Consider the following 57671-nt stretch of genomic DNA (forward strand, 5'->3'; position numbering starts at 1 on the left):
TATAATTAAAAATTACCCTAATAAAGGGTTAATATTAGTGCCTCCATCTATATTATATTCACCACCAGTAATGAAAGAAGCATTATCGGACGCTAAAAAAGAAACTAATTTAGCTATCTCCTGAGACTCTCCAAATCTCCTCAAAGGAATGCGGTTTTGCATAGCTTCTGTAATTTCACTTAATTGGGTTTCATCCATTCCTGTTTTCCCAAAAATTGGAGTAGCAACTGGCCCAGGATTCACAGAGTTAATTCTAATTTTTCTTGGCGCTAATTCTGTTGCAGCAGTACGAGTATAAGAATTTAATGCCGCTTTAGTCGCTGCATAAACTGCCGTATTAGGCATACCTGTATATGCATTTATAGACGATAAGTTTATAATAGAAGCACCATCATTTAAAATTGGAAGAAACTTTTCCGTAGTAAACAATGCCCCTTTAAAATTAATCCCTACCTGATGGTCAAACATTTCCTCACTTATTTGACCTACTGGAGCTGGTTGAAAGATACCCGCATTTACAAATAATACATCTACTTTTCCAAAATCACTCCCTACTTGCGCTACCAAATCATCTATAGCAGATAGGTTCTTTACATCTGCAACAATTCCTTTAACATCTAATTCCTGTGCTGCAGATTGCACTTTATCCAAATTTCTTCCCGTAATTACAACGGTTGCCCCTTGGCTTTTAAACTCTTTAGCGGTTGCAAATCCGATACCACTATTCCCACCGGTAACAACGGCAATTTTTCCTCTTAATGTACTCATTTAATACTTGTTTTTTTAATTATTAAAATATTGGAACGTTTGTTCTGAATACAAACATACAAATAACAGAACGATTGTTCCAAATAAATATTTCATTTTTATTTTAGAAGGAAATCAATTACTTAAAGGAGTACCCGTTGAAGGCGAAAGAGCTAATAAATTCTCTAGAACGAAAAATGCTTATGTTTCCAAAATGTCCATAAAAACATAGAGAACTCTTAGGTATAATATACAATTACAAGTCAGCTATTAATATCGCAATCTGTTAATACTTTTGAAAGATGCATTATAAGCAAGAATCTTTTTATTTCTGAAAAAAAGAAGAAGACCTAACAGAAAGTATTATATTAAAAAAGAAATTCAGCTACGTTTCCCCAGGAAAATCTTTTAACAAATTAATTTTTATAGTATTATAGAAATGTCAGAAGTCATAGTAAAATGAATAAACTTATTCCGTTTTCTATACCGCAAAAACATTAACTTTATATAGAACTATACCTAAACCTAATGATTTGTAAATACGAATAAAATGTTTACAATTTTTTTAGTTGTGATTCTTAATAAAACTAATATGGGAAAATATTTTTCTATTATTTCAATGTCCTATTTATAGAAAAGTAATCGTCATAATAATACGAACACAAAACAAATAATTATGAAAGAATTTATGATGATTTTTAGAAATGAAAAAAGTGATGAACCAAAACCATCCCCGGAGCAAATGCAGCAAATGGTAACCTTGTGGAACGATTGGATTGGCGGCATTGCAGCCCAAGACAAATTTGTGAGTACCAATGCTTTAGGTTTTGAAGGAAAAACAGTAACCAAAAATTCTGTTGTGTCAGACGGGCCATATACAGAAATCAAAGAATACATTAGTGGCTACACCATTGTCAAAGCTAAAACATTAGAAGAAGCTGTTAAATTAGCGGAAGGCTGTCCAATTTTTTTGAGAGGCGGAACTATTGAAGTACGAGATGTTATGGTTTTTAATTAGACAAAAAGGTTGGATGTTTTTTTAAAAGAAACATCCAACTATCTATAACAATGAAGGAAAACAAACTTATACCTCATTTATTCCGAACCGAATACAGCAAAATTGTTTCTGTACTCTGTAAAACTTTTGGTTTAGAAAATATAGAAGTAGCTCAAGACTTTGTTAGTGATTCTTTTTTAAAAGCAGCAGAAACATGGAAACTTCATGGTATACCAGATAACCCTAAAGCGTGGTTATATACGGTATCTAAAAACAACGCCAAAGATTACTTTAAAAGAGATTTCATTTTTAAAACGAAAATAACCCCCGAACTTTCGAAAAAAAAAGGGAGTCAAGAAATAGAAATTGACCTTTCCGATAGAAACATTAAAGACAGTCAATTACAAATGCTCTTTGCCATTTGCAACCCCATAATATCTAGTGAATCTCAAATAGCGCTAGCCCTACGAATTCTATGTGGATTTGGAATTGAAGAAATTGCAAATGCTCTTTTAAGCACCAAACAAACTATAAACAAAAGACTTTATAGAGCTAAAGAAAAATTAAGGGCTAACCAAATTAGTCTTTCCTTTCCTCCTACCAAGGAATTAGAATTAAGACTAGATAATGTCCTATCCATTTTATATTTACTTTTTAATGAAGGTTATTATTCTTCCACAGCGGACAAAACTATAAGTAAAGAACTGTGTTTAGAAGCTATGCGCATGCTACACCTATTAACAGAAAATAAAGGCACAAGCATACCAAAGGTAAATGCTTTAATGAGTTTATTTTGTTTTCAAGCCTCTAGATTAGATGCCAGGACAAATGCAAAAGGGGAACAAATTTTGTATAACGAACAAGATAAAAAAAAATGGAACTTTGAACTGATTGCTCAAGGTGAAATCTACCTCAACAAATCAGCCAAAGAAAACCTAATAACAAAATACCATTTAGAAGCATTAATTGCGTATTGGCACACGCGTACTACATACCATTTTAAAGAAAAATGGCAAAATATTTTACAACTCTACAATAGACTTTTACAAATTGAATATTCTCCCGTAACAGCATTAAATAGAACTTACGCCTTGGCTATGGCAGAAGGTAAAACACCTGCTTTAAAAGAAGCTTTAAAAATAGATTTAACAGGTAATCATTTATACCAAGCTTTATTAGCGGAGTTATACGAAGGTTTAGATACTGCCAAGCATATAGAGCACCTTAATCTGGCCATACAACAAACCAAAAACAAGGAAGATATTCTCCTTCTAAAAAAGAAACTAAATCTTGCCAAAAAATGATACACTTAATAGTAGGTAACACGGGTTCTGGAAAAACAACCTATGCCTATGAATTAAAAACACAAACGAATGGCATTATTTTTTCGATAGATACATGGAACAACATCTTATTTCTTGCAGATAAAAAGCCTTCAAATGGTCTAGAGTGGTTTTTAGAAAGAATTGAAAGAACTAAAAAATGATTATCCATCTAATTGAACAATTAGAACAAACAAACACAGATGCCATTCTAGATTTAGGGTTTTCTAAATTGAGACATCATGAGACATTCAGAAAATTTGCTTCGAAAAATGGATATGAACTTATTGCTCATTTTTTAGACATTCCGAAAGAAACTAGGTTACAAAGAATTCTAAAACGAAATACCAAAAAAAGAGTTACTCTTGAATTTGAAGTTAGTAAAGAAAATTTTAACTTTATGGAAGCTTGGTTCAAAAAACCGCTAGCTTCTGAAATGCATGGTGGTATACTAATAACGAAATAAATTTCTTAACTTTCCATTACATATTCTTCCCCCAAAAAAGAACCTAACGAATTATTAAAGTCAATTGTTATGAAACTAGGAGCATTTTCAATTAGCCTTACAGTCAAAGATTTGGAACTATCTAAAGCGTTTTACCAGAATATCGGATTTTCTGTATTCGCTGGAGATTTGGATAAAAAATATCTTATTATGAAAAGTAACAATTCTCTAATTGGGCTTTTTCAAGGAATGTTTGATAAAAACATAATTACTTTTAACCCTGGCTGGGATGAAAATGCTCAAAAGCCATCTTCGTATACCGACATTAGAGATATTCAAAATAAAATTAAAGAAAACGGAATTTCTATCCCCAATGAAATTCATGAAAATACGAGTGGTCCTGCTAGCTTTATAATCACCGATCCAGACGGCAATCCCATTTTGTTTGACCAACATATATAGTACAGATTAAATATAAAGCATGCCAAAACCTACTACAATATCAGAGGTACTAGTAGAACTAGACCTTATAATAGAACACTCTATAGCTACCAATGATCGTTTAGGGTTATTCGCATATATTTATAGGAGAACTACTGCTGAAATATTAAAGGAAGTAGAACTGGGCAATTTTGAAAATAATGCACAATTAGAACAAATGGATGTTGCTTTTGCAAATCTATATTTAAAAGCCTATCACGATTTTAAAAATGGAAAACCTGTAAGTCAATGCTGGGAGTTTTCTTTTCGTTGCAAAGAAGAACCACTAACTATCTTACAACATATAATGCTAGGTATTAATGCGCATATAAATCTGGATTTAGGTATTGCTACTAGCGAAACGATGAAAGGCAAAGAAATTAAAGGCATTGAAAAAGATTTTAATGCCGTAAATACTGTTCTCTTTCAGATTACTAATGAAATGCAAAAACGTTTAGGAAGAGTGTCTCCCCTACTTTTTTTATTAGATGTTGTTGGCCTAAAATCCGATGAAAAAATAATAGATTTTAGCATGCGTAAAGCTAGAGAACAATCTTGGCATAGCGCTTCTTTCTTACATTCTATACCTGTAACAGAAAAGAAAGATGCAATAAAAGATATTGACGATGTTGTTGTAGCACTAAGCATTATAATAAAAGATCCAAAATCCTTTCTAATACGAACCGGTTTAAAGTTTATTCGCTTTTTTGAAGAAAAAAATGTGGGTAAAATTATTACTAAATTAAAAGAAAACTAATAATCCGTTAAAACAAATTATTCTCTTGCGCTTTTTTCGAAAGCTCAATTAAGTTTTTTACTTGCATTTTACGCATTAAATTAAAACGATGCGTTTCTACGGTACGTTTACTATTTTGAAGCTTTTCTGAAATTTCTTTATTAGTTAAACCAGATAAAACCAACCCCAATACTTTTAGCTCTTTATTAGTAAGATTAAATGGAATTTCTTTTTCTTCTTTTTTAATAGATTCTTCGTTTGCTTCTTTAGAAGGATTTAGTAAATTATTTACAAGAACATTTGATATTGCTCCGCTAAAATATTTACCCCCTTCTTGCACGGTATGTATAGCTTTTAAAAATTCTTCTTTTCCGGTATCTTTAAGCAAATAACCTTTGGCCCCAGCGCTTACCGATTTTAAAATATATTCTTCAGAATCGTGCATAGAAAGGATTATACTATTAATTAATATTCCTTGAGCATTTAATTCTGCCACAGCTTCTATACCGTTCATTACAGGCATACGTATATCTATGATAAGTAAATCTGGTTTTAAATCCTTAACCATAGCAATAGCTTCTTCCCCATTAGAGGCTTCTCCTATTACAATTAAATTAGATTCCGATTCTAATAAAGCCCTTATACCATCTCTTACTAAAGAATGATCATCAGCTAAAACAATACGTATTTTTGTTGAAGACATGCAGTTATTTATACGTACAAATATATTAAAATTAACAGGAGTACGTAGTTTTAGAAATTATTCTAATAACTTGCTGTAAAACAAGCTCAAGAAAGATTTGCGAACCATTAAAAAGAAACAATTTCACTATTTTAATAAAAATATTAGGATATTAAATTCACTAAAAAGAATAAAAAAACCGCCGCAACAAAAAATAAGATATGTTGCGGCAGTCCTACATCGAAGCAAAGATGTATAAATAATTTTATTTAGCTGTATTTAAGAATTTAGGCTTAATTGTTAACATTGCCCAAGCCCAGTTCTGGCTATCTGCTGCATTAGCTTTTGTTACTCCCTTAAGCTCGTACATACCATCACTAGCAAATAATTGAGAATACCCTATACTTAAACCATACCCTTTAAACTTCTTAGAAAAAACTAAATCTATTTCTGTTCCTAAAGCTTTTTCTCCACTTGGTAATTCTTGTTCTCCACTAAAGTTTAATGCTTTTACTAATAAACTAGATGTTTTTCCTAATTTAAACTTTGCACTTGCATGAACATCAAACAAACCAACAGAATTTGCATGGTTCCCTACGTAGAAATAATCCATAAACCCATTAAACTTGTGGTTGGTACCATATAATGGAAAAAAAGCGCCCGTTTCTCCTGCATCAGCATCATTTCCACTTATAATCTCTAGACCCGCGCCTAAGGTTACTTTGTCTGATGTTTTATAAGTTACATCTAATCCTAATAAGTAAGCTCCTTTAACTTTAACTTCTCCTTGACGCTCTCCCGTTTGAATAAATGCATTAGCCGCGGCACCAAACTTTCCTGCTTTATAGCCTAAGTGTGTTCCTATGGTTTGCAAATTACTTATTCCATCTTGATCACTTGTTGTTGCATCGAAATTCTGGAATCCATTATTCATTAACAATAAGCTTCCTGAAAATTTATCCCAAGATTGTTTTAAATATGCCATTTGCATAGTTTTATACGAGAAAAACCCAGTAACATCATAGGTGTTTCCTACAGATTGAAATCCTGTTGGTTGTTGGTTACTTTGATTAAATGCATAAGCAAAATCAAAAATAAATTTTCCTTTTTTATACTTAAGCATTGCTGCATCATGGTTACGACCTTGTTGTGCCCAATCTAAACCTCCTAATATACGTTGGTCATCATAAGATAATACTTGACGCCCAAGTTTAGTAGACCAACCAGTACCAAGATTAAGTTCTGCCCATGCTTGGAATACTGCAAATGAGTTATTCTGGTCAAACGGTAAAATCTGTCTGTTCTCTCCCCAAACCATAATATCTTGCAAACTCATGTATAAAGTATATGCGTCGGTTTTATAGCCTGTATTTAAACGTATTCTTGTTGAAATACCAAAACCAGGTTCTGCAGCATCTGGTATTATAGAACCGAAACCATTTCTATATTCTGTTCTTGGACGAAGTTCACCATCTAGGGTAAATTGAGAGTACCCTAAATGAATACTAAATAAGGCTAATGTTAAAATTAAAAGTTGCTTTTTCATAATAGTTTGTTTGATGTGATAAATGTAAGACCCGAAAGTCCTTTTTAATTAAGGGGTAAAAATATTTTATTTATTTCCTTGCTTTTATGATACTTGTCATGTTTGTTTACACCTTTATTAGGCATTACTAAAACACTTTTTTTTGTTTCTATTTTCTTTTTTTAGGTTATTTTATACTTGTTTTATTAGTGTTCTAAAAAATCTATTAAGTGTTTTCTATAGGTGTAATAATCGTTATGCTCTAAAACCGATTTACGAGTTCTTGGTCTTTCAAAATCTATATTCAAAATATCTCCAATTTTTGCTCTTGGACCACTAGTCATCATAACTACTCTATCTGCCAAGAAAATAGCCTCATCTACATCATGTGTTATCATCACTGCGGTAATCTTTTCTTTATTCCAGATTTCAATAAGTATATCTTGTAATTCACCACGTGTTAAAGAATCTAGCATTCCAAAAGGCTCATCTAAGAGCAATACTTTTGGTTTTATAGCAAATGCTCTTGCAATACCAACACGTTGCTGCATCCCTTGTGAAAGGGCTATTGCTTTTTTATCAAAAGACCCTTCTAAACCTACTTTATGCAAATAGTACTTTGCTATATCAGAACGTTCCTTTTTCGAGGCATGAGGAAAAACTTGATTTACACCAAGCATAACATTCTCTAAAGCAGTCATCCAAGGCATAAGACTGGGCGCTTGAAAAATTACTCCTCTATCTGGTCCAGGACCTTTTACAGGGTTTCCTAATACAGCTATGTTTCCTCCAGAAATTGGATTTAAACCAGCTATCATGGAAAGCATGGTAGTTTTTCCACAACCAGAATGACCAATAATAGTCACAAATTCCTCCTTCATTATCTGAAGATTTAAATCTTCTAACACTACATAATCTCCCTTTGGTGTCGGATATACTTTTTTAAGATTGTGTAAATCTAACATAACCTTTGAAGGATATTGAATCCCGTTTTCCGTTATTGTATCCGCTCCTTTTGTATTTATAGTTGCTGTACTCATGCTTTCTTTTTAATATTAATTAAGCGACAAAACTTTTAGGGCTCACTTCTGGCAGCACATAAGTCTCCTGTGAAACTGACTTTCTCTGTTCCCCAATATCCATTAAGTACTCTATAATTGCATTACGTGTTTCTTTATACGTATCGTTATCATTCAGAGCTGTTTTATCTCTTGGTCTATCAATGTTTATCTTAAATTCTGGCCCTAATGTTGCTTTTGGGCCTGGTTTTAAAGGAATAATACGATCAGCCATATAAATACCTTCATCTACATCATTCGTAATAAGAAGTGCTGTACGCTTATCTTTAGACCATATTTTTAAAATTTCATCTTGTAAATTCCCTCTAGTTAAAGCATCTAAAGCCCCCAAAGGTTCATCCATAATTATCATCTCTGGATTCATAGCTAAAGCCCTAGCCACTGCAACTCGTTGCCGCATACCCCCAGACAATTCTTTAGGTCTTTTATTAATCGCAGGAGTTAAACTTACCATTTCTACATATTCTGCTACGCGCTGCTGTAATACAGTTTTATTTTCTTTTGGAAAGGCTTCTTTAACAGCCATAAAAACATTTTGGCCCACCGTTAACCAAGGTAATAAAGAGTAATTCTGAAAAATAACACCTCGTTCATGACTAGTATCTGTTACGGGTTGTCCTTTAAACAAAACCTCGCCACTCGTAGGTTTAATTAGGCCATTAATTAAATTTACTAAGGTTGTTTTTCCACTCCCTGTAAACCCAACTATAGCTACAAATTCCCCTTCTTCTATCGTTAAATTAATATTAGATAGCACCTCTGTATCTCCATAAGTTTTGCATACATTCTTTAATTCTAAATACGCCATAGTTTTTCGATTTTTGGAATTAAACTCCTTCGTTTTTATTAAAGGATACCATATTTTGGATGGTAAGCATTATTCGGTCTAATAAGAATCCAATAATTCCTATGATAAACATCGCTACAATAATCTTAGAGTTAGAGTCTATTGCTCCATTCTGAAATTCTTCCCAAACAAAGGACCCTAAACCTGGGCTTTGTGCTAATAACTCAATAGCAATAAGTACCATCCATGCTACAGAAAGCGTAATACGAAGTCCTGTGAAAATTAACGGCAACGAGGAAGGTAATATAACTTTAAACACTTTTTGCATTGGTCCTAATTTTAGAACCTTTGCAACATTTATATAATCTTTATCCACGGATGAAACCCCCATTGCCGTATTTACTAGAGTTGCCCACATAGAACACAGCCCTACACTTATAAAAGAAATTATAAATGCACTGTCTGAGTTAGAGTCCTTTGTTAGTGTTTTTACAATCATAAAAACTAACAATAACCACACTACAGGGGATACTGGTTTAAATATTTGAATAAGCCAATTAAAAGAACTTCGTAACGTTTCGCTTAACCCTATTACTATACCTATTGGTACTGCTATTAATAATGCTAAGACAAATCCTGCAAAAACAGTTTTAAGACTTGTTATTATTTGATCTACAAAAGAAGGACGCCCTGTATAAGTTATTGGGTCTTTCCCCGCCGCAACACGTTTCTCATTCATCACAGCAGTTTTTTGCTTAAATGCCAATTTATCTGCAGTAATAACTTTATGATCTTCTAGTAACGTCTTAAAAGAAACCCATACTTGCGAAGGAGATGGTAATGTATTAGGCTGACAACTAACTTCACCGGAAGCAATACATGCTTTCATCTCATCTGCTGCGGCCTGACCTTGATCCGCTAGAGCTTTTTCAATTTTAAAATTTGCTTCTTTATTAAAAAGAGCTGTAGAACCACCTTGCCAAACTCCTAAAAACAACAGGATAGATAATAATGGTACTACAATCTTTTTTAAAAAGTTAACTATATCTTCTTTTTGAGGTTTTCCTGTAAACAGCGCTGTAATGGGTTTTAAAAAACCAAAACCCATTAACTGCGTTACTTTATTTAAAGTGATACTTTGCTTCATTGTACTTTTTTTTAACACATTAGTATTAATCTTTATTCCCTATAGAAAAACTATTGATATATCCTATTGGATCTTTTGCATCGAACTTAGTGCCATCTATAAAATCTGTTGTAGCAGGTTTATACCCGTCTGTTACTGGTATATCCGCTGCTGGAATATGACCTTCTGCCACTAATAATTTTGCTGCTTTTTCCCAGATATCTGGTCTATAAATGTCTTTTATGGTTTTAGCATACCATTCTACAGGTTTTGCTTCTGGAATTTGCCCCCAACGTCTCATTTGTGTTAAAAACCAAGTACCATCTGAATAAAATGGATAAGTAGCATTATACTTATAGAATACATTAAAATCTGGCATAGAACGCTTATCTCCTTTTTCGAACTCAAAAGTTCCTGTCATAGAGTTAGCCAAAACTGCTTCATCTGCCCCTACGTATTGCGACATAGATAATATTTTTACAGCTTCTGCTCTATTGCTTGGCTCATCTAACCATTTACCAGCTCTGATAAGTGCTTTAGTTACAGCTATGGCAGTGTTAGGATTTTCTTCTACAAACTGTTTGGTCATTACAAATACTTTTTCTGGATTGTTTTTCCAGATATCATAGTTGGTTACTACTGGTACTCCAATCCCTTTAAATACTGCTTGTTGGTTCCATGGCTCTCCTACGCAATACCCATAAATAGTTCCTGCTTCTAAGGTTGCCGGCATTTGTGGTGGTGGAGTAACAGACAATAATACTTCTGCATCTATCTGCCCTTGTACATTATCTTTTGTATACATTCCTGGATGAATACCGGCTGCTGCCAACCAATAGCGTATTTCATAATTGTGTGTTGATACAGGAAATACCATACCCATTTTAAAAGCTTTTCCTGAGTTTTTGTATTCTGATATCACAGGTTTTAAAGCATCCGCTTTAATTGGGTGAACTGGTTTTCCATCTGCCCCTTTAGGCACATTGACTTTCATTTTGGACCAAACATCATTGGATACTGTTATACCATTTCCATTCAAATCCATAGAAAAAGGAGTTACTAATTCCGCCTGTCTACCAAAACCTGCACCTGCTGCAATTGGTTGCCCTGCTAGCATATGCGAACCATCTAATTGACCATCTATTACACGATCTAAAATATTTTTCCAGTTCGATTGTGCTTCTACAGAAACAAAAAGTCCTTCCTCTTCAAAAAAGCCTTTTTCTTTAGCAATCGCCAAAGGAGCCATATCGGTTAATTTTATAAATCCGAAAGTTAATTGTGGCTTTTCTATTTCTAGAGTTGCAACTTTTGCTTCTTCTGTTGCTTCAGTAGTAGCTTTTTTAGTTTTACCTCCGCAAGAAGCTATTAGCAGAGCAAATAACATAATGGAAGCTTTTTTCAAAATTGTTCTCATATTTAATAATTTAAAATTTCTACGTATTAGTACTTATTTTTAAACAAATGTATAAGTACTACTCTTTACTTTCTATGAAATACAATAGGATTAAACCTCTTTTTAATACATACTAAAAACTGCAAAAACACATAAAAAACCTATAAATAACTAGTTATCAAATTACTAGATGCATAAAAAAACCAAGTATTACTACTTGGTTTTTGTTGAAAAATGAAACATACTAACTATCTAAAAAAATAAATACGATCTAAATTTTTAATCTTGTAGCTTTAATTTTATCCATTCTGGTTCCGACAGTCCTATATGTTTTTTGCTATCTCCATAAGGGTCCCTACCCCCGTTTAGATAATCTCGAATGACTGCCATTGGTATAGTGTCATTGAGTTTAACAGGAACTTCATAGGCATGATTCCCATGAAAATCATGACATTGTATACAGGTGGACCATTGCTCATTTGCTATTAGTCTAATATGAGGTACGTCTATCGGGTCATCTTCTACTTCTAAATCTCTATGACAATTCATGCAATAATTTAATGAAGCAACAGTAACACGTTCTCCATTATGTTCCGAATGGCATGTAATACAAGTTGTTGCATCAATCTTTTTTATTGCTTTTTTAAATCTTGGTTCTGAAAATCGATGCGGCGGATGCCTATCGTTTGGCCTATCGTGACATTCTAAGCAATTTTTAACTGTAACATCTTGGGTTCCAAAATCAACACTTTTTTCTCTAAGTCCAATCGCGAATTCTACATTAGATTGTAATTGTTGTGCTAAATTTCCTTTTGCATCTGCATGGCATGTAACACAAGATAAATCATCATGCCCCGCATTCATTGGACCTAAAGAAATATATTCTTCTGAAGATTTTAAATTAAAAAAAACTATCGCTAAAACACCAATAGCCAATCCTATGATACCTCCATAAAGTTGCCTTTTACGTAACGGGCTAGTTTTAAACATACCTTCTATAAATTAATTACCACATTCTCACTTGCAGGATAACTAATACAAGTTAATATTTGCCCCTGATCTACTTCTTTTTGAGGCATAAAATGCCCTTCCGTCATTACAATATTGCCCTGAGAACATGATGCCTTACAAGTGGAACACATACCTGATCTACATGAGTAGGGTAACGCAATATTGTTTGCCATAGCAATTTGCAAAATCGACTTGTTTTTTGGAACTTTAATTTTATAAGATTCCTTATTAAAGTTAATCTCTACATTACATTCTTCATTCTCTCCTACTACTGTTAATTTTGGGCTTTTAAAGACTTCTACTTTAATTTTAGAAAGCGCAACAGCATTGTCTAACAAAATACTTTTTACACATTCCATATAACCGAAAGGCCCACAAATCATATAATTACAAGCTCCTAATATTAAATTATGCTTATTCATAATAGCCAGTAACACTTTTTCTGTAAGAAGTCCTGAATGGTAATTTGGTTTTTCCTGATTATTCTCCGAAAGAACATGCTCTACATTAAAGGAATTTTGATACTCTTTTTCTAACCTTTCTATTTCTTCTCTAAAAATTATTCCTTCGAAATTTTGATTGGCATACACCAAAACGATTTTAGAATTTGACTCTTTTACTAAAACTGATTTTATAATCGAAAAAATTGGAGTTATACCACTTCCTCCAGCAAAAAAAACGTACTGTTTTTCTTTATTTTTACTAGGTTCAACAAAAAAACTACCAGTAGGCTGATCTACAATTAATTTATCTCCAACTTTTAAATAATCATGTATATAATTTGAAATAAGACCTTGGTCTACCCTTTTAATTGTTATTCTTAAATCTTTATCTGTAAAAGGGTTACTACTAAAAGAATATGCTCTTTTATGAATAACGTTCTCTACAGGAACATGAATTGTCATAAACTGACCCGGCTTATAGGATAACTTTTTAAAAAAACTTCCATTTTTAAAACAAACCGTTACTGCATCTGCAGTTTCCTTTATAATATCTTTTACTAATAGCTTCATTCTTAAGATTATTTATAATAAAACACCATAGTAATATGAAAACACATTAAAATGGAAATAATAATTGAAAATGCCACGTGAAAAATCATCCATCCCTTAAATAACAAATCACCTTTACTTTTTATAACATCTAGATTTATATAACCCAATAAAGCATTTGCAAAAAATAAATAAGAAAGAAGTGCCAAATAACCGAATCCAAGTTTTGTGCTATGAATATAAAAAAGCACAGGACTTAAAGCTCCCATCCATTTATGAAGTACTACCATTTTCATAGCACTTTGGCGGAATTTCTTTACCACTCTACTTAGGGTTAGCAACCACTGAAATACAATCAGTAACGCCACTCCTAAACCAGACCATCTTTTGTAATTTTCCTGTAACTGAAGTTCCTGCAATGCCAACCACTCTATTTTCAAAAAATATTGAACAAAGTATGCCGCTAACAATACCACCCCTAAAGTAGTAGTGTAATTTTTGATTTTCACTAATACAATTGCTTTTTAGATTATAAATTAAGAGATGAAAATAATTAGTCTTTCGCTGCGATTAATTTTTTCATGGTTTCATAAGAAGACAATTTCCTTACACTATCTAGAAAAACTTCAGGTGTAGGCAAGTATTTACCTTCTGCTGGCCATTTGTCGCCTATACTTGGTTTTTCACTTTCTTTAAAAGCTTTAATTTCCTCTAAGTACTGCACATAGATATCTACTGTTCCTTTTGCATATGAATTTAACACATCTACAGTTTCTTTATAAGACAAAGAATCTTTAGGATATTGCCATGTTGTAGCCCCCATTACATCTCCCAGTACCCAGTCGTCTTTTGTAGTTTGGGGATGCTTATTATGGCAAGTAACACAGGCTGCTGCACTTGCTAAATCTGCAAACATTGCTGTATGCAACTCTTGATCTTCATCATAAAAAAATTGCGGTTCCTGGTCCTTTTTTATTTTCTTAAAAAGGTCTGCTTGTTTTCCTTCGAATTTATTAGCCGCATTTACAGGAAAATCTGAACCTAAATATAATCCTAGCGGTACTGGTCCTTTTTTTATACTTGTGGCTACACCTCTTAAAAATAATGCAGGAAGTGGGCCTGCCTCTACGTCATCTTTTCTCCAGTCTTCATCAAATTTCATACCCTGCGCTTTTCCTTTTCCAACAATAGCTTTTGTATACAATGTTCTAGTAACATCATTTTCTTTAGACACCATTTCTAACACTTCAGAAACAGAAAACACATTATTAGAGCTCATTTCTTTTGTAGATTCTTCTGGAACACCTCCACAACTCTGCAAAAGCATAAAACTGAATAACAAGACGGCAATTATTAACAGGGGATTTTCTTCAATTCTCTTCATAGTTACATTTTTTAATATTAACACCAATTAATAAGAAGCTTTAATCATTACATCGGACATGGTTCCATATACAGCTGTCCAAGCGTCCTTGACATCTGGAGTAAAATCATCCCCCAATCCAACGGAAAGAGTATCTAACAATGCCGCACCAACCGTATTATAATGCGACGGCTCTACTTTATATTCTACATGTTTTTTTCCAAGATTTTCTAATACAGGAACTAACATTTCGAGATTACTTAAACCGGCCACTGCACTACCCAACATAGTCATTAACTTATTACCTTGAGAAGCCATTGCCTCTGTATTCGATGGAAATAAAGGTTTTAAAGCAGGATCTAATTCAAACAATTTTTTATAAAATATTTCGGCTGCTGTAGAAGCTATTGGTTTTACTTTTTCAAAAGATTCTTGAACAAGTGTAATTGTTTTTTGTTCCATAATAAGAGTTTTAGTTTTGATGGTTAATACGTATATTGAAAGCTACTTTTACGTAGTTTTACTGAAGACAAATTTATATCCTAGGAATGATATTAATTATGATTAAAGACAGTGCAAAGCCAGTTTTTTGCACACTAAATGAGATGATAAAATATAGGAGAAAAACTGTTTTATAGCATAAAAAAAGCTGCACGTATGCAGCTTTTCGTAATGTTTGAAAATAAAATAAACAACTAACTAACAACAAACACTACTAAGTGTCTAAATAAAAATTATGCTCGGATATTTCCTTTTTAAGCAAATTAATATCCGGAATACCAATGCGCTTTCCTTTTGCAATAATTAAATTTTCTTTTTTCAAAGCAGATAAAACACGTATAACTTGTTCTTCAGTAGTTCCCGCATAATCGGCATATTCCTTTCTACTTAAAAAAATATTTATTACCCCATTAACTTGTCCAAATTTTCTAATCACGTACAAAAGAGTATCAATTACTCTTTCTCTTACTGTCATTTGCGATATAGATTTTACTTTAGCCTCGCTTTTATTTAATTCATTGGCATAAAAAAGCATTAAATCATAAGTAAATTTAGCATCCTTCTTTAACACCTTTTGCAATAAGTTTTTTGAAAAGTAGCACAAAATAGTATCCTCTAGGGCTATTGCCGAAATGGAATAGTACTCGGCAGTACCAAAACCCCTATGTCCAATAATTTCGCCTTCTTTTGCAAACCTTACGATTTGCTCTCTACCATTAATCCCCGTTCTAAAGACCTTTACTTTTCCCTTTAAAATAAAGAAAAGACCATTTACAGGAGCGCCCTCCATAATAAACTGCTGCCCTTTTTTACAATTTAAATCTGTTTTTTCATGAGTAAACTCAGAAACTACATCGGAAGCAATATTTTTTTTCATCAAACACCCTAAATTTTCACAAGTATGACAAGAAATACCAGACATAGATTTCTTTTGTACTCTGTGTTCTCTTTGGGTATTATACTGCATTTTCTAAGGTATTTTTTCTTCCAACAATTATTTATCTACATTTAAAGCCAATTCTGAAGCTTCCTCCGTCGCTGGAGCAAATTTAATAGTCAATACTAAAGCTGCTGCAAGAACCACAAATCCACCAATAATAAAATAACCACTTGAAACTGCAGTTGCAGATGCCGCCATTTGTGCTGATTTTACTGCTTGCTCCCCTAGCTGACTATTGGAAGCTATAGCTGCACTCTCTGCTACTGCCGATTTAGATTTTAAAACCATCGCTGCAATAAAAGCTCCTACATTACCTCCAGCCCCAACTATACCAGATATAGATCCAATGGCCTTCTTATTAATGAAAGGCACTACGGAAAATGTTGCCCCTTCTGCCATTTGTACACTTAAACTAAAAGCAATTAAAAACACCATTCCTACTGCCAGACTAGTTGCTGTAGAAAAAGTAGATAGCACAATTCCTTCTACAGCAAGAATTGCAGCTAAGAATAATACTCTACCTTTTAACCCTTTACTTTTTCCAAACATATCTCCGAAATAACCCCCTAAGGTTCTTGCGAAAATATTCATCAAAGCAAAAGATAAAACTAAGTTCCCTGCAAAAGTTCTACTAAGTCCAAATCTATTTTGCAAATAATCATCCATGGTACCATAAACAGTAAGTTCCATTCCAAAACAAGCTGCATATACCAAAAACAATATCCAAACTCTATAATCTTTTAGCACCTCTAAAAAACCAATTTCATCTTTTTTATTAGTTGGTAATTCTCCGCTTTCTTTAAGCTCTTTAAAATTTCCATTCGGAGTATCTTGCGTAAAAAAGTAGTACACAATCCCCATTAAAAAACAAATTGAACCAGCTATTATCATGGAATATCTCCAAGCATTCTCAGCTTCTGCAATTCCCATACTAACAACTGCAGCAGCAATAATAGGCATACCCAATCTATTAGCTCCCCCGCCAAGATTACCCCAACCTGCTGATGTTGCATTAGCGGTACCAACGACATTAGAAGCATACATTATAGAGGTATGGACCTGAGTGATTACAAAAGACGCCCCTATAAAACCAATAAAAAGTCTACAGATTAAAAATTGCTCTGGAGTTTGTACAAACCCTATAAGTATAACGGGTATAGATCCAACTATTAGCATCCAAGTATAACATAAACGTGGCCCATATTTATCACAAAGTTTACCTATTGCCAATCTTGCAAATACAGTTCCAGAAACAGCCAGAATAATAGAATTCCATTTTTGCTCTGGTGTTAATCCCAAATCTCTAACAACATCGGGCATAAAGGGTACTATCCCAAACCAAGAGAAAAAGCATAAGAAAAATGCTATAGAAGTTATCCAAAAGGTTCTTGTTGAAATACTTTTAAAGTTAAGTAACTCTAATTTTGTGGCTTTTTTAGATGTTGAATTTTCCATGATACGCAATTACATACTTAGATTATAAATTCAAAACTACGTATTAATACTTATTAAATAAGTGTAAAAAAGAAAAAAAGAAAACGATTTACGAAAAAACAAAAAAGGGAGTATAAAAATTATAATATTAAAAAAAGCATTAGGCAAAAATTGTAATATGCATGATAATTCCAAGAAAACGGATAACTGCAATATGTGAAAGTTATACTATATATACGTATGTAAAACACGTTGCAATTCTTCCTCAAAAAAAGAAGGATGTTCGGATACTACATCACCAACTACTATTATACCTGGTTGCGAGATATCTATACCTCTATACTTTTCTGAGACATCTTTTAAAGTCCCAAGAATAAAAGATTCGTTAGATAGAGTACCATTCTGAATCAGTGCTATTGGAGTAGACCTTCCTCTGTACTTGGCTATTACCTCTGCAATCTCCAAAAACTTACGAACTCCCATTAATATTACCATAGTAGCAGATGATTGTGCTGCTAAACGTAAATCTTCTGAAAAAGAACCATCCTTTTTAGTTGCAGTCATAACCCAGAAACTACTGCTCACACCTCGTTTTGTTACTGGAATTCCTTGACTCTGTGGAACAGCAACTGCACTAGTAATCCCTGGAACTACAGCCACAGGAATTCCAAAATTTTCAGCATACTCTATTTCCTCACTAGCTCGCCCAAAAACAAAAGGATCCCCCCCTTTTAATCGCACTACATGGCCATATTCATATGCCTTTTCAACTATTAAAGCATTAATATCTTTTTGAACTAAAGAATGAGAGCTACACCTTTTTCCTACGTAGATTTTGGGAATAGTATCATCTACCTCTCCCAATAATTCTTCGCTAATTAAAGCATCGTATAATATAACATCCGCAGATTGTAAAACATTAAAACCTCTACGTGTAATAAGGTCACTGCTACCGGGGCCTGCTCCTACTAAAGTTACTCTTGGGCTAAGGTCTACACTCATGATTTCTAATTTTTTAGGACAAACTATTATGAATTCGACAACAAAACTACGTGTTTATTTTGATAAAAACACATATAAAATACGTAATAGTACGTATTTTTGTATCGTAATAACAAAAACAGTACGTATGAAAACCGTAATAGTTGTTGGAAATGGAATGGTAGGTTATAAGTTTTGCGAAAAATTTGTAGCGAAAGAAGGAAGTAAAAATTTTAAACTGATTGTTTTTGGTGAAGAACCAAGACCTGCATATGACAGAGTGCATTTAAGCGAATTCTTTGAAAACCAAGATGCAAAAGCTTTAGAAATGGCTCCTGCTGAATGGTATGCTGAAAATAACATTGAGTTAATTATAGATGAACGCGTTTCTGATATACATAGATCTAGCAAAAAAATAACCACAGCAAAAAATCGTGAATTTTCATACGATTATTTAGTGCTTGCTACAGGTTCCTCAGCATTTGTGCCTCCTATTAAAGGGGTAGAAAAGAAAGGGGTGTTTGTATACAGAACAATAGAAGATTTAGAAGGCATGCTAGATTATGCCGCTAAATTAAAAGAAAAAAATCCTGGTGCTAGAGCTGCAGTTCTTGGAGGAGGTTTATTAGGCTTGGAGGCTGGAAAAGCAGTTATGGATATGGGGTTAGAACCGCATATTGTAGAATTTGCGCCTAAACTTATGCCTAGACAATTAGACTCTAGAAGCAGCCAAGTTCTGCAATTAAAATTAGAGTCTATAGGATTAAATATACATTTAAGTAAAGCTACTAATCAAATCCTAGGAGAAGATGCTATTACCGGAATGGAATTCGGAGAGGACGATATTCTTGATGTTGAAATGTTAGTTGTTTCAGCTGGTATTCGACCTAGAGATGAACTTGGAAAAACCTGTGATTTAGAAATGGGGGTTCGTGGCGGTATTGTAGTTAATAATCAAATGCAAACATCTGACGAAAGCATATACGCCATTGGAGAGGTTGCTCTTTACAATCAGATGATTTACGGATTAGTTGCTCCAGGTTACGACATGGCGGAAGTAGCCGCAAGTCAAATTTTAGGAGATACTAATTCTTTAATGGCTAGCACTATAGATATGTCTACCAAATTAAAACTAATTGGTGTAGATGTGGCTAGTTTTGGGGAGCCATTTATGCCAGCATCTAAAGGGCATTCTGTAATTTTCGAAAACAAAACGCAACACTTATATAAAAGAATAAATGTAAGCCTAGACGGCAAAAAACTATTAGGTGGAATTTTGGTTGGCGATGCTTCCGATTACAGTATGTTGCATCAAATGTTTCTAAATGAAATGGCAATCCCAGAAGACCCTGCACAATTAATATTACCAGCTGGTGATGGTGGTGCGTCTTTTGGCGATGTAATGGATTTACCAGACGAAGCCCAAGTATGTTCTTGTGAAAGTGTTACCAAAGGACAAATTTGTGGCGCCATAGAAAGTGGTGAGGCCACAGACTTAGCTGGTGTAGTAAGCTGTACAAAAGCTGGTACAGGTTGCGGAGGTTGTAAACCAATGGTTAAAGACCTTACCGAAGCCACCTTAAAATCTTTAGGTATCGAAGTTAAAGAAGGTGTTTGCGAACACTTTGATTTAAGTAGACAAGATTTATATCAAATCATTCAAGTAAAAGAATACACTAGTTTTAATGAAGTATTAGATAATCATGGAAACGGTGGACACGGTTGTGAATTATGTAAACCCCTTGTAGCATCCTTAATGGCTACTATTCATGCAGATACCGCCAATAAAGAATACGCTATTCAAGATTCAAACGATAGATATTTAGCCAATATTCAAAGAAATGGCACCTATTCTGTAGTGCCCCGTATTCCAGGTGGAGAAATTACACCAGATAAATTAATAGCTCTTGGCGAAATTGCGAAAAAATATGATTTATATACTAAGGTTACTGGTGGTGTTCGTATAGATTTATTTGGTGCTACCCTAAACCAATTACCTCTAATATGGAAAGAACTCATTTCTCACGGCTTTGAAAGTGGACATGCTTATGGCAAATCTTTACGTACCGTAAAAACCTGTGTCGGTTCTACTTGGTGTCGTTACGGAATGGACGAAAGTATAAGTTTTGGTATTGAACTCGAAAACAGATATAGAGGAATCCGCGCACCACATAAAATAAAAGGGGGAGTCTCTGGTTGTATCCGTGAATGTGCAGAAGCTCGTGGAAAAGATTTTGGTTTAATCGCTGTTGAAGGTGGATGGAACTTATACCTTGGTGGAAATGGTGGAGCAACGCCACGTCATGCAGAGTTATTCGCAGAACAGATAGATAATGAAACTGTAATTAAATATCTGGACCGTTATCTAATGTTTTACATGCGTACTGCGAAACCATTACAACGTACGGCGGCATGGCAAGAAAGATTAGAAGGTGGCCTTGATTATTTAAAGGAAGTAATTATTGATGATAAACTAGGTATAGTAGCCGATTTAGAACAAGAAATGGAAACATTAGTCAACAGATTTGAGTGCGAATGGACACAAGCTGTTAATGATCCAGAAAAAATGAAGCGTTTTAATCACTTCGTAAATAGTGAAGAAGAGGATGACAATTTAGTTTTTGTTCCAATGCGAGATCAAAAAATGCCAGAACCTTGGAACTAAAAAAAGTGTTAATTTTTTAAACTAAACAGTATGCAAGAAATTCTAAAAAAATATAAAACTACCAAACCTGAAGATGTGCAGGTTTGGTTTAAAGCAGCGCACACTTCTTCTTTCCCTAAGGATGGTGGGGCTTGTGTTAAATATAAAGACTTACAAATTGCTGTATTCAATTTTGATAGATTACAAAAATGGTACGCCTGTCAAAATTTATCCCCAGAAAAACAAGAAATGGTTCTTAGCAGAGGAATGATTGGGGATCATAACGGTATTCCAAAAGTAGCCTGCCCATTGCACAAAAAAACTTTCTCTCTTGAAAATGGAGAAAACTTAAATGGGGATTTAGAGCCAATTGCAACTTATCCTGTAAAAATAGAAGATGATTTTGTGTATATTGGTTTTTCTGAATAGCTTTGACGCTAATCCCAAAACTATATGGCAACTCTAAATAAATTACAAAAGGCTTTTTCTCTTTTTGATGCGGCCAACGAAAAAGATCCAAATAAAGAAACCTATCAAGGAAAAACTTACGCTAAAGAAGTTCTTTATGCGAAAAGAATGACCGATAAATTAAATGCATTTTCTCCTAATGCTTCGGAAGCTTTACAACTAACAGCTCGTTGCCAACACATATGCAGATGGGAGATAGCCCGAGATTCTTATGAAATGAATCGTACCGGGTATTTAAAATGGAGACAAGATTTAAAAAAACATCATGCTATAAAAGCAACGAATATTTTAAAAGAAATAGACTACGATACAGAGATTATAGAACAAGTTGCTTTTCTTTTAGAAAAAAAGCAACTTAAAAAAAACCAAGAAACGCAGACACTAGAAGATGTTATTTGCCTAGTGTTCCTAGAGTTCTATTTTGAGCCATTTGCTACAAAATATACCGAAGAAAAGCTAATAGACATTTTACAAAAAACATGGCGAAAAATGTCTAACAAAGGACATGAAGCAGCATTAAAACTACCTTTATCGGATTCTTCTTTGCAATTAGTTACAAAAGCTTTAAGCCAATAAGATATATACGTAAGGGTTAACCCTAAAAAATGAGCAAGGACAAATCTCAACGACCATTAGATATCGAAGCCTTTCAAAGGATTCGAAAATGGTACTTGTTTGCTCTAGCCGGAATTGCAATCACCATAATTCTTGCTCAAGTTTTAATTCAAAACCACCTGAACAATCAGTTAGATGATTTTAGAATCATCAATGTTGCAGGTAGGCAACGTGCTCTAAGTCAAAAATTAGTAAAGGAAATTCTTCTACTTAAGGATAGTAAGAATACCCATGAGGGGCAAACCCTCCATACAGAAATTAAAAAAGCATTATCCAAATGGACCACTTCTCATGATGCACTACAATTTGGCAATGATTCCATGGGGCTTTTTCCAAAAAACAATGTAGAAATAAAGGAACTCTTTCATAAAATTACACCCCACCATACTACTATGGTAACAGCAGTAAACAACATCCTTAAAAAAACAGGAGAGTTAAACTATTTTACAACAAGTGAATACAGAGAAAACAGCTCTATTTTATTGTACAACGAACGTATTTTCCTTGTGCAAATGGATGCCATCGTAAATGCATATGACCAACAAAGCAAAAGAGATCTTCAAAACCTTAAAAACAAAGAATATTTATTGTTGGCTTTTTCTTTATTGATACTGGTATTAGAAATCTTGTTTATTTTTAAACCCCTTTCTCTTCAAATAAGAAATACCATTTCTAAGTTAATTAAACACAAATCAGAATCGGATGAGACGGCCAAAAAGATTAAGGAACTATACTCCGAGAAAGAAAAATCATTACAGGAATTACAAGAACTTAATTTTGTAATTGACAATGCGGCATTATTTGCAAGTGCAAGAGAAGATGGAAGCATTGTATTTATTAGCAAAAAATTTATACAACTATTAAACAGCACCTCAAAGGATTTAAAAAAACCATTACAAGAAGTTTTAACAAAAGACGGAGGACAACAAAAATATTTAGCAGAAATATTAAAAGGAAACAGACGTAATAGTATTCGTAATGAAGAAATAGCAATAACTACGAGAGAAAATAAAACCATTTGGTTGGCAATGTCCATTGTTCCAATGCACCAATCTAGTCAACAACAGAGTATCTTAATCTTATGTTCCGATATTACTGAACGTAAAAAACATGCCTTACAAGTTGATAAGTTGACAAAAGAAAAGTTCGAAGAAAAAATTCTGCAAAAGAAAAGACAAGCTAGCCAAATAGTAGAAGGGCAAGAAGAAGAACGCAAGCGTATTGCTAAAGATATACATGACGGTATTGGACAAATGCTTACAGCATTAAAGTTTAACATAGAGTCTATAGACATTGAGAACAAGGATAAAACCATAGAAAAAATAGCTTATCTAAAAGAGCTCACTAGAGACCTAATAAAAGGGGTACGTACAGCTACATTTAACTTAACTCCTCCAGAGCTTAGCGACCACGGAATATTACCCGCTTTACAAAAAATGACTTCCGAGCTATCTAAATTAACGGGGAAAAATATTTTGTTCGATAGTAAAGTAGAAAATAATCTTAGATTTGATTCTCTTGCAGAAACCAATATTTATCGTGTAACACAAGAAGCTATTAATAATGCCATAAAATATGCAGAATCCAATTATATTCTACTGACCATTAACTATACAGATAATATTCTTAGTGTGGTTATTGATGATGATGGTAAAGGCTTTAACCCTGCCATATTAAAAGAGGCTCCAAAAAACTCTAGTGAAGGCGGAATGGGGTTATTTTTTATGAAAGAAAGAATAAGTTATATTAACGGACGTCTATTTATAAATTCTATTCCAGAAGAAGGCACAAGGGTAACTATAAATTATAATACTGATAAAGAATAATCTATGGAACGAAACGAATTATACCCCATTTTTTTAAAAGTTTCACAACTTAATATCTTGGTTGTTGGCGGTGGTAATGTAGGTTTAGAGAAACTAACCTTTTTATTAAAGTCTAGCCCCAATGCACAAGTAGAAATGGTATCCATAGATTTTTTAGAAGAGACCTTAAACCTTGCTAAAAAGCACAACGTTACAATAATTCATGATGCGTATTCTGAGCAGTATTTAGAAGGAAAACATATGGTTATTGCCACCACAGATAATGTTGAGGTAAATGAACAAGTATATCATGATTGCAGAAAAAGAAACACACTTGTAAATGTTGCAGACAACCCTCCTTTTTGTGATTTTTATATGGGTGGAATAGTTACAAAAGGAAATGTAAAAGTGGCTATTTCTACTAATGGAAAATCTCCTACTACGGCGAAAAGGCTAAGGCAATTCTTTGAAGATGTTATCCCAGAAAATATTGATGATTTAGTAAAAAACCTCAACGAATTTAGAAAAACCATCAAAGGTGATTTTGAAGAAAAAGTAGAAACGCTAAATGAATTTACAAAAGGATTAGTTAGTAAAAAAGCTAAGGATAATAACTAAAACAAGTGCAAAAGAAATATAGTCCAGAATAACAAAATTCTCAACAAAATATCTCTAGGTAAGGTAATCATAATTTTAAGGCTAATTTCTAAAGATTTTACAAATAAATATACCTATTTAACAACGGAAGAAAGGAAAACAATCATTCTTTATATATACTACATCGTTTTCAAATAACTACAGGTGAATTCTAAAAACTGACATATGTCATAAAAGGAATGTAATTCCAGATTTACTTTTGCTGCATTATAAAAAACGAGTTTAATATTTTTAATATAGATATGTATGTGATGGCTCTATTTAGTTTCCCGTAAATAAAACAATAGCAACACTAAACACATTATTCTAAAATCTGACGATAAACTTGTAACTTCAACAAACTATTTAAAAGGTAAATACTAAAAAATGAGTAAAGCAATATATATTGCCACAACAGAACCAAATAGCGGAAAATCTTTAATTTCTATCGGCCTAATGCATATGTTATTGGGAAAAGCTGCCAAAGTAGGTTATTTTAGACCTATTATCAATGACCACGCTGCTGGAGAAAAAGACAATCATATAAACACCATTTTATCATACTTTAATTTACCAATAGAGTACAAGGACTCTTTTGCTTTTACAAGAAGTGAGGTTGTTGAAAAAAACAACCAGAATAAAGAAGATGAAGTTCTAGATACTATTATTAAAAAATACAAATCTCTAGAAGAAAAATTCGATTTTGTTCTAGTAGAAGGAACAGATTTTACCGGCGAAGGAGCAATCATAGAATGGGATATTAACGTCTTAACCGCAAAAAACTTAGGAATACCTACTATACTAGTTTCCAGTGGTGTTGGTAAAACTTTAAAAGAATTATTAGGAAACCTTAATTTAGCGTACGACTCTTTTAAAGAAAATGGAGTTAATGTACTAATGGCAGTTGCTAACAAAGTACAACCAGAAAATATTGACGTGGTTGCCACTTCTTTACAAGAGGAATTACCAGATTCTATTTTAACTGGTGTAATTCCCCTTAATCCAGTTCTTGGAAATCCAAGTATAAAAGAGATTGTAGAACAATTAGAAGGTAAGGTTCTTTTCGGAGAAAAATATATAAATAACCAAGTTGGAAATTTTGGTGTAGGCGCCATGCAACTAAGAAATTATCTTACGCATTTAAAAGAAGACGGATTAGTTATAACTCCCGGAGATAGAGCAGATATAATATTAGGCGCATTGCAAGCTAATTTATCTGTTAACTACCCTACAGTTTCGGGTATTGTTCTTACTGGTGGCTTAATGCCCGAAGATTCTATAATTAAACTTATTGAAGGCCTGTCTGATGTTGTTCCTATTATTTCTGTAAACCAAGGTACTTTTGCAATAACGAATAAGATAGGTTCCATAAAACCAAAAATATATGCAGAAAATGAACAGAAAATAACCACTTCCATTCAAAATTTTTCTAAATACATTCCTGTTAATCAATTAGAGGAAAGACTTATAACTGCAGAAGCAACTGGAATAACCCCCAGAATGTTTCAATATAACCTACTTAAAAAAGCGCAACAAGGCAAAAAGCATATTGTTTTACCAGAAGGCACAGATGAACGCGTATTAAGAGCAACAAAAGAATTAATTGATGCTAATGTTGTTAACATCACACTTTTGGGCAATAAAGAACAAATAACAGAAAAAGTTACCAATTTAGATTTAGATCTGGATCTTTCTAAAATAAATATAGAAGACCCAACCTTATCTATTCATTTCGAAGATTATGTGGAAACACTCTATGAGTTAAGAAAACACAAGAACTTAAACCACACCATGGCTAGAGATTTAATGGAAGATGTTTCCTATTTTGGCACAATGATGGTTTACAAAGGGCATGCAGATGGTATGGTTTCTGGGGCGGTACATACAACACAACATACTATAAGACCAGCTTTACAATTTGTAAAAACTAGACCAGATGCACCAATTGTATCCTCTGTATTTTTTATGTGTCTTCCAGACCGTGTTACTATTTTTGGAGATTGTGCTATAAATCCTAACCCAACCGCTGAAGAATTAGCGGAAATTGCCATTTCATCCGCTACCACCAGTGCTGCTTTTGGCATAGAACCAAGAATTGCCATGTTATCTTACTCCTCTGGTTCTTCTGGAATGGGAGAAGATGTAGACCGAGTAAGGAAAGCAACAGAGATAGTAAAAGCAAAACGACCAGATTTAAAAGTGGAAGGCCCTATACAATACGATGCCGCTGTAGATATGAAAGTTGGAAAAAGTAAGCTTCCAGATTCTGAAGTTGCCGGCCAAGCAACCGTATTTATTTTCCCTGATTTAAATACTGGTAACAATACATACAAAGCCGTGCAAAGAGAAACTGGAGCTTTGGCCATTGGTCCAATGCTGCAAGGATTAAACAAACCAGTAAATGACCTAAGTCGAGGGTGTACTGTCGATGATATTTTTAATACTGTAATAATTACTGCTATTCAATCTAATGGCATTTAAAAAACTCTTTTCCATATGAATGTTTTTATACTTAACGCTGGTAGTTCTTCTATTAAATACCAACTAATACGCATGCCGTCTGAAGATGTAATATGCCAAGGTATTGTAGAACGTATCGGAGAAAATGATGCTATACTAAAATACAAAACAGATAAGGTTTCTTTAGAAGATATTATCGAAATTAAGAACCATAAGGATGGGCTTAAAATGGTAGCTAACTTATTAATGGATAAGCAGAACGGAGTTATTAAAAATACTTCTGACATTACTGTTGTTGGTCATAGAGTTGTACATGGCGGAAACACTTTTTCTGATACTACATTAATAACAGATGAAGTAAAAGCAAAAATTGAAGAGCTTTCTAAACTAGCTCCATTACATAATCCTGCAAATTTACAAGGCATTGTTTTAGCAGAACAAATTTTCACAGAAGCTAAACAGGTAGCGATTTTCGATACAGCGTTTCATCAAACTCTGCCCATTATAGCTCGTAAATACGCTATTCCTAATAAACTCTTCGATGAGCACGGAATTCAAACCTACGGTTTTCATGGAACAAGTCATAAATATGTTTCGGAAGAAGCTAATGCATTTTTAAGGAAAGAAAATTCCAAAATAATTACCATACACTTAGGAAATGGATGTAGCATTACAGCTGTAGATAATGGAAAAAGCGTAGATACCAGTTTAGGGTTTACACCAGGCAATGGTCTTATCATGGGAACCAGAAGTGGCGATATAGACCACAGCCTTATCTTTTATTTAGTAGATACTTTGGGCTACACAATGGAACATGTAAATAAAATGCTATTAAAAGAAAGTGGCATGATAGGACTTACAGGTTATAGTGACTTAAGAGATATTGAAAGAGAGGCTAATAATGGCAACGCAGATTGCCAGTTAGCATTGGAAATGAATACCTATAGAATAAAAAAATACATAGGAGCATACGTCGCAGTTATGAACGGATTAGATGCTATAGTATTTACAGCTGGTATAGGAGAAAACTCAAATACCATTCGAAAAATGGTTTGTTCTAATATGGATTTCTTAGGCATACAGTTAGATATAGAAAAGAACAATATTCGTCCAAAAAAGCTAGAAGAAATTAATACGAATACTTCTAAGGTGAAAATTTTTATTATTCCGACTAACGAAGAATTAGAGATTGCCAAACAAGCACATGTATTAATAAAAAAAACGAATTAATGATTTATATAAAACATTAATTATGACTTTTTAAAAAAGTGAGGTTATTTTTTGCACAATTTTTGCGCATTTTTAACTTTTAGATGATGGTTTTACCTTCTTTTTTTGCCAAAAAGGTCGTTTTTTCTTAATTAGTAAGAAGTTACCTACGCAAAATAAAATCTTCTCCATAAGTAATTTTTATATTGCACTTTATTAAATACTAAACCTAATGTCACGTTCGTTGAACTGTAATAATTACGCTTTAATAAAGTTACATATTACATTTCTTGGTGTGGTTACTTAAACTTTCTGGCTTTAAACTAGAGCATCTATTTTGAAACTTATACTAAAGATTTTAATGGTCGATGACCATCCCCTAACCCTTCGCGGTTACGAGCTATCATTAAATGAATATAGTGATAGGTATATTTTTGAATTCCATAAGGCAAATGATAGTGCTCAAGCGCTTAAACTAATAGAACAAAATGAACCCAATTTTTTTCATATCATATTTCTAGATATAAGATTACCTGTTAGCAATAAAAACTCTTTAATAAATGGAGAAGAGCTTGGTGTTAAAATTAAAAAAACAATTACTTCGAAAATTATTGTTTTAAGTTCTATAAGCGATACCCAACGAATATATAGTATCCTTAGTAATCTAGAACCAAATGCTTTTATTATAAAGACAGAAGCAACGCCAGAGCTTTTGTTAGAAGCCATAGACCATGTGTTATTCGATAAAGAATATTATAGTCCAAAAATTAAAAAGCTCATTAGTATTCAAAACTCAGAACACCCTGCTCTAGATATATATGACATTAAAATTTTATATTTTTTATCCGTTGGAGAGAAAATGAAGAACTTACCAGATTACGTACACCTATCTATTGCCAGCATAGAGAGAAGAAAAAAGAAAATAAAGGCCTATTTTGGTAATAATTACGCCACGGATAGAGAGCTTATAGAAACTGCAATAAAAAAAGGATATATTTAGTTAAAACAACCTTACATTACTAATTATCTAGAACAACTTTCTCCTCTTTTTTTACACCCAACTTCATTAAGATTATCTCTAATAAACACCATTTAGTAAAAGCAGATTATATTAAATTACCTCTGTAGTAACTAGAGTTGTTTTTTGAAAAACCCCAAATAAAGAAATTCCGAAAAGTGATAAAAATACGATATCGTAACCATTATTACCTATGAAAATAATCTTATAACCGGAGAATTACAGCATTACAATTTACCGCCATAAGACAAATCTCCTGAATCCCCTAAACCTGGTATTATATAACCCTTATTATTAAGCTCAGCATCTATATCTGCAATCCAAAGATGCGTGTTTTCCGGAAATACATTCTTAATAAACTCAACACCTTCTTGGGAACCTATAACCGCGACAATATGAATTTGTTTTGGCACACCATGAGATTCTAGTGCATTTAAAACATTTTCTAGAGTTCTTCCTGTTGCTAGCATAGGATCTGCTAAGATTAAGGTTTTCTTTTCTATAGAAGGTGCCGCTAAATACTTTACTATAACGTCAAAATTATCTTGCCCATTTGGGTGATGCCTATATGCCGAAATAAAGGCATTTTCTGCATCATCAAAATAATTTAATATGCCTTGATGCAATGGTAAGCCTGCACGCATAATGGAACAAAGAACCAATTTATCCATTATCTGAGTTGTCTTTTTGATTCCTAAAGGAGTTTCTACTTCAGCGGTATTAAAGTGCAATGTTTTACTAAGTTCGTAACTCAATATTTCTCCTATGCGCTCGATATTTCTTCGGAAACGCATACTATCTTTTTGAATTTTAATATCTCTAATTTCAGCAATAAACCTTTTTAAAACCGAATTTTCAGATGCTAAATGGTGAATATTCATAGAGTATAAAATTTCTTCTACTAATTTACAGTATTAAAACGGCACCAAATAAAAATCTACACTAAAAAAAGGCACTTTTGTCCCCAAAAGTGCCTAACATCTACCAATCAATCAAAACTAATCAAATCACTAATTAGCTTACTTTTCTTAACCTTAAAAGCCATTGTATTTTACTATTGTTATTTAAAAATTTAAATTACCATAATACCAATTGAACAACAATGATAAATATCATTTGGCAATTTGTTCTAGTCTCACAAGGACCACCTTAACACATTGTTTTACAGTTAATTTTGTAACGCAGTTCTTATGTCTAATAGAAATAGAAGTTTATTAACGTTATATAACTTATTTTTGAAAACAAACTATGGACTCACTTACCCAAATTGTATTAGGCGCAGCAGTTGGCGAAGCTGTTTTAGGAACAAAAATTGGAAATAAAGCTATGCTCTATGGAGCCATTGCTGGTACTATTCCAGATTTAGACGTATTTGCTTCTCATTTTACAGATACGGTATCGGCCTTAGAAATTCATCGCGGATTTACACATTCCATAGTATTTTCTGTACTTTTTGCTCCCATTTTTGGCTGGTTGGTTTCTAGATATGAAAAATATAAAAACGTAAAAGGTTGGTCATGGCTATTCTTTTGGGCCTTTATTACCCATCCAATTTTAGATGCGCATACTACTTGGGGAACACAATTATTTTGGCCTTTAGATTTACGTTTAGCCTTTAAGAACATATTTGTAATTGACCCTCTATATACGCTGCCGTTTTTAATATTTTTAATACTAACCATGTGGCAAAAGCGTTCCACAAAAAAGCGCCGTTTTTATAATAAAATGGGGCTTTTGGTAAGTTCCGGCTATTTGTTACTTACTCTTGTATTAAAATGGATAGCATATAATCAATTTAAATCTGCCTTAGAGATTCAAAATATAGATTATCTACAATTAGACGCAAGACCTTCTGCACTCAACACTATTCTTTGGAGCGCTAATATTGAAACCGAAAACACTTATTTATTAGGCAATTATTCCTTTTTTGATACCAAGCCAATAACTTTTGAAACCTATCCTAAAAACCATCATCTTGTAACAGGTTTTATTGATGACACTAATATGCAACGCATGATAGCTATTTCTGAAGGATGGTATTCTATTAGTAAAAAAGAAGAAAATCTATATTTTAATGATTTAAGATTTGGGCTTTTAAGTTTAGAACCTAACTCTCAGGATTTTGTATTTAAATATCGAATACATTTGGCTAGTAACGGTACAATACAATTTACCGAAGTTCCTAAAGCCCCTAAAGATGGGAGAAAATTACTTCTAGATTTATGGTCGCGGCTAAAAGGAAACTAATTCAATTTATTTTTAATCACTTTTGCCAAAACTAAACCTAAAGCCCCTCCAATTGCTGAGACCACTATATTTATACAAAGAAGTAAGCCTTCAAAATCTCCGTTGTTCATTATATACCAAGGACTAAACCCTAATCTACCAAAAGATTTAATTAAAAACACACTACCAAAAACACCTACAATAGTATTACCGATCATTCCAAAGGAATATTTTTTATACATAAACCCAATACTATTTGCAGCAACTATCCCAATTAGAATACTGATTAGTGATATTAAGGTCCCTGTCATACTAGTGCCGTAAACTAATGCCCGTAATCCATATTATCTATCTTCCCTCCCATTAGTCTTTTTTGAATAATCATGTAAACAAAAAGAAGAACAAAGCCTATTATTCCCCAATTTAAAGCAACAGACAAACCGTACTCTGATGTTGCTGTATTATATATAGTTAAAGGTTCATTAATTGTATTAATAGAGGGCAACAACACTGGAAATAAAGAGGCTAAAGAAGATGTAATTCCCCCCACTATTAGCAAGGTAGACAATATAAATCCATGTACGTCTTTTTTCATTTTTTTAATAAAAAACAATCCTATTAATCCTGTCACATAAACAATAGGGAATAGTATTAGATAAGGTTTTTCAGAAAAATTATCAAAACAATTTGGGTTTACTGTTTGCCATATCAGTAATGAAAATATGGTTAATGCGGCTAATACGATGTTTAAATTAAAAATGACTCTTTTAAGCTTTGCGTTTATCGACGAATTTGTTTTTAAAATTATCCAATTAGCGCCGTGAATAGCCAAGGTTACTACAGATATTAAACCTATAATAATCGTAAACCAATCTATTACTCCAGGAGTTTTGCTTAAAGGACTAAAGCTACTATCCCATAGAGGTAAGAAAAAATAATGTGCTTCATATTCAGAAATTCCATTTTCAACACCGCCTAAATTTACTCCTCTAACAACATTACCCAAAGCAATACCAAAAAATAAGGCTAATAATAAACTAGAAACTCCAAAAGAGGCATCCCAAATATCTTTCCACATTTGAAACTTAAATTGGCTTCTAAACTCTAATCCAATAGCTCTAAAAATAATTAACCACAATACGATTATTAACGGCAAGTAAAAGCCACTAAAAACAGATGCATAAAAGGTTGGAAAAGCCATAAAAAGCATTCCCCCTGCTGCCACAAGCCATACCTCATTAGAATCCCAAAATAACCCTGCAGATTTAGCAATTACTTCTTTGTCTTTTTCTTCTTTCGCCAAAAACAAATGAATTATTCCTGTGCCAAAATCATAACCATCCAAAATAAAAAAAACCGCTAGAACGATAGCAATTGATAGATACCAAAATATTTCCATAATTTAATGCGTTTTATGTTTTGGGCCTTCGTTAATAGTTTTACCAACTAGGACTAAAAATAATAATCCTAGCAACATGTATAATGCAACAAAACCAAGTAAAGTAAATAAGGTGTTCCCAGAAGATACGGTTGGAGAAATTCCTTCACTGGTCCGTAGCAAACCATATACTAAATATGGCTGTCTTCCTAATTCCGCTGTATACCATCCTGTAAGATTAGCTATATAAGGAAAAGGGACTAAAAACATTATAGTCCATAATAATGGTTTTAATGTGTATAATTTTTTTCTCCACAAAAAGAAAAGTGCCAATGCCATAACACCTATAAAAATCGTTCCTAAACCAACCATAATATGATAGGAGTAGTAGAGTGCAGGAATATTATCTGGTAGCTCTTCCTTTTTAAACTTATCCATTCCTGGAATTTGTCTATCCCATTCTTGATAGGTTAAAAAACTTAATATATTCGGAACTGCAATTTTGTTATCCAATTTTTTTTCTACCATGTTTGGCTGACCGATGAGAACAATTTCTGCTCCAGCCTCTTCTGTTTCAAAAATTCCTTCCATAGCAGCAAAAGATGCTGGTTGGTATTTTGCCACATTTTTAGCGTTCCAATCTCCTGTTGGAAAAGCAACCAATAAACTAGAAACTAATCCGAATACTACCCCCGTTTTTAAAAACAGTTTTCCGTATTCTATTTGTTTATTTCGTAAAATATAAAAAGCACCAATACTGGCAACAACAAAAGAAGATGTTACCACAGATGCTAACTGGTTATGTAAAAAAGCAGGTAAAAGCCATGGGTTACTGAATAATGCCGAAAAATTCTCTAATACATATTTACCATTATCCAAAATTTCGTATCCCACCGGATGCTGCATCCAAGCATTGGTTGACAAAATAAACCAGCCACTTGCCCAAGAACCTAAAAACACTAAAAAGCCAGTTAAAAAGTGTAGTTTTTGCCCCATTAGTTTTTCTCCAAAAATAAACAGTGCTAAAAAAGACGATTCTAAAAAGAAAGAGAACATACCTTCCATGGCTAGGGTCTGACCAATAATTCCGCCCGTAAGCTCCGAATATTTAGCCCAATTGGTTCCAAATTGAAATTCCATTGGAATTCCCGTAACCACGCCCATAGTAAAATTAACTGCAAAAATTTTCATGAAAAACTTTGCTGCGTCGTTATATTTTTCAATTTTATTTAGTAAATATTTCCCTTTAAAATAGACTATCAGAAGGGATAATCCCATGGTTAATTGCGGGAATATATAATGAAATGTGATAGTAAAAGCAAATTGCAATCTATCATAAAAAAGCATGTCTTCCATACTAAAGAAATTTATATAAAAATCATTCTTAAAAGTAGTACGCAAGTTAGTTCATAATTGTAAGAAGGCTGACTTTAGAACTAAAAAAAAGAGGAAACATTTTGTTACCTCTTTAACAATTAAAATTCATTACTTAATAGAAATTCTAAAAATGAGAACAACTTATTAGTTCTTATTTTTTACCTCCTATTTTACAACTATTTATACCCAATATACTGTATATAGGACAAAAACTTATAAAGCTTGTAAAAACAAAAATTACAGCTAATCCTAAAAGGATATATGCCAAAGTACCACCAATGACATCTGTTAAATACAGTGTTAAAACAATTCCTGCGATAATAAAACGAATAATACGATCTGAGCCGCCCATATTTTTTTCCATATTATAGAATTTAAATAACGTCTTTTAAAAAGACATTCATTATACATTTTTCTACAGCAAAACTAGCTTTCCTGTTTACAAAAAGCTGTGACATATGTTACAAGGCACTGTATTAAAAAAACTAATCTACTAGTTGAATTAATCCTTGCTTTAAAAGCAAATATCCTTCTCTTTCTAATTTCTTTAATAATCTGGAAATAACTTCACGAGAAGAACCCAATTCTTTTGCAATTTGCTGATGGGTACTTTGTATTTTTTTGGATTTATGAAGCGTTGCTTCTTTCTGGAGATATTCTAGCAAAAGACGATCTTTATTGGAAAAAGTTAATACTTCTACCATATGTAAAAGCTCATCGAACTTTAAATTAAACAGGTCATAAAAAAATTCATTCCACTTAGGATAGTTCCTTGCCATTTTCAAGGCTCTTTCTGCTGGTATAATTACTATTTCAGCATCTTTTTCTACAATTGCCTTTACCTTACTAATTTCATCCTTTACTAAAGTGGTCATAGACATTACGCAACTCTCCCCTGGTTCTATATAATAAAGAAGTACTTCTCCTCCAGTTTCATCTTCTTTAAAAATTTTAACCAAGCCCGAAACCAAAAATGGAATAACTTTGATATAGGTGCCAGATTTAAGAATTACATCACCCTTTTTTATTTGTACTAGCTCGCTACTCCGTACTATTTCTTCTTTTAACTGAGGATTCTTTGCTAAGTGAGGAAAATGGTGTTCTATAATTGTTTGAAGCATTCGTCTTTTTTATAAAAATAAAAAAAGGTTATTCAAAAATCTTAATTTTTAGAAAGGAAAATTATCTAAAACTTTAAGTCTACCACTTGGAATACCCTCCTTGTAAATCATATATTTCCTTAAAGCCCATGTCTACTAACTTATGTGCCGCTTTTCTACTACGAGCACCAGAGCGACAATACAGGTAAACAGGTTTAGATATGTCCAATTTTTCAAAATAAGATACAAAAGTATCAGATTTAAAAAAATCGACATTAACTGCATTTCCAATATGTCCATTGGTAAACTCATTAGGGGTACGAACATCTATCAATTGCACTTTTTTATTAGAAATAGCAGATGAAAAAGCAGATTTGTTTAAAACTTTTATACTATCCGAATAATCTTTTTTTCGTCCAAATATGTTAGTTAAAAATGACATATATTTTTATTTAAGAGTAAAAACCAAAGTACATTACTTCGGCTCTAAAGTATTTAAATTTCAATTCTTTAGTAAAGGAAACGGTTATTAAGTGTCACAACCGCTTCCTTAAACAACCAACCGTAAAAATATAGTAACACTATATCCTTATAACAAAAATAATCTGGGTTATTCTAAGAAACAGTAACTAATGTTACATAGAGCGAATATTATAAATCTATAAGGCGAATATTATTTCTATTCAGTTCTATTTTACCCATATTTTCTAGTTTTTTAAGAAGTCTAGAGACTACAACTCTAGAAGTATGAAGTTCATATGCAATTTCTTGATGGGTATTATGAATAGTATTATTATGAGTTACTCTTGCCTTGTCATTAAGGTATTTAAGCAAACGCTCATCCATTTTAAAAAAAGCAATACTATCCACTGTTTCCATGACCTCATTTAAACGATTATGGTAACTATCTAATACGAAACCTCGCCAACTAGAATAGTTAGACATCCATTCTTCCATTTTTTGAACAGGTATCATTATGAGCTTTGTATTAGTTTCTGCAATTGCACGAATTTGACTCTTAGACTGTCCTACACAACAGCTTAATGTCATGGCACAGGTGTCTCCGTTTTCTAAAAAATATAGTAGTAATTCATCGCCATCTTTATCTTCTCTTAAAATCTTAACCACCCCTGAGACTAAAAGCGGCATAGATTTAATATAATCACCTATCTCTATTATTTTAAATCCTTCTGGAATTTCCTTAAAGGTAGCTACTTGATTTATCTCATTGATTAAATCTTCCTCAAAAACATGTCCGTAGCTTTCCTTTAATTCTTGAATCATTTAGGTTCTTATTTTTACTTTACGAGCCATACTCTTATCAAATTTAAAAAAAATATTAGCCCAAATAGATTTTGAAACTGCTCCAATGTATGGCATAGATATAACTAACCCTACAATAATGCTTATAAAAATTTCGAAAAGGCTGAACCCTAGTCCTAATAGTTGAGTTAAAGCATAAACAGCTACAGCCACAGCAATACCAACTCCGTAAGAAACATACATAGAACCGTAATAAAAGCTAGGTTCAATACTATATTTTAAATTACAACTCGGGCAATTCTTTTTTACTTTGTTAAACTTATTAAGTTTATAAGGATTTGCTTCTAAAAAAGCTCCCTCATGACACCTAGGACATTTTAAAAATAAAATACTATACAATTTTGTTTCCCTAAAAGACATGCCATTTTTTATATGCAAAAGTAATAGAATGATTAAAGGGTATCAGTAACAAAAGTTACAATCCTATTTACCCTTAAATACTTCTATTATCTACGGATACTTACTTTTTAGTTTGACTACTAAAAGTACTTTCGAAAATTTTATCTGCATTGGCAGATTCGAACCCTTCTCTTCGTTGTTGTCTTGTAAGCTTAGAAGTTTCTATCTCCTCAAATTCTGGCAAAGGTAAGCGCTCCGCAAATTCTACATAACTGCCAGATATTTGCGTTTTTTTCTTGTCAAAAAATTCGGCATCTATCATTTCTGCTACGGTGCTACTTTGCTTCAAAAGTCCATCCGCGCTGGTTTTTATTTTTCCTCCTGCTGTATTTAATCGGATACCTATAGACTCTAAAAAGGTATTAAATTTGGCAACCGAATTGTAAGCTTCTGGAAGCTCATGAACACTAATAGTATAATGGTTTAAATAATATCTATTATAGATAACCCAAGAAGCATATTCGCTCTCCTTCAATAAAGTCTGATAATCTTCTAAAGATGGTAATTGCCATAACGATTTATAAAAGAAATTCCCTACTTCCTCTGCACTATCTAAATCTAAAGCATCTACAGGATCTGTTAGAATATCCTCTGTATATTTAGCAATAATACTTTGCGCATTTTCAGACAAATCCTTTACTCTTAGCTCACTAATAAATATACGAGGAAACTCTGGTTCTGGCGGTGCATACCAATAAGCATCTAATTTTTTTCCTTCAAAAAAGAAATAATCTTTCTTGGTATACCCATAGTGCAAGAATATTTTTTCAAAGGAAGCTATTCCTAAATTCGAAACTCCTAAAGTTCTAAAAGCAATATGATCATTAACAATATCATCCTGTGTAGAAATAAGTCCGTTACTAATCATCGCATCGCTTATTTTCTGTACATCTGGTACTCTTTCTAGATACGGTGTAAATAAAGATTTTAATATAGCTTCTAAACCCTCTTTCTTTTGAATATTCATAATTCTAGTGCTTTATTCGAAATTAACTCTACAAAATTAATAGTACTTTTGATTATAAACAATTCTTATTAAACATCAAATGATAAGTATAACTAATCAAATAGAATTAAGACAGCTTCGCTATTTTATTGCTGTTGCCACCACTTTACATTTTAGAAAAGCTGCAGAAGAATTGGGTATATCGCAATCTGCTTTGAGCCAACAAATACAATTACTCGAAGCTATGCTTAATGTAAAACTATTAAACAGGACCAATAGAAAAGTATCTCTTAATCGTTCTGGAAAATTATTCTTAGAGGAAGCCGTAAGGATTACCAAACAAGTAGACGATTCTATTACTAATTGGAAGTTAAAACAAGATGGTTCCGAGGGTCTATTAAAAATAGCTTTTGTTGCCTCTGCTATGCAGCATATTTTGCCGCCAATCCTAAAAATTTATGATGAAAAATATCCGAATACAAAATTACAGTTAGAAGAGTTAACCAATAAAGAGCAGATAATAGCATTACAAGAAAAATCGATAGACATAGCTTTTGTTAGAACAAATAAAGTGCATTCTAAAATACAATTACAACTTGTTTTTGAAGAATACTTAACTTTAGTTCTACCAGAAAATCACTTCATTACAGAAAATAACTTTAAAGATATGAGTTCTTTTTCTGAATCCTCTTTTATTCTTTTTCCTAATGAAAATAGCCCCATGTATTTTCAACAAATTTTAAACCTTTGTTCGGATTATGGGTTTAGTCCTAAAATCGCTCATAAATCCATTCATGCTCCTACTATTTTTAAATTGGTAGAAAATGGTATGGGAATTTCTATTATCCCAAAATCTTTACGAGATAATTTCAACTATAAAGTTCGATACATAGACCTAAAAAACATTCCTCAAAAAACAACATTATATGCCGCTTGGCATAAAGAAAATGACAACCCAGTCTTACAACAACTTTTAGATTTAATATAAGTTATACTATATTTAAAGCAATTTCTATCATTTCGGAAAAAGAAGTTTCTCTATCTGATGAGGAGGAGCTCTCCCCAGTAACTAAAGAGTCGGAAATAGTTAAAATCGCAAGTGCCTGAATATTGAATTTTGCTGCCAAAGTGTATAACCCAGCCGCCTCCATTTCTACACAAAGAACGCCATAATCTGCCCATTTTTTGTAGTCGTCAGGATTATCTCCATAAAATTCATCTGAAGAAAGTACATTCCCAGCTTTTACCTCAATGCCATTTGCTTTTGCATAATTTACGGCATTTAACAAAAGTTCAAAACTAGCGGTTGGCGAAAAATCGGCATTTACAAATCGCGTATTATTTATTCCAGATGTAGTAGATGCAGACATAGCTATAACAATATCTCTCAGTTTTACTTCTTTTTGATACGATCCCGCGGACCCTACCCTAATTATATTTTTAACATTATAATTAGTTATCAGTTCATGATAATATATCATGGCAGAAGGGATACCCATACCACTACCTTGTACAGATATTCTTTTACCCTTATATGTTCCTGTAAAACCAAGCATACCGCGAACCTGATTATAACACATTACATCTTCTAAATAAGTCTCTGCTATCCATTTTGCTCTTAAGGGATCCCCTGGCATTAATACGGTTTCTGCAATTTGTCCTTTCTCTGCCGAAATATGTACGCTCATAATTTATTATTTAGTAGAAACTATTGCTATTCCAGAGGAAGTACCTATTCTAGAAACCCCTAATTTTATATACTCTAAAGCTGTTTCTTTATCCCTAACACCACCAGAAGCTTTGATCTTAACGGTATCACCAACAATAGACTTCATTAATTGAACATCCTCTAAGGTAGCACCTCCCGAACCAAATCCTGTTGACGTTTTTACAAAATCTGCCCCTGCATCCATTGCCAAATTGGTAGCTTCCTTTTTTTCTACCGTAGTTAAAAAGCAGGTTTCAATAATTACTTTCAATACAGTATCACCAATAGCTTGTTTTATTCGCTCAATTTCCGCCCTAACAAAATCTGTATTTCCTGATTTTAATTGACCAACATTAATAACCATATCTATTTCATCCGCACCAGAAGCCACACACTCTTTAGCTTCATATACTTTTGCTTTCGTAGACATTGCCCCTAATGGAAAACCAATAACTGCCGCTAATTTAACTCTGCTATTTTGCAATTCTTTTTTAGCAATGGCTACAAAACTTCCATTAATACAGACGGCATAAAAATTATAATCTATTGCTTCTTTACAGAGGTTTTTAATATCTAAAACCGTAGCCATTGGTTTTAAATTGGTATGATCTATATAATCTTGAAGTTGTAACTTGTCTGTCAAACCGAATTATTTTAATAGTTATTTTAAAAAAAATACTATCAAAGATAACAGGAGTAAGGATAAATTTATATGACAACAGTCATTAAACTAATATAGGTCTTCTTACCCAATCTTAATTAAAGAAAAAAAGCCACAGAGAAATAATTAAACTTTCTTTATGGCTTGCAACTTTGGTTGGTTGATTATAAATTATAGAATGTTATTGCATTTTTACCCAAAATAGCCTCTTGTTCTATTCTACTTAGATTTTGGATAAAATCAAATACTAATTTTTTTACAGATTTGTATTCTCCCGCTACCAAACATACAGGCCAATCGGAACCAAAAAGTATTCTTCCCGCTCCAAAAGCTTTTAGAACCAAATCCATATACGGAGTAATTTGTTTGGGAGTCCAGTCCTTATAATCGGCTTCAGTTATCATTCCCGATAGCTTGCAAAAAACGTTTTCTTGTTTTCCAATCTCTAGCATCAAAGCTGCCCAACCATCATAAAAACCATCCTTTATATATGGCTTTGCGATATGGTCTATCACAAATTTTTGATTAGGAAAACGTTTTACAAATTCTAATACCGACCCTAACTGATGCGGGAATACTAAAATATCATAGGTATAATTATATTTCTCTAATAGAGATATACCTCTTAGAAAGTCTGGACGAAGTAAGAAATTATGATCTGCTTCTCCCTGCACGACATGGCGAAATCCTTTCATTTTAGAAAAGTCATTGTATTTTTCTAAATCCGACTCTACCGCACTATTTTTTAAATCGACCCAACCGACAATTCCTTTAATAAAGTTATGTTGTTCTGCTAATTCTATAAGAAATTTATTTTCCTCTAAGGTTTGGTCTGCTTGTACAGCAACACAACCATCTATGCCATTATTTTTATATACTTTTTCTAAGTCGGATGGTAAAAAATTTTTCCTAATTACGGACATTTCATCATCTATCCAATCGTGTTTTTCAACTTCGTATTTCCAAAAATGTTGGTGAGAATCAATTATCATTTTTCTATTGCGATATTGTTATTTTTATAACGGTAGCCATTTCTTCTATTTCCTTAGAAGGCGCAATAACTTGAAGACCTTTCTCCTCATTATAACTCCATTTAATTTGCTCTTCACTTCCTAAAAAGCTTACATTTTCTATACTCGGAGCGTCTAAAATATTTTTTTTAGCAAAAGACTTTAAAAGTAATTCTTTTTCCGAAGAAACAGCACCCATAACTATGGCATAAATTTCATAATCTTTGGTAGTATACCTAATATCTTTATTAGAGTATTCTAATTCTAAAAATGCTTTATGATTTTCAAAATGACCATCTGGTTCTTTGGTTGGCCCTTCCCCAAAAGTATACCATGCTTCTGTTCCGTAGATAGCCTCTCCATATTTCTCTAACCAATCTCCCATTTTCAAAAGCCCTTCTTTCTGGTTGTCCGGAATAGTACCATCTGCTTTTGGGGAAACATTTAATAATAGTACCCCATTTTTACTTACAATATCAATCAAAGTATGCAGTACATCCTTAGATTTTTTTACCCCTAAATTATCCGTATAACACCAGCTACCATTACTTATTGTAGCATCTGTCATCCAAGTTTTTGTGCCTATAACATTTTTACGAGATTGCTCTAAGTCTTCTACACTCATATTTAAAGGCAAATCATGCTGTTTACGAACAATAACAACCTCTTTTCCTTTGGCTTCTGCTGCGTTTAGGTAATATGCAGCAAATTCTTTTCTATATTTCTCCGGTATATCTCCTAAAACGTAATCGAACCAAACAATATCTGGATTATACTTATCTATTACTTCTTTTAGTTTACCTAGCCACATTTCTTTATACCACTTTTCATGTTCCATATTGCCATATAACATTTGTAATTTAGGATCATTAGATGTAGTTGGCATTCCTTCAAAATTTGGGAAGTGACTTATTCTTATATCTTCTCCCAATTTTGTTGCTCGCTGTAAATTTTTTGCATGATGAAAAGCTGTGATTAACTTCATTCCTTTACCACGTATTGCCTTTTCTATTTCCCCTGTAACATCTCTTTTTGGTCCCATGTCCATAACATTCCAAGGTGTTATTTCACTATCCCACATGGCAAAACCATCATGATGTTCTGCAACTGGTCCGGAAAATTTTGCTCCAGAGTCATGAAAAAGTGTTGCCCACTCTTCCGCATCAAATTTTTCTGCCTTAAACATTGGGATAAAATCATGATACCCAAACTCAGACGGGTGCCCGTATTTTTCTACATGGTGTTTGTAAAACTTATTGTCTTTAAAATGCATCCATCTAGGGTACCATTCATTACCATATGCAGGTACTGAATAAACACCCCAATGAAAATAAATTCCAAGCTTGGAATCTTTAAACCATTCCGGAGATTCTTTATGTTTTCCTAATGAATTCCAATTTTCAGTAAACGGTTTTTCTAAATCTGTTTCAGTTGCTACAGTGTCTTTCTTTTCTTTTTTGTCTGAACATGATGCTATTAAAACAACTAGTATTAGAGCTAAAAAGCGAATATCTATTGGTTTCATAAGTTGGTTTTTAATGATAACTAAATTTAATTGTATTAGTATGCAACTAAGAATAGTATTGGTCATATGTATATAACATATGGTTTGCTGTAGTGTTATTATACTAGAAAAAACCTTAACATTAGCAAAATTAGCTCTGTTAAGGTTTTTGATTCTATTTTTTTGGCTAAATTTTATTTGGCCAATACAATGAAAACAAAATTATAAATTTTCTAATGTTTTTTGCATTCCTTGAGTTATAATAGCATTTAAATGTGCTTGCACTTTTTCTTGTAAACCATTAATTTGAGTTAAATCTGTAGCCCAAAAATTTGAATTACTTAAAACGGCTTGCGTAATTTTTGCAATATCATTTGTTGCCCACTGCGTTTTAAAGAACTCCAATACTTTTTCATCATCTTTTAAAGTAATTTCCTCTCCGTTACGTTCCCCTTTATAAAAAGCAATCAATGCTGCTAAAGAAAATAATAATCTATTAGGCAATTCATTCTTACGTTTTACGTACTCTAAAACAGATGGTAATACTCTTGTCTTATATTTAGATACAGAGTTTAATGAAATACTCATTAACGCATGTTCTAAATACGGGTTTCTAAAACGGTCTAAAACATCATTAGAGAATTGATTTAGCTCCTCTTCAGACAAATCTAAGGTTGGGCAAATTTCATTAAAAATAGCACCTTTTAAAAAGCCACCAACAACGGTATCTTCTAAAGATTCGCGCACTTTTTCTATTCCATATAAATAACCTACTGGCACTAAACTAGTATGCGCTCCATTTAAAATACGAACTTTACGTGTTCTGTAGGGTTCCATGTCATCTGTAAAAACAACATTAAGGCCACAGGCTTCTGACGGAAACTCTTCTTTAACCTCTTTAGGACCTTCTATTACCCATAAGTGAAACTGCTCCCCCTCTACTACTAAATTATCTTTATACCCTAACTCTTTAGTAATAGCATCCATTTTATCTCTTGGATATCCTGGAACAATCCTATCTACTAAAGTATTACAGAAAATATTATCTTCATTAATCCAGTTTACAAACTCCTCTCCTAGTTTCCATTCTTTAGCGTATTGTAAAATAATTCTTTTTAAATTATCGCCATTACGATCTATTAACTCACATGGAATAACAATTAAACCTTTGTCTGAAGCTCCGCTAAATTCTTGAAATCTTTTATATAATAACGCAGTTAACTTTCCTGGAAAGCTCTTCTGTGGAGTATCTTCTAAAGTATCTTCTGCATTATACGCTATCCCTGCTTCTGTGGTATTAGAAATTACAAAACGTAAATCTGGGTTTTTTGCATTTGCTAAATAACCCGCAAAATTATCATACGGATTAATAGCTCTTTGAATACAATCTATAATCTCGTGCTCACTAATTGCTTTCCCGTTTTTAATACCATTTAAATACAAAGTATATAATCCATCTTGATCGTTTAGGATTTTTACTAAACCTTGATCAATTGGCTGTACAACTACAACACCAGCATCAAAATTTGCTTTTTTGTTCATTTCATGAATCATCCAATTGGCAAAGGCTCTTAAAAAATTACCTTCTCCAAACTGCAAAATTCTTTCTGCATACGTATTTACATTTGCCGTACTTCTATTTAGTGTACCCATGTATTCTAAGCTTTTCTCTATTAGTTTTTAACCTCTAGCTTTAATAATTTGTTATTGTTTTATAGTGATACTCCTCTTTTCCAAGGAATAAAATCATTATTCCCGTGTAAAACAGCTTTTGATGGTGTTTCTCCACTGGCAACTCTAATAATATAATCTAGTATTTTTTCTCCCATTGAGGCTATGGTATCTTCTCCTGTAATAACAGTACCTGCATTAATGTCTATGATGTCATACATCTTTTCATATAAATGTGTATTACTAGACATTTTTAAAACAGGTGCTACTGGATTACCTGTTGGGGTACCTAACCCTGTAGTAAATACTACAACATTACAACCAGAACCTACCAAACCTGTTGTAGACTCCACATCATTACCTGGCGTACATAATAAATTTAGACCTGGCATGGTTACTTGTTCTGCATAATCTAAAACTTGAACAACAGGAGATGTTCCTCCTTTTTTTGCTGCTCCCGCAGATTTCATTGCATCGGTAATTAAACCATCTTTTATATTTCCTGGGGATGGATTATTTTCAAACCCAGAACCAACAGCTACTGCTGCTGCAGAATAAGCTCGCATTAAGTCGTAGAATTTTTTAGAATCTTCTTCGGTATTACATCTGTTTATTAACTCTTGCTCTACACCGTTTAATTCTGGAAATTCTGCCAATACAGGACTTCCTCCTAATGCTACTAGTAAATCAGATGCATACCCTAGTGCTGGGTTTGCAGATATTCCTGAAAAACCATCAGAACCACCGCATTCTAACCCTAAAACTAGTTTACTTAATGGTGCTGGTTGTCTTTCTATTTTATTAGCCTCTGTTAAACCAATAAATGTATGTTTAACAGCTTCTTCTATTAATGCACGTTCGCTTTCACTTTGTTGTTGCTCTAAATAATGTACTGGTTTCCCCATATTAGGGTCAATAGCATCTAAAGCATCTTGTAGCATACTAATTTGGGCATTCTGGCAACCTAAACTAAAAATAGTTGCTCCTGCTACATTAGGGTTTGCTATATACCCAGCTAAAAGTTGACATAAGACTTCTGAATCTTGACGTATACCACCACAACCACCATCGTGTTTTAAAAACTTAATGCCATCTACATTGGGAAATAACCTGTTTTTAGATAATTCTTCTTTTGTAGTTATAATTGGAGTATTAAAAATTTCCTCCTTAGAAGCACCTGCTTTATATTGATTAATTAAAGCATCTGTATCTACAGCAAAGTCCTTTTTTGTTTCGTACCCTAATTTTTCAGAAAGTGCGCCTTCTAAAACATCTATATTTCTGTTTTCACAGAATGTCAACGGAATTACTAACCAATAGTTTGCTGTACCTACCTTACCATCTTTTCTGTGGTAGCCATTAAATGTTCTTCCTTTAAAGTTAGAAGCATCGGGAGCTGTCCACGTAAATTTTTCTTTTGAGTCATTAAATTCTGCTGATGCATGCTTTACATTATCTATTGTAATTGCATAACCTGCCGGAATTGACTTAACTGCTTTACCAATTAATACACCATACATGAATATTTCATCACCTACAGCAAAATCGTTTAAAGCAAATTTGTGCTTTTGTTTGATGTTTTCTTTTAAGATAATTTCGGTACCATTAATTGTGGTTACTCTCCCTTTTTCTAAAGGGTTAATAGCTACAATAATGTTGTCTCTTGGATCTATTTGAACGTAATTCTTAGACATAGGGCGTTTCTATAGTTGAAGAATTAAAAGGAGATTCTTAAAATAAGCATCTCCTTTTAAAATTTATTTTCTAATGGACTTAATTATTGCTAAAGCAGACTTAACATCTTGTTCTAATTTAGCATAATCTTTATTAGCAATAATATCTTTACTAATAAGTTTAGAGCCCATACCAACACAAGTAACACCAGCGTCGAACCAACCTTTTAGGTTAGATTCTTCAGTACTTACTCCTCCAGTTGGCATAACACTTGTCCACGGTTGTGGGCCTTTTATTGCGGATACAAATCCTGGACCATATGTAGACCCTGGAAATAATTTTACAATCTCGCATCCAAGCTCTTCAGCTCTATTAATTTCAGTTAAAGAACCACAACCTGGAGACCATAAAACTTTTTTACGGTTACAAGCAATAGCAATATCTTCTCTTAAAGAAGGTGTTACTATAAAATTTGCTCCCATCTGCATAAATAACGATGCAGCTCCTGCGTCTGTTATAGAACCAACTCCCATAATCATCCCAGGAAGTTCTTTTATCGCATATTTATTTAATTCATTAAAAACTTCAAAAGCGAAATCTCCACGAGCAGTAAACTCCATTAAACGAGCACCACCATCATAACATGCTTTTAATACTTTTTTTCCTAACTCTATGTCCGGATTGTAAAATAAAGGAACCATACCGGTTTCCTTCATTACACTAGTTACTTCTATTCTTGAATATTGTGCCATATTTTTTATATATAAATCCTCCTCTAAAAAAGAGGAGGATTTGTTATTTTGTTTTATTAAAATCTATCTAGCAACACGGCCAGATGCGTCACCACCCATAAGTTTTTCAACTTCTGAAACTGTAACTAAGTTAGCATCTCCCTTAATTGTGTGCTTTAAACAGGATGCTGCTACCGCAAAATCAAGTGCGTTTTGATCATCTTCAGGGTACTTTAATAATCCGTAGATTAATCCTCCCATGAAAGAATCTCCACCACCTACTCTATCTACGATATCTGTAATTTGGTATTGACGCGTTTCATACATTTTAGAACCATCCCATAAAACACCTGCCCATGTATTGTGCGATGCAGATATAGAACCTCTTAAAGTTGTAATTACTTTTTTAGCTTTTGGGAATTTTTTCATCATTTGTTTACACACAGATAAGAATGCTTCTGCTTTAACGTCATGACCATCTTTATGTACATCTAAACCTTCTGGATGAATTCCAAAGTGCTTTTCAGCATCTTCTTCGTTTCCTAAGATAATATCACAATAAGATGTAAGTTCTGTCATAATAGCTTCTCTATCTCCACCATAATTCCAAAGCTTAGCTCTGTAATTTAAATCGGTAGAAATAGTAATTCCTTTTGCACTAGCAGCCTTCACTGCTTCTAAACATACATCTGCCGCTCCTTGAGAAATAGCAGGTGTAATACCCGTCCAATGAAACCATTCTACGCCATCAAAAACAGCATCCCAATCTATCATTCCAGATTCAATTTCAGCTATAGCAGAATGTGCTCTATCGTAAACTACTTTACTTCCTCTACTTACTGCTCCTGTTTCTAAAAAATAGATACCTAAACGGTCTCCTCCGTAAACTATTTTATCTACGCCTACTCCTCGCTTGCGCATTTCCATCATTGCACACTCACCAATGTCATTTTTTGGTAAACGTGTAACAAAATCTACAGGCACACCATAATTGGCTAGTGATACTGCAACATTAGATTCTCCACCGCCATAAATAACATCAAAGTTATTTGCCTGCGAAAATCTTAAAAATCCTGGAGGTGCTAAACGAAGCATAATTTCTCCAAAGGTTACTACTTTTTTCATTTGATTTGAATTGATTAAAGTTTAAAAAAAATATTTAATGTTAATAGTCGAGTTCAATTTAATTAAAATTCACTGTGGCTTTAATTACCCCAGTTGCTGGATCCAGCCAGCTATCAAAATTCTGTATCATTTCAGAAGCATCAACATTATGAGTAATGAAAGATTCTGTTGGAAATTCATTCAACACACTTATTACATGCTCAAAATCTTCTAGCGTTGCATTTCTGCTACACATTATTGTTGTTTCTTTAGCATGAATTGCTGGATGTGTAAAGGTTAGCTCTCCTTTTGACAAGCCGACCAAAACATATCTTCCTCCATGCGACATATAATTAGGTCCAGATTCTAATGCCCCTTTATGTCCTGTGGCATCATAAACTACAGTTGCCATATCGCCATTTGTTATTTCAGAAATAGTTTCAACTGCATCTTTTCCTCCTAAAACAATATGATCCACACCTATTTTTTCCTTAGCATAATCCAAACGTTGTTGGTTCATATCTATTGCTATTACTTTTGCTCCTTTTATTTGAGCCAGCTTCATAATCCCGATGCCTATTGGCCCACAACCTACAACTACTACTGTTTCACCATCTTGCAACATAGACCTTCTAATAGCATGAGCACCAATAGCTAAAGGTTCTACTATTGCCATTTGATCATCGCTAAGATTATTTGCAGGTATTAACAAATCTACCGGAACTGAAATTGTTTCCTGCATTCCTCCATCGGTATGCACCCCTAAAACTTTAATATTAGTACAACAGTTTGTTTTCCCATTTCTACATGCTATACATTTTTTACAGCTTACATATGGCATAACCACAACATTATCTCCTGCTTTTATACCCTGCTCATTTTCCTCTATTTCTATTACTTGCGTAGCTAACTCATGACCCAAGATTCTTGGATAAGAAAAAAATGCCTGATTACCCGCATAAGCATGTAAATCTGTCCCACAAATACCAACTTTAGTCACTCTCAATAGTGCTTCTCCAGCTGCCTTTTTTGGCGCTTCTTTTTCCTTTAAAAGAAATGTTCCTGGTGTTTCACAAACTATGTATTTCATATTTATAGGATACTTTTTATTTCAATTCATTAATAAATACAAAGTTAAATTGCTAAAAAAAGAATAGCTACCACAAATACGACTGATACTGATACTATTTTTGCCTTAAATTAAACTTAAACCTTAATTTTGTTTTATATTGCCAACATTCCTACAAAAAACATTAAAAAAAGCTATGAAACTACATCTAATTAGCAGAGATAATCTAGAGAATAATTCCTTTATGATAACGAAACACTCTGACCCTTCTTTTCTTAAAGTTTGGCATTATCATCCAGAATTAGAGCTAGTTTTAACTTTAAAAAGTACAGGTACGAGATTTGTCGGAGATAGTATTAAAAAATTTGATGAAGGAGACCTTGTTTTAATTGGAAAAAACCTTCCGCATATGTGGGTGAACGATGATCGTTATTTTGAACCTAATTCTAAACTAATCGCGGAAGACATAGTTATACATTTTAAAGAAGATTTTTTGGGAAAAGATTTTTTTGAAACCAAAGAAATGAAACCAATTTTACAACTCTTAACAAAAGCGAAATATGGCCTTAAATTTATTTCGATTCCTTTAGAAATTCCTAAAAAAATAACACAAATTTCTAATCGTAATGGTTTTGATAGAACTATAGAATTATTAACCATATTAAACAAACTTGCTCAACATAAAAACTACGAAATACTCTCTAGTGAAGGTTATATTAAAACATTTAACAAAACTAAAAATGTAACTTTAGATAACACGTACGAATATATATTCGAAAATTTTAACAAACCCATATCTTTAGAAGACGTTGCTAATGTAGCGAACATGAACTCTTCCGCTTTTAGCAGATACTTTAAAAGAGTAAACAGGAAAACCTTTTCTAGATACTTAAATGAAGTGCGCATTGGCTACGCATGCAACCAACTAATTGAACAAAAAGGAAATATTGCAAGCATATGTTACGATTCTGGTTTTAATAATATTTCTAATTTCAACAGACAATTTAAAAAAATTACTCTAAAATCACCTTCAGAATATCTACGTCATCATACACAAGTAAGTTAATTTTCTTCTTACATTCTGAACCATCTTTACTGCACTTTTACAAAGCTCTATTTTTTCTTACTAACTCTTCTTTTTTGAAGAATTTCTAACAATTAAAGTTGGATTTATAATTATAGTTTCTACCTTTTTTTCAGAGGCTCTATTTTTAATTTGCTTTAACAACAATGTTGCTGCCAATTTTCCCATTTCACTTCCGGACTGATCCATAGTACTTAAAGAGGGCTCTATCACAGAAGAAATAGGCTCATTACTAAAACCTATTATTGCAATATCTTCTGGAATACGCACTCCTTTTTTCTTTAAATTCTGCATGGCACTAATCGCTGCTACATCATTCGCCGAGAAGATACCATCTATTTTTTCTGGTAATGCCAATACTTTTTCAGAAAGAGACACTCCGTCTTCTGTCATTAAACGAGAGTTCAAAACAAAATTTTCTCTAAATGGTAATCCATGTTTTTCTAAAGCTGCTTTATAACCTTCTAACCTATTTTTATATACTCTTAAACTATCAGGGCCAGAAAAATGTACTATATGAGTACATCCTTGCGAAATTAAATGTGAGGTTGCGTCAAACCCACCTTTAAAATCATCTAACAACACATTATTAGGACCGGGTAAATCGCAATGTCTATCAAAAATCAATACTGGTGTTCCATGCTTATCTAAGCCTTCTAAATGTTTGTAACTCAATGTTTCCATAGAAATAGACATAATCAAACCATCTACCCTATTTGCAACGAGAGTCTGAACCAAATTTTGTTCTCTTTCAAATTGCTCTAAAGATTGACATATTATAACATTATAACCCTCTTTAAACGCGATTTCTTCAATCCCAGATATAGCTGAAGAAAAAAAATGCCGTGAAATTCTGGGAACAATTACGCCTATATTATTGGTTCTACTTTTTCGCAAATTAGATGCCAAAACATTTCTTTGATACCCCAATTCATTTGCCTTTGCAAGTATCTTCTGCTTTGTCTTTATTGAAACCCGATTACTATTATTCAATGCACGTGAAACGGTAGAACTATCAATCCCCAATGCTTTAGCAATATCATGTATTGTAGTAGAGTTATTTTCCATTAAATATCACACCTTATCTAAAATATAAAAGCAAAAAATACAATCGATTGTATTGTTGCTATATTTTTATTACGTTTGTACTATTATCTGCATTTATTAATTCGCAATATAGCATATGAAAACCATTTACGAAACCCGATACGCTTCTAATCCCGAAACAGTAAAAAAATACGATACTAACCAATTGCGTAATGAATTTTTAATAGACAATTTAATGCAATTAGGTAAAGTAAACCTTACCTATTCTCATTACGATCGTTATATTACCGGCTCGGCTGTTCCTACTGAGCCATTAGAACTAGAAGCAATTGATCCATTAAAAGCGGGGTTCTTTTTAGATAGAAGAGAATTAGGCATCATTAACGTTGGCGGTAATGGTTCTGTTGAAGTAGATGGAGAAATATTTACTTTAGGTCTTAAAGATGCTCTTTATATTGGCATGGGTATTAAATCTGTTGTATTTAAAAGTGATGATCCAAAAAATCCGGCCAAATTTTATTTAAATTCTGCCCCGGCGCATACAAACCACCCTACTAAAAAAGTAGGTCTACAAGATGCCAAAAAGCTAGAATTAGGCTCTTTAGAAACCGCTAACCACAGAACTGTAAATCAAATGATTATAGGTGGCATTGTAACCTCCTGCCAATTACAAATGGGCATGACCGAACTAAAAACTGGAAGTGTTTGGAACACTATGCCTGCACATGTTCATGATCGTAGAATGGAAATTTATTTTTATTTAGATATTCCTGAAGAACAAGCCGTTTGCCATTTTATGGGACAACCACAAGAAACCAGACATATTTGGATGCAAAATCACCAAGCTGTAATTTCTCCACCATGGTCTATTCACTGTGGATCAGGAACCTCTAATTATACATTTATATGGGGTATGGCCGGTGAAAATTTGGATTATACAGATATGGACGTTGCTAAAATAACAGAACTAAGATAACCATGAACATTCCATTATTTAATTATTAAAAATCATGGTCATCACTATTCAAAAAACTATTATAATTATTAGTAGTATATCTTTACTACTTTCTTGTGGTTCTAAAAATAAAGAGAATACCGTATTTGTAGTTAAAAACACACTTGATATTCAGAGGTTTTTTGAAACTGTAACACTTACAAAAGAGTTTCTTAAAACCAACAATATAGATAGTCTAGGGATTAAAGATAATAGTACTGGAGAAATTTTAATGTCCCAATTAATAGACCATGATGGTGATGGCACAAATGATGAAATTATTTTTCAACCAAAAATAGCTGCAAATTCTGAAAAAGAATATCAACTTTTTAAACTAACAGAAATAACAAAACCAGAGGCTATTTGCTATTCTCGCTTTGTTCCTGAACGCACAGATGACTATACTTGGGAAAATAATAAAGTAGCTTTTAGAATTTTTGGACCAACGGCTCAAAAAATGAAAGAAGAAGGTACTCCTGGGGGCACTTTATCTAGTGGTGTAGATGCTTGGCTTAAAAAGGTAGACTATCCAATTATTAACAAATGGTATCAGAAAGAATTACAAACCGAAGGCTCTTATCATGAAGATACTGGCGAAGGTTTAGACAATTTTCATGTAGGTATTAGTCGAGGTGTTGGCGGAATTGCAATTAAAAAAGATACCTCGTATTATTTTTCCAAAAATTACACCAAGTGGAAAACCATTACTACCGGCCCTATTAGAACAAGTTTCTATGTGGAATATGCGAATTGGAATGCCGCAGGAGATTTAATAAAAGAATCTAGAGTTATTAGCCTTGATTATGGTAGTAATTTTTCCAAGTTCGACATCTCTATCGAAGGAACAAATGAAATATCGGCTGGCTTAACACTTCATGAAAAAGATGGTATTGTTAAAGCAAATACAGACGAAGGTTGGATTAGTTATTGGCAACCACACGGAGATTCGGAATTAGGGACTGCTATAATAGCTCCAAAAAAACACATTTCCTCTCTTGAAAAATATGAAACTAATGACATAGATTTAAGTAATGCCTATGCAAACTTAAAAGTAATAAATAATAATGTTACTTACTATGCAGGTTTTGGTTGGAAAGTTAGGGGAGATTACAAGAATCAAATAGAATGGAACGAAAATATAAGTAATTTTTCCAAAAAAATAAATACCCCCTTAACCATAGAATGGCATTAGATTAGGTCTTACTTTTAAAGTACTAATCATTTGTTGCACACTCTAGGCCATTTAGTATACACTTTAAAAAGGAATCTAAATACTTTTGATAATAACCGTTTGTTAATTATCAGGTATGCGTAAAGATTTTCCTATTCTCTGTTATTTATTTCTACTTCATTTTTTTACTCTAGTATGGATAATAAATACTTTTCCTATATCTATTAACCGCTTTAAACTTCAAATAGAAAAAAATATTTCGAAATTCCTTACCAAAGATTCTTTTCATAAAATTACTTAAGAAAAAAAGATAATAAAAACGATAAATTGTATATTAATAAAAAAACGATTTGAGACATTCCCTATATCTTCTTACATCCTTTTTACTTTGCAATATTCTTTCTGGGCAAAACAATATTTATTTTGATCATCTTTCTACTAAAGATGGTTTATCGCAAAATGACATTAACGATATATATCAAGATGAGGAAGGTTTTATGTGGTTTGCCACTCATGATGGTCTAAACAAATATGACGGATATACCTTTACAAATTATGTGCCTCAATCTAATACAAAAGGATCTATTAGCTCCAATTTAGTATACTCGATTACCGGGGACAAAGATGGAAATTTATGGGTAGGAACCACAGGTGGAGGGCTAAATTTTTTCGATAGAAAAAGAGAGAAATTCATCCATTTTAAACATGAAAAAAACAACCCTAATAGTATTGACAGCAATTCTATATCGGATGTTTATATTGATAAAAAAGAACGATTATGGATAAGTTCTAATAAGGGCGTTAGCATGTTAGACCTGAAAAAACCTATAAAAAATCCGGTCTTTCAAAAATTTAATCCAGTTAAAGAACCGAGTATCAGCGGCTGGGATGGCAGCTCCGTTTTATGTCTTTTTGAGGATAATAATGGTCAAATATGGACTGGTGGCATTAATGGCATTTATAAACTTACCAATGATAAAAACAATAATTTATTTTTTAGGTTAGAAAATGAAACTATAGGCATACCGGCAGTTGGTGTTCGGAGTATTAAAGAAGATAAATTTGGTCGTTTAATTATTAGCACTAATATGGGCTTATATTGTCATGGAGGAAAAAACGACTCTGTAAGCGGTGCTAAAAAAATATCAGACGGCTCTTATACCTCCATACAAATAGATAACTATAATAATATTTGGGTGGGTAGCAATTCTGGATTATTATACTTCTCTAGCAACAATGGCTCCAATTACCCAGAAGCAACAGAAACATTTACCTATAACCCCGAAATACCAAACAGTCTAAGTAAAGACATAATAAAATCTCTATATATAGATAAAACAGGTATTATATGGGTAGGTACAAATGGCGGGGGAATAAATAAAATAGATTTAGAACGAAAACAGTTTAGGCACATTAGAAAAACCCTTTCCAATAGTAGTTTAAGTTATGATAAAATACGAGCAATTTTTGAGGATAGTAACAAAAATCTTTGGTTAGGTACAGAAGGAGGAGGATTAAATATGCTAACGCATACTGACAATGACAATTATACTCATTTTAAAAAATTTGATATCAGTGACAAAATATTCTCCCTTGAAGAAATTCAAGAAGGGGATAAAAAAATGCTCTTAATTGGTGCAGAAGGCATCCCTTCTTTATACAAACTAGACATTACCCATCCAGAAAAAATTAAAACAGAGAATGCCATTTTTATTCCAGAAATTAAAAAAAGTGTCTTTACTATAAAAAAGGATAGGCATAATGTTGTTTGGATTGGCACCTATAGTGGAGGGGTATATAGAAGTAAATACGATTCTATTTCTAAGTCTTATGAAATTAAAAGGTTTTCTAGTAACCCATTAAATAAAAAGAGTATTTCTAGTGATATTATTAGAAATATTTATGAGGATAGTAAAGGTTTTTTATGGTTTGGAACAGGAGACGGACTATGTAGGTTAAACTCAAAACAAACGTTAAAAGACAAACCTAAATTTAAAGTTTACAAGAACGACCCTAAAGATAGCACCTCTATTAGTCATAATTATATACTTCCAATTTTAGAAACTAGCAAAGGAGATATATGGATAGGTACTTTTGGTGGCGGATTAAATAAATTTGTAAGAGAAAACAAAGGTGCACCCGAACATTTTATCACTTACGACACCAAACATGGATTACCTAATAATGTGATTAAAGGAATTCTGGAGGATGATGAAGGCCATTTATGGCTTTCTACGAATAAAGGCTTATCCAAATTTAATCCCGAAACCGAAATCTTCACAAACTACGATGAAATAGATGGCTTACAAAACTATGAATTCCAAGAATTAGCTTGTTTAAAAAGAAAAAATGGCGAATTCCTTTTTGGAGGTGTAAATGGGTTTAATACTTTTTATCCGGAAAATATAGAAGTAAATGAAATTCCTGCGGAAACAGTAATCACTAATTTTTTAATCTCAAATAAAAAGATAGGCCCCGGAGAATTATTTAATGGTAGAGTAATCCTAAAAAAAACGATAAACACAACTAAAACAATAGAATTAAAATACAAAGAAAACAGTTTTTCCTTTGAATTTGCAGCATTACATTATGCAGCTCCAAGTAAAAACCAATTTGCATATATGCTCAAGGGTTTCGATGAAGACTGGATAAAAACTAACTCTAACAAACGTTTTGCTAATTATACTAATTTAGAACCTGGAACATATCATTTATTAGTAAAAGCATCAAACAACGATGGTATTTGGGATGTAACTCCATCCGAAATTGAGATTAAAGTTATTCCACCATTTTGGCGAACAAATTGGGCATATCTTCTTTATACAGCCCTCATATTAGGTCTAATTTGGTTGTTTTGGAGATATACTTTTATAAAAACCACAGAAAAGCACCAGCTAGAATTAGAGCATTTAGAAAAAGAACAGTCAGAAGAAATGCAAAGGATAAAGCTTGAATTTTTTACTAACATTTCCCATGAATTCAGAACGCCATTAACTCTTATAAAAGGCCCCTTGGAATATCTTCAAAAAAATGGAGAAAATGTTCCTCAAAAAGCAATACAAGAACAATATACTCTAATGCATAAAAACACCAATTATTTATTAAAATTGGTAAGTCAATTATTAGATTTCAGAAAAATAAACCAGGGAAAAATGCACCTTGTTGTAAGGCAAACCAATGTGGTTTCTTTTATTACGGAATTAGCAGAGCCTTTTCAGTTTCTAGCTCATAAAAAAATGATAGATTTTGTTATTACTTCTTCTCCAAAAGAAATTCAATCTTGGGTAGACCACGATGCTTTAGAAAAAATATGTAACAACCTACTTTCCAATGCATTTAAATTTACTCCAGAAAATGGAAAAATAGAAATAAAAATATTTAAAGAAAAAAACACTTCATTAAAACTAAAGTCTAATGAATGTATTGGCATTAAAGTCATTGATAATGGTAAAGGTATATCTAAAGAAAAAATAGAAAATGTATTCAAAAGATTCTATAGTAATAGAGATGACACTAAATTAAATGCAGAAGGAATGGGTATTGGGTTGTCTTTTACAAAAAACCTAATAGAATTGCATCGCGGTAAAATATCTGTAACGAGCCAACCTGGTATCGGCACAGAATTCACAGTTCACCTTCCGTTAAATTATGAAGCATATCAAAACATTGAAGAAATAAGTCGTAAAGAAGTTACCGATAGCGACTTCCTTATTCGTTCTTCAGAAACAGAATCCTTTGCCATTAGTATCAATGATGAAATATTAGACAAAAACTTGTCTAACTCTAGATCAAAACTACCTATACTTTTAGTAGTAGATGACAATAAAGATATTCGTTTATTCATTAAACAAGCCCTGTCGGATAAATTTACCATTTATGAAGCTGAAAATGGAGAACAAGGGCTAGATTACGCATTAAAACTGATGCCAAATATTATTCTAAGTGATGTTGTAATGCCAATAATGGATGGTATAACTTTATGCAAGAACATTAAAGAAAAAGAAGAAACGAGCCATATTCCTGTTATTCTACTTACGGCTAAATCTTCGGAAGAAAGCAAATTAAACGGCTTAGAATCTGGGGCAGATGACTATT

At 32.9% G+C, this 57671-nt stretch carries 55 protein-coding genes (1 of these 55 only partly in view); 20 read left to right on the forward strand and 35 right to left on the reverse strand.

Features of this window, described 5'->3' with window-relative positions:
- Positions 1–12 precede the first annotated feature (12 nt).
- Complete coding sequence (locus Q0856_RS02925) at positions 13–768, reverse strand: SDR family oxidoreductase (protein ID WP_298474012.1); 756 nt, start codon at positions 766–768, stop codon at positions 13–15.
- 655 nt (positions 769–1423) lie between these two features.
- On the opposite strand from Q0856_RS02925, the gene Q0856_RS02930 reads away from it, so the two are divergent.
- From Q0856_RS02930 to Q0856_RS02950, 6 genes are all read left to right on the forward strand, one after another.
- Complete coding sequence (locus Q0856_RS02930; RefSeq protein WP_298502406.1) at positions 1424–1765, forward strand: YciI family protein; 342 nt, start codon at positions 1424–1426, stop codon at positions 1763–1765.
- A 50-nt stretch (positions 1766–1815) separates the two neighbouring features.
- Positions 1816–3048, forward strand: a complete 1233-nt coding sequence (locus Q0856_RS02935; protein ID WP_298502408.1) for a sigma-70 family RNA polymerase sigma factor — start codon at positions 1816–1818, stop codon at positions 3046–3048.
- A complete protein-coding gene (locus Q0856_RS18110; protein ID WP_366139583.1) occupies positions 3045–3230 on the forward strand; it encodes a hypothetical protein in 186 nt (61 codons plus the stop codon). Before Q0856_RS02935 ends, Q0856_RS18110 begins: the two co-directional genes overlap by 4 nt.
- Entirely contained in the window at positions 3227–3532 is a 306-nt protein-coding gene (locus Q0856_RS18115) for an AAA family ATPase (RefSeq protein WP_366139584.1), read from the forward strand. The genes Q0856_RS18110 and Q0856_RS18115 overlap by 4 nt, the downstream gene beginning before the upstream one ends.
- 69 nt (positions 3533–3601) lie before the next feature.
- A complete protein-coding gene (locus Q0856_RS02945; protein WP_298474019.1) occupies positions 3602–3973 on the forward strand; it encodes a VOC family protein in 372 nt (123 codons plus the stop codon).
- Positions 3974–3992: 19 nt separating this feature from the next.
- Positions 3993–4748 carry a DUF5995 family protein gene (locus Q0856_RS02950; protein ID WP_298502411.1) on the forward strand — a complete coding sequence of 252 codons (756 nt, stop codon included), beginning with the start codon at positions 3993–3995 and terminating at the stop codon, positions 4746–4748.
- A gap of 7 nt (positions 4749–4755) precedes the next feature.
- On the opposite strand, the gene Q0856_RS02955 is transcribed toward Q0856_RS02950, so the two are convergent.
- From Q0856_RS02955 to cobA, 14 genes are all read right to left on the reverse strand, one after another.
- The gene (locus Q0856_RS02955; protein WP_298502413.1) at positions 4756–5430 is read right to left on the reverse strand and encodes a response regulator transcription factor; all 675 of its coding nucleotides are present in this window, start codon (positions 5428–5430) and stop codon (positions 4756–4758) included.
- A gap of 244 nt (positions 5431–5674) precedes the next feature.
- Positions 5675–6955, reverse strand: coding sequence for an alginate export family protein (locus Q0856_RS02960; RefSeq protein WP_298502414.1), 1281 nt, complete (start codon positions 6953–6955; stop codon positions 5675–5677).
- Positions 6956–7140: 185 nt separating this feature from the next.
- Positions 7141–7974, reverse strand: a complete 834-nt coding sequence (locus Q0856_RS02965; RefSeq protein ID WP_298474030.1) for an ABC transporter ATP-binding protein — start codon at positions 7972–7974, stop codon at positions 7141–7143.
- A 19-nt stretch (positions 7975–7993) separates the two neighbouring features.
- Positions 7994–8821, reverse strand: coding sequence for an ABC transporter ATP-binding protein (locus tag Q0856_RS02970; RefSeq protein WP_298474033.1), 828 nt, complete (start codon positions 8819–8821; stop codon positions 7994–7996).
- Positions 8822–8840: 19 nt separating this feature from the next.
- Positions 8841–9947: an ABC transporter permease gene (locus Q0856_RS02975; protein WP_298474036.1), complete on the reverse strand. Its 1107-nt coding sequence runs from the start codon at positions 9945–9947 to the stop codon at positions 8841–8843.
- Between the two features lie 25 nt (positions 9948–9972).
- Positions 9973–11343 carry a CmpA/NrtA family ABC transporter substrate-binding protein gene (locus Q0856_RS02980; protein WP_298474039.1) on the reverse strand — a complete coding sequence of 457 codons (1371 nt, stop codon included), beginning with the start codon at positions 11341–11343 and terminating at the stop codon, positions 9973–9975.
- Positions 11344–11601: 258 nt separating this feature from the next.
- Positions 11602–12312, reverse strand: coding sequence for a cytochrome c3 family protein (locus Q0856_RS02985; RefSeq protein ID WP_298474041.1), 711 nt, complete (start codon positions 12310–12312; stop codon positions 11602–11604).
- 5 nt (positions 12313–12317) lie between these two features.
- On the reverse strand, positions 12318–13346 hold the full coding sequence (locus Q0856_RS02990; protein ID WP_298502417.1) for a ferredoxin--NADP reductase: 1029 nt from the start codon (positions 13344–13346) through the stop codon (positions 12318–12320).
- An 8-nt stretch (positions 13347–13354) separates the two neighbouring features.
- Complete coding sequence (locus Q0856_RS02995) at positions 13355–13834, reverse strand: hypothetical protein (protein ID WP_298502419.1); 480 nt, start codon at positions 13832–13834, stop codon at positions 13355–13357.
- 44 nt (positions 13835–13878) lie between these two features.
- Positions 13879–14709, reverse strand: a complete 831-nt coding sequence (locus tag Q0856_RS03000; protein WP_298474048.1) for a DUF3365 domain-containing protein — start codon at positions 14707–14709, stop codon at positions 13879–13881.
- Positions 14710–14736: 27 nt separating this feature from the next.
- Entirely contained in the window at positions 14737–15150 is a 414-nt protein-coding gene (locus Q0856_RS03005) for a globin family protein (RefSeq protein ID WP_298474051.1), read from the reverse strand.
- Positions 15151–15403: 253 nt separating this feature from the next.
- Positions 15404–16156: a Crp/Fnr family transcriptional regulator gene (locus Q0856_RS03010; protein ID WP_298502422.1), complete on the reverse strand. Its 753-nt coding sequence runs from the start codon at positions 16154–16156 to the stop codon at positions 15404–15406.
- A gap of 27 nt (positions 16157–16183) precedes the next feature.
- Positions 16184–17584 carry an MFS transporter gene (locus tag Q0856_RS03015; protein ID WP_298474057.1) on the reverse strand — a complete coding sequence of 467 codons (1401 nt, stop codon included), beginning with the start codon at positions 17582–17584 and terminating at the stop codon, positions 16184–16186.
- 207 nt (positions 17585–17791) lie between these two features.
- Positions 17792–18565, reverse strand: coding sequence for a uroporphyrinogen-III C-methyltransferase (gene cobA / locus Q0856_RS03020; protein ID WP_298502426.1), 774 nt, complete (start codon positions 18563–18565; stop codon positions 17792–17794).
- A 127-nt stretch (positions 18566–18692) separates the two neighbouring features.
- On the opposite strand from cobA, the gene nirB reads away from it, so the two are divergent.
- The 8 genes from nirB to Q0856_RS03060 all read left to right on the forward strand — a co-directional run bounded on the left by nirB (position 18693) and on the right by Q0856_RS03060 (position 29381).
- Entirely contained in the window at positions 18693–21209 is a 2517-nt protein-coding gene (nirB, locus tag Q0856_RS03025; RefSeq protein ID WP_298502428.1) for a nitrite reductase large subunit NirB, read from the forward strand.
- 30 nt (positions 21210–21239) lie between these two features.
- Complete coding sequence (gene nirD, locus Q0856_RS03030; RefSeq protein ID WP_298474067.1) at positions 21240–21617, forward strand: nitrite reductase small subunit NirD; 378 nt, start codon at positions 21240–21242, stop codon at positions 21615–21617.
- 24 nt (positions 21618–21641) lie between these two features.
- The gene (locus Q0856_RS03035) at positions 21642–22232 is read left to right on the forward strand and encodes a DUF4202 domain-containing protein (protein WP_298502431.1); all 591 of its coding nucleotides are present in this window, start codon (positions 21642–21644) and stop codon (positions 22230–22232) included.
- 29 nt (positions 22233–22261) lie between these two features.
- Positions 22262–24097, forward strand: a complete 1836-nt coding sequence (locus tag Q0856_RS03040; protein WP_298502434.1) for a type IV pili methyl-accepting chemotaxis transducer N-terminal domain-containing protein — start codon at positions 22262–22264, stop codon at positions 24095–24097.
- 3 nt (positions 24098–24100) lie between these two features.
- Positions 24101–24694: a bifunctional precorrin-2 dehydrogenase/sirohydrochlorin ferrochelatase gene (locus tag Q0856_RS03045; protein WP_298502436.1), complete on the forward strand. Its 594-nt coding sequence runs from the start codon at positions 24101–24103 to the stop codon at positions 24692–24694.
- Between the two features lie 405 nt (positions 24695–25099).
- A complete protein-coding gene (gene pta, locus Q0856_RS03050; protein WP_298502438.1) occupies positions 25100–27193 on the forward strand; it encodes a phosphate acetyltransferase in 2094 nt (697 codons plus the stop codon).
- Between the two features lie 15 nt (positions 27194–27208).
- Positions 27209–28402: an acetate kinase gene (locus Q0856_RS03055; protein ID WP_298502441.1), complete on the forward strand. Its 1194-nt coding sequence runs from the start codon at positions 27209–27211 to the stop codon at positions 28400–28402.
- Between the two features lie 316 nt (positions 28403–28718).
- Complete coding sequence (locus Q0856_RS03060; RefSeq protein WP_298474082.1) at positions 28719–29381, forward strand: response regulator; 663 nt, start codon at positions 28719–28721, stop codon at positions 29379–29381.
- Positions 29382–29626: 245 nt separating this feature from the next.
- Here Q0856_RS03060 and upp read toward each other — a convergent pair whose 3' ends face one another.
- The gene (upp, locus tag Q0856_RS03065) at positions 29627–30280 is read right to left on the reverse strand and encodes a uracil phosphoribosyltransferase (RefSeq protein WP_298502444.1); all 654 of its coding nucleotides are present in this window, start codon (positions 30278–30280) and stop codon (positions 29627–29629) included.
- A gap of 367 nt (positions 30281–30647) precedes the next feature.
- On the opposite strand from upp, the gene Q0856_RS03070 reads away from it, so the two are divergent.
- On the forward strand, positions 30648–31646 hold the full coding sequence (locus Q0856_RS03070) for a metal-dependent hydrolase (protein WP_298502447.1): 999 nt from the start codon (positions 30648–30650) through the stop codon (positions 31644–31646).
- Here Q0856_RS03070 and Q0856_RS03075 read toward each other — a convergent pair.
- The 9 genes from Q0856_RS03075 to Q0856_RS03115 all read right to left on the reverse strand — a co-directional run bounded on the left by Q0856_RS03075 (position 31643) and on the right by Q0856_RS03115 (position 38169).
- The gene (locus Q0856_RS03075) at positions 31643–31936 is read right to left on the reverse strand and encodes a hypothetical protein (RefSeq protein WP_298502450.1); all 294 of its coding nucleotides are present in this window, start codon (positions 31934–31936) and stop codon (positions 31643–31645) included. The two genes, Q0856_RS03070 and Q0856_RS03075, sit on opposite strands and share 4 nt — an antisense overlap.
- Positions 31937–31950: 14 nt before the next feature.
- Positions 31951–33024 carry a cytochrome d ubiquinol oxidase subunit II gene (gene cydB, locus Q0856_RS03080; protein WP_298502453.1) on the reverse strand — a complete coding sequence of 358 codons (1074 nt, stop codon included), beginning with the start codon at positions 33022–33024 and terminating at the stop codon, positions 31951–31953.
- 3 nt (positions 33025–33027) lie between these two features.
- On the reverse strand, positions 33028–34359 hold the full coding sequence (locus tag Q0856_RS03085; RefSeq protein WP_298502456.1) for a cytochrome ubiquinol oxidase subunit I: 1332 nt from the start codon (positions 34357–34359) through the stop codon (positions 33028–33030).
- 172 nt (positions 34360–34531) lie between these two features.
- Positions 34532–34744: a DUF2892 domain-containing protein gene (locus Q0856_RS03090; protein ID WP_298474098.1), complete on the reverse strand. Its 213-nt coding sequence runs from the start codon at positions 34742–34744 to the stop codon at positions 34532–34534.
- A gap of 121 nt (positions 34745–34865) precedes the next feature.
- Positions 34866–35501, reverse strand: coding sequence for a Crp/Fnr family transcriptional regulator (locus Q0856_RS03095; RefSeq protein WP_298502459.1), 636 nt, complete (start codon positions 35499–35501; stop codon positions 34866–34868).
- A 79-nt stretch (positions 35502–35580) separates the two neighbouring features.
- Positions 35581–35922, reverse strand: coding sequence for a rhodanese-like domain-containing protein (locus tag Q0856_RS03100; RefSeq protein WP_298502464.1), 342 nt, complete (start codon positions 35920–35922; stop codon positions 35581–35583).
- Positions 35923–36131: 209 nt separating this feature from the next.
- A complete protein-coding gene (locus Q0856_RS03105) occupies positions 36132–36764 on the reverse strand; it encodes a Crp/Fnr family transcriptional regulator (protein ID WP_298502466.1) in 633 nt (210 codons plus the stop codon).
- Entirely contained in the window at positions 36765–37163 is a 399-nt protein-coding gene (locus Q0856_RS03110) for a DUF983 domain-containing protein (RefSeq protein ID WP_298502468.1), read from the reverse strand.
- 100 nt (positions 37164–37263) lie between these two features.
- Positions 37264–38169 (reverse strand): DUF1338 domain-containing protein, encoded by a 906-nt coding sequence (locus Q0856_RS03115; RefSeq protein WP_298502471.1) that lies wholly within the window; start codon positions 38167–38169, stop codon positions 37264–37266.
- Between the two features lie 79 nt (positions 38170–38248).
- Here Q0856_RS03115 and Q0856_RS03120 point away from each other — a divergent pair, with 79 nt between their 5' ends.
- A complete protein-coding gene (locus Q0856_RS03120; RefSeq protein ID WP_298502474.1) occupies positions 38249–39136 on the forward strand; it encodes a LysR family transcriptional regulator in 888 nt (295 codons plus the stop codon).
- A gap of 1 nt (position 39137) precedes the next feature.
- Here the strand turns inward: Q0856_RS03120 and deoD are convergent, their stop codons facing one another.
- From deoD to Q0856_RS03165, 9 genes are all read right to left on the reverse strand, one after another.
- Positions 39138–39836 (reverse strand): purine-nucleoside phosphorylase, encoded by a 699-nt coding sequence (gene deoD, locus Q0856_RS03125; protein ID WP_298474117.1) that lies wholly within the window; start codon positions 39834–39836, stop codon positions 39138–39140.
- A 6-nt stretch (positions 39837–39842) separates the two neighbouring features.
- Positions 39843–40499: a deoxyribose-phosphate aldolase gene (deoC, locus tag Q0856_RS03130; protein ID WP_298474120.1), complete on the reverse strand. Its 657-nt coding sequence runs from the start codon at positions 40497–40499 to the stop codon at positions 39843–39845.
- 182 nt (positions 40500–40681) lie between these two features.
- Positions 40682–41509: an amidohydrolase family protein gene (locus Q0856_RS03135; protein ID WP_298502477.1), complete on the reverse strand. Its 828-nt coding sequence runs from the start codon at positions 41507–41509 to the stop codon at positions 40682–40684.
- 4 nt (positions 41510–41513) lie between these two features.
- Positions 41514–43052: an alpha-L-fucosidase gene (locus Q0856_RS03140; RefSeq protein ID WP_298502480.1), complete on the reverse strand. Its 1539-nt coding sequence runs from the start codon at positions 43050–43052 to the stop codon at positions 41514–41516.
- Between the two features lie 201 nt (positions 43053–43253).
- Positions 43254–44684 carry a tagaturonate reductase gene (locus tag Q0856_RS03145; protein WP_298502483.1) on the reverse strand — a complete coding sequence of 477 codons (1431 nt, stop codon included), beginning with the start codon at positions 44682–44684 and terminating at the stop codon, positions 43254–43256.
- A gap of 59 nt (positions 44685–44743) precedes the next feature.
- Positions 44744–46396, reverse strand: coding sequence for an altronate dehydratase family protein (locus Q0856_RS03150; RefSeq protein ID WP_298502486.1), 1653 nt, complete (start codon positions 46394–46396; stop codon positions 44744–44746).
- 63 nt (positions 46397–46459) lie between these two features.
- Positions 46460–47128: a bifunctional 4-hydroxy-2-oxoglutarate aldolase/2-dehydro-3-deoxy-phosphogluconate aldolase gene (locus Q0856_RS03155; protein ID WP_298502489.1), complete on the reverse strand. Its 669-nt coding sequence runs from the start codon at positions 47126–47128 to the stop codon at positions 46460–46462.
- Positions 47129–47191: 63 nt separating this feature from the next.
- Positions 47192–48232, reverse strand: coding sequence for a sugar kinase (locus tag Q0856_RS03160; protein ID WP_298474140.1), 1041 nt, complete (start codon positions 48230–48232; stop codon positions 47192–47194).
- 58 nt (positions 48233–48290) lie between these two features.
- A complete protein-coding gene (locus Q0856_RS03165; RefSeq protein ID WP_298474142.1) occupies positions 48291–49301 on the reverse strand; it encodes a zinc-binding alcohol dehydrogenase family protein in 1011 nt (336 codons plus the stop codon).
- A gap of 175 nt (positions 49302–49476) precedes the next feature.
- Between Q0856_RS03165 and Q0856_RS03170 the strand changes: the two genes are divergently transcribed.
- Entirely contained in the window at positions 49477–50346 is an 870-nt protein-coding gene (locus Q0856_RS03170) for an AraC family transcriptional regulator (RefSeq protein ID WP_298474144.1), read from the forward strand.
- A gap of 60 nt (positions 50347–50406) precedes the next feature.
- On the opposite strand, the gene Q0856_RS03175 is transcribed toward Q0856_RS03170, so the two are convergent.
- Positions 50407–51432 carry a LacI family DNA-binding transcriptional regulator gene (locus Q0856_RS03175; protein ID WP_298502492.1) on the reverse strand — a complete coding sequence of 342 codons (1026 nt, stop codon included), beginning with the start codon at positions 51430–51432 and terminating at the stop codon, positions 50407–50409.
- Between the two features lie 115 nt (positions 51433–51547).
- Here Q0856_RS03175 and kduI point away from each other — a divergent pair, with 115 nt between their 5' ends.
- From kduI to Q0856_RS03190, 3 genes are all read left to right on the forward strand, one after another.
- Positions 51548–52387 carry a 5-dehydro-4-deoxy-D-glucuronate isomerase gene (gene kduI / locus Q0856_RS03180; RefSeq protein ID WP_298474150.1) on the forward strand — a complete coding sequence of 280 codons (840 nt, stop codon included), beginning with the start codon at positions 51548–51550 and terminating at the stop codon, positions 52385–52387.
- Between the two features lie 34 nt (positions 52388–52421).
- Positions 52422–53597: a DUF4861 family protein gene (locus Q0856_RS03185; protein WP_298474153.1), complete on the forward strand. Its 1176-nt coding sequence runs from the start codon at positions 52422–52424 to the stop codon at positions 53595–53597.
- A gap of 329 nt (positions 53598–53926) precedes the next feature.
- A protein-coding gene (locus Q0856_RS03190; RefSeq protein ID WP_298502495.1) for a two-component regulator propeller domain-containing protein crosses the window boundary here: on the forward strand, positions 53927–57671 show its 5' portion. The gene runs 476 nt beyond the window's last position; the window shows 3745 of its 4221 coding nt (coding positions 1–3745); it begins with the start codon at positions 53927–53929; its stop codon lies beyond the right edge, outside the window.

Origin of the sequence: uncultured Maribacter sp. (assembly GCF_947496775.1) — a bacterium.
Lineage (GTDB): Bacteria > Bacteroidota > Bacteroidia > Flavobacteriales > Flavobacteriaceae > Maribacter_B.

Excerpts from the sequence above, each read along its gene's own strand:
- Q0856_RS02925 (WP_298474012.1), bottom strand. The coding sequence starts at position 768 with ATGAGTACATTAAGAGGAAAAATTGCCGTTGTTACCGGTGGGAATAGT.
- Q0856_RS02930 (WP_298502406.1), top strand. The coding sequence starts at position 1,424 with ATGAAAGAATTTATGATGATTTTTAGAAATGAAAAAAGTGATGAACCA.
- Q0856_RS02935 (WP_298502408.1), top strand. The coding sequence starts at position 1,816 with ATGAAGGAAAACAAACTTATACCTCATTTATTCCGAACCGAATACAGC.
- Q0856_RS18110 (WP_366139583.1), top strand. The coding sequence starts at position 3,045 with ATGATACACTTAATAGTAGGTAACACGGGTTCTGGAAAAACAACCTAT.
- Q0856_RS18115 (WP_366139584.1), top strand. The coding sequence starts at position 3,227 with ATGATTATCCATCTAATTGAACAATTAGAACAAACAAACACAGATGCC.
- Q0856_RS02945 (WP_298474019.1), top strand. The coding sequence starts at position 3,602 with ATGAAACTAGGAGCATTTTCAATTAGCCTTACAGTCAAAGATTTGGAA.
- Q0856_RS02950 (WP_298502411.1), top strand. The coding sequence starts at position 3,993 with ATGCCAAAACCTACTACAATATCAGAGGTACTAGTAGAACTAGACCTT.
- Q0856_RS02955 (WP_298502413.1), bottom strand. The coding sequence starts at position 5,430 with ATGTCTTCAACAAAAATACGTATTGTTTTAGCTGATGATCATTCTTTA.
- Q0856_RS02960 (WP_298502414.1), bottom strand. The coding sequence starts at position 6,955 with ATGAAAAAGCAACTTTTAATTTTAACATTAGCCTTATTTAGTATTCAT.
- Q0856_RS02965 (WP_298474030.1), bottom strand. The coding sequence starts at position 7,974 with ATGAGTACAGCAACTATAAATACAAAAGGAGCGGATACAATAACGGAA.
- Q0856_RS02970 (WP_298474033.1), bottom strand. The coding sequence starts at position 8,821 with ATGGCGTATTTAGAATTAAAGAATGTATGCAAAACTTATGGAGATACA.
- Q0856_RS02975 (WP_298474036.1), bottom strand. The coding sequence starts at position 9,947 with ATGAAGCAAAGTATCACTTTAAATAAAGTAACGCAGTTAATGGGTTTT.
- Q0856_RS02980 (WP_298474039.1), bottom strand. The coding sequence starts at position 11,343 with ATGAGAACAATTTTGAAAAAAGCTTCCATTATGTTATTTGCTCTGCTA.
- Q0856_RS02985 (WP_298474041.1), bottom strand. The coding sequence starts at position 12,312 with ATGTTTAAAACTAGCCCGTTACGTAAAAGGCAACTTTATGGAGGTATC.
- Q0856_RS02990 (WP_298502417.1), bottom strand. The coding sequence starts at position 13,346 with ATGAAGCTATTAGTAAAAGATATTATAAAGGAAACTGCAGATGCAGTA.
- Q0856_RS03000 (WP_298474048.1), bottom strand. The coding sequence starts at position 14,709 with ATGAAGAGAATTGAAGAAAATCCCCTGTTAATAATTGCCGTCTTGTTA.
- Q0856_RS03005 (WP_298474051.1), bottom strand. The coding sequence starts at position 15,150 with ATGGAACAAAAAACAATTACACTTGTTCAAGAATCTTTTGAAAAAGTA.
- Q0856_RS03010 (WP_298502422.1), bottom strand. The coding sequence starts at position 16,156 with ATGCAGTATAATACCCAAAGAGAACACAGAGTACAAAAGAAATCTATG.
- Q0856_RS03015 (WP_298474057.1), bottom strand. The coding sequence starts at position 17,584 with ATGGAAAATTCAACATCTAAAAAAGCCACAAAATTAGAGTTACTTAAC.
- cobA (WP_298502426.1), bottom strand. The coding sequence starts at position 18,565 with ATGAGTGTAGACCTTAGCCCAAGAGTAACTTTAGTAGGAGCAGGCCCC.
- nirB (WP_298502428.1), top strand. The coding sequence starts at position 18,693 with ATGAAAACCGTAATAGTTGTTGGAAATGGAATGGTAGGTTATAAGTTT.
- nirD (WP_298474067.1), top strand. The coding sequence starts at position 21,240 with ATGCAAGAAATTCTAAAAAAATATAAAACTACCAAACCTGAAGATGTG.
- Q0856_RS03035 (WP_298502431.1), top strand. The coding sequence starts at position 21,642 with ATGGCAACTCTAAATAAATTACAAAAGGCTTTTTCTCTTTTTGATGCG.
- Q0856_RS03040 (WP_298502434.1), top strand. The coding sequence starts at position 22,262 with ATGAGCAAGGACAAATCTCAACGACCATTAGATATCGAAGCCTTTCAA.
- Q0856_RS03045 (WP_298502436.1), top strand. The coding sequence starts at position 24,101 with ATGGAACGAAACGAATTATACCCCATTTTTTTAAAAGTTTCACAACTT.
- pta (WP_298502438.1), top strand. The coding sequence starts at position 25,100 with ATGAGTAAAGCAATATATATTGCCACAACAGAACCAAATAGCGGAAAA.
- Q0856_RS03055 (WP_298502441.1), top strand. The coding sequence starts at position 27,209 with ATGAATGTTTTTATACTTAACGCTGGTAGTTCTTCTATTAAATACCAA.
- upp (WP_298502444.1), bottom strand. The coding sequence starts at position 30,280 with ATGAATATTCACCATTTAGCATCTGAAAATTCGGTTTTAAAAAGGTTT.
- Q0856_RS03070 (WP_298502447.1), top strand. The coding sequence starts at position 30,648 with ATGGACTCACTTACCCAAATTGTATTAGGCGCAGCAGTTGGCGAAGCT.
- Q0856_RS03075 (WP_298502450.1), bottom strand. The coding sequence starts at position 31,936 with ATGACAGGGACCTTAATATCACTAATCAGTATTCTAATTGGGATAGTT.
- cydB (WP_298502453.1), bottom strand. The coding sequence starts at position 33,024 with ATGGAAATATTTTGGTATCTATCAATTGCTATCGTTCTAGCGGTTTTT.
- Q0856_RS03085 (WP_298502456.1), bottom strand. The coding sequence starts at position 34,359 with ATGGAAGACATGCTTTTTTATGATAGATTGCAATTTGCTTTTACTATC.
- Q0856_RS03090 (WP_298474098.1), bottom strand. The coding sequence starts at position 34,744 with ATGGAAAAAAATATGGGCGGCTCAGATCGTATTATTCGTTTTATTATC.
- Q0856_RS03095 (WP_298502459.1), bottom strand. The coding sequence starts at position 35,501 with ATGCTTCAAACAATTATAGAACACCATTTTCCTCACTTAGCAAAGAAT.
- Q0856_RS03100 (WP_298502464.1), bottom strand. The coding sequence starts at position 35,922 with ATGTCATTTTTAACTAACATATTTGGACGAAAAAAAGATTATTCGGAT.
- Q0856_RS03105 (WP_298502466.1), bottom strand. The coding sequence starts at position 36,764 with ATGATTCAAGAATTAAAGGAAAGCTACGGACATGTTTTTGAGGAAGAT.
- Q0856_RS03110 (WP_298502468.1), bottom strand. The coding sequence starts at position 37,163 with ATGTCTTTTAGGGAAACAAAATTGTATAGTATTTTATTTTTAAAATGT.
- Q0856_RS03115 (WP_298502471.1), bottom strand. The coding sequence starts at position 38,169 with ATGAATATTCAAAAGAAAGAGGGTTTAGAAGCTATATTAAAATCTTTA.
- Q0856_RS03120 (WP_298502474.1), top strand. The coding sequence starts at position 38,249 with ATGATAAGTATAACTAATCAAATAGAATTAAGACAGCTTCGCTATTTT.
- deoD (WP_298474117.1), bottom strand. The coding sequence starts at position 39,836 with ATGAGCGTACATATTTCGGCAGAGAAAGGACAAATTGCAGAAACCGTA.
- Q0856_RS03135 (WP_298502477.1), bottom strand. The coding sequence starts at position 41,509 with ATGATAATTGATTCTCACCAACATTTTTGGAAATACGAAGTTGAAAAA.
- Q0856_RS03140 (WP_298502480.1), bottom strand. The coding sequence starts at position 43,052 with ATGAAACCAATAGATATTCGCTTTTTAGCTCTAATACTAGTTGTTTTA.
- Q0856_RS03145 (WP_298502483.1), bottom strand. The coding sequence starts at position 44,684 with ATGGGTACACTAAATAGAAGTACGGCAAATGTAAATACGTATGCAGAA.
- Q0856_RS03150 (WP_298502486.1), bottom strand. The coding sequence starts at position 46,396 with ATGTCTAAGAATTACGTTCAAATAGATCCAAGAGACAACATTATTGTA.
- Q0856_RS03155 (WP_298502489.1), bottom strand. The coding sequence starts at position 47,128 with ATGGCACAATATTCAAGAATAGAAGTAACTAGTGTAATGAAGGAAACC.
- Q0856_RS03160 (WP_298474140.1), bottom strand. The coding sequence starts at position 48,232 with ATGAAAAAAGTAGTAACCTTTGGAGAAATTATGCTTCGTTTAGCACCT.
- Q0856_RS03165 (WP_298474142.1), bottom strand. The coding sequence starts at position 49,301 with ATGAAATACATAGTTTGTGAAACACCAGGAACATTTCTTTTAAAGGAA.
- Q0856_RS03170 (WP_298474144.1), top strand. The coding sequence starts at position 49,477 with ATGAAACTACATCTAATTAGCAGAGATAATCTAGAGAATAATTCCTTT.
- Q0856_RS03175 (WP_298502492.1), bottom strand. The coding sequence starts at position 51,432 with ATGGAAAATAACTCTACTACAATACATGATATTGCTAAAGCATTGGGG.
- kduI (WP_298474150.1), top strand. The coding sequence starts at position 51,548 with ATGAAAACCATTTACGAAACCCGATACGCTTCTAATCCCGAAACAGTA.
- Q0856_RS03185 (WP_298474153.1), top strand. The coding sequence starts at position 52,422 with ATGGTCATCACTATTCAAAAAACTATTATAATTATTAGTAGTATATCT.